Annotated in this window: 52 protein-coding genes (1 of these 52 cut by a window edge); 30 read left to right on the forward strand and 22 right to left on the reverse strand. The window is 74.2% G+C overall.

The window, feature by feature from the left end; translation table 11 throughout:
- Nucleotides 1-152: 152 nt before the first annotated feature.
- From ABD774_RS16665 to ABD774_RS16675, 3 genes are read right to left on the reverse strand one after another with little or no spacing between them, the layout of a single operon-like run.
- Nucleotides 153-1,415, reverse strand: coding sequence for a DUF4350 domain-containing protein (locus ABD774_RS16665; protein ID WP_345043587.1), 1,263 nt, complete (start codon nucleotides 1,413-1,415; stop codon nucleotides 153-155).
- Complete coding sequence (locus tag ABD774_RS16670) at nucleotides 1,412-2,086, reverse strand: DUF4129 domain-containing protein (protein WP_345043590.1); 675 nt, start codon at nucleotides 2,084-2,086, stop codon at nucleotides 1,412-1,414. The genes ABD774_RS16665 and ABD774_RS16670 overlap by 4 nt, the downstream gene beginning before the upstream one ends.
- A 1-nt stretch (nucleotide 2,087) precedes the next feature.
- A complete protein-coding gene (locus ABD774_RS16675; RefSeq protein ID WP_345043592.1) occupies nucleotides 2,088-3,434 on the reverse strand; it encodes a glycerophosphoryl diester phosphodiesterase membrane domain-containing protein in 1,347 nt (448 codons plus the stop codon).
- A 136-nt stretch (nucleotides 3,435-3,570) separates the two neighbouring features.
- Here ABD774_RS16675 and mtrA point away from each other — a divergent pair, with 136 nt between their 5' ends.
- The 11 genes from mtrA (at nucleotide 3,571) to ABD774_RS16730 (ending at nucleotide 17,414) form a co-directional block, all read left to right on the forward strand.
- Complete coding sequence (gene mtrA, locus ABD774_RS16680) at nucleotides 3,571-4,254, forward strand: MtrAB system response regulator MtrA (protein ID WP_345043595.1); 684 nt, start codon at nucleotides 3,571-3,573, stop codon at nucleotides 4,252-4,254.
- Complete coding sequence (gene mtrB, locus ABD774_RS16685) at nucleotides 4,251-6,008, forward strand: MtrAB system histidine kinase MtrB (protein WP_345043598.1); 1,758 nt, start codon at nucleotides 4,251-4,253, stop codon at nucleotides 6,006-6,008. The genes mtrA and mtrB overlap by 4 nt, the downstream gene beginning before the upstream one ends.
- A complete protein-coding gene (locus ABD774_RS16690) occupies nucleotides 6,005-7,705 on the forward strand; it encodes an LpqB family beta-propeller domain-containing protein (protein ID WP_345043601.1) in 1,701 nt (566 codons plus the stop codon). The genes mtrB and ABD774_RS16690 overlap by 4 nt, the downstream gene beginning before the upstream one ends.
- Nucleotides 7,706-7,822: 117 nt before the next feature.
- A complete protein-coding gene (locus ABD774_RS16695) occupies nucleotides 7,823-8,632 on the forward strand; it encodes a ComF family protein (protein WP_345043603.1) in 810 nt (269 codons plus the stop codon).
- 214 nt (nucleotides 8,633-8,846) lie between these two features.
- On the forward strand, nucleotides 8,847-9,527 hold the full coding sequence (gene hpf, locus ABD774_RS16700) for a ribosome hibernation-promoting factor, HPF/YfiA family (protein ID WP_345043606.1): 681 nt from the start codon (nucleotides 8,847-8,849) through the stop codon (nucleotides 9,525-9,527).
- Between the two features lie 95 nt (nucleotides 9,528-9,622).
- Nucleotides 9,623-10,453 (forward strand): DUF72 domain-containing protein, encoded by an 831-nt coding sequence (locus ABD774_RS16705; protein WP_345043608.1) that lies wholly within the window; start codon nucleotides 9,623-9,625, stop codon nucleotides 10,451-10,453.
- The gene (locus tag ABD774_RS16710) at nucleotides 10,453-11,079 is read left to right on the forward strand and encodes a UdgX family uracil-DNA binding protein (RefSeq protein ID WP_345043610.1); all 627 of its coding nucleotides are present in this window, start codon (nucleotides 10,453-10,455) and stop codon (nucleotides 11,077-11,079) included. Before ABD774_RS16705 ends, ABD774_RS16710 begins: the two co-directional genes overlap by 1 nt.
- A gap of 42 nt (nucleotides 11,080-11,121) precedes the next feature.
- Nucleotides 11,122-12,417, forward strand: a complete 1,296-nt coding sequence (locus tag ABD774_RS16715; RefSeq protein WP_345043614.1) for a winged helix-turn-helix domain-containing protein — start codon at nucleotides 11,122-11,124, stop codon at nucleotides 12,415-12,417.
- A gap of 142 nt (nucleotides 12,418-12,559) precedes the next feature.
- The gene (gene secA, locus ABD774_RS16720) at nucleotides 12,560-15,370 is read left to right on the forward strand and encodes a preprotein translocase subunit SecA (RefSeq protein WP_345043617.1); all 2,811 of its coding nucleotides are present in this window, start codon (nucleotides 12,560-12,562) and stop codon (nucleotides 15,368-15,370) included.
- 180 nt (nucleotides 15,371-15,550) lie between these two features.
- A complete protein-coding gene (locus ABD774_RS16725; RefSeq protein WP_345043620.1) occupies nucleotides 15,551-16,744 on the forward strand; it encodes an LLM class flavin-dependent oxidoreductase in 1,194 nt (397 codons plus the stop codon).
- A gap of 52 nt (nucleotides 16,745-16,796) precedes the next feature.
- The gene (locus ABD774_RS16730; RefSeq protein WP_345043624.1) at nucleotides 16,797-17,414 is read left to right on the forward strand and encodes an FMN reductase; all 618 of its coding nucleotides are present in this window, start codon (nucleotides 16,797-16,799) and stop codon (nucleotides 17,412-17,414) included.
- A 153-nt stretch (nucleotides 17,415-17,567) separates the two neighbouring features.
- Here ABD774_RS16730 and ABD774_RS16735 read toward each other — a convergent pair whose 3' ends face one another.
- Complete coding sequence (locus ABD774_RS16735) at nucleotides 17,568-18,101, reverse strand: Rv3235 family protein (RefSeq protein WP_345043628.1); 534 nt, start codon at nucleotides 18,099-18,101, stop codon at nucleotides 17,568-17,570.
- Nucleotides 18,098-19,240 (reverse strand): LysM peptidoglycan-binding domain-containing protein, encoded by a 1,143-nt coding sequence (locus ABD774_RS16740; protein WP_345043630.1) that lies wholly within the window; start codon nucleotides 19,238-19,240, stop codon nucleotides 18,098-18,100. The genes ABD774_RS16735 and ABD774_RS16740 overlap by 4 nt, the downstream gene beginning before the upstream one ends.
- Nucleotides 19,241-19,552: 312 nt before the next feature.
- Here ABD774_RS16740 and ABD774_RS16745 point away from each other — a divergent pair, with 312 nt between their 5' ends.
- Nucleotides 19,553-20,071 (forward strand): hypothetical protein, encoded by a 519-nt coding sequence (locus ABD774_RS16745; protein WP_345043633.1) that lies wholly within the window; start codon nucleotides 19,553-19,555, stop codon nucleotides 20,069-20,071.
- Between the two features lie 27 nt (nucleotides 20,072-20,098).
- On the opposite strand, the gene ABD774_RS16750 is transcribed toward ABD774_RS16745, so the two are convergent.
- Nucleotides 20,099-20,311 (reverse strand): helix-turn-helix domain-containing protein, encoded by a 213-nt coding sequence (locus ABD774_RS16750; RefSeq protein ID WP_345043635.1) that lies wholly within the window; start codon nucleotides 20,309-20,311, stop codon nucleotides 20,099-20,101.
- Nucleotides 20,312-20,411: 100 nt separating this feature from the next.
- Here ABD774_RS16750 and ABD774_RS16755 point away from each other — a divergent pair, with 100 nt between their 5' ends.
- Genes ABD774_RS16755 through ABD774_RS16765 form a run of 3 tightly spaced genes read left to right on the forward strand, consistent with a single transcriptional unit; the run spans nucleotide 20,412 to nucleotide 23,162 of the window.
- Complete coding sequence (locus ABD774_RS16755) at nucleotides 20,412-21,131, forward strand: hypothetical protein (protein WP_345043638.1); 720 nt, start codon at nucleotides 20,412-20,414, stop codon at nucleotides 21,129-21,131.
- Complete coding sequence (locus ABD774_RS16760) at nucleotides 21,128-22,663, forward strand: CpaE/TadZ family protein (protein WP_345043640.1); 1,536 nt, start codon at nucleotides 21,128-21,130, stop codon at nucleotides 22,661-22,663. Before ABD774_RS16755 ends, ABD774_RS16760 begins: the two co-directional genes overlap by 4 nt.
- 22 nt (nucleotides 22,664-22,685) lie before the next feature.
- Entirely contained in the window at nucleotides 22,686-23,162 is a 477-nt protein-coding gene (locus tag ABD774_RS16765; protein WP_345043643.1) for a DUF6912 family protein, read from the forward strand.
- Nucleotides 23,163-23,202: 40 nt separating this feature from the next.
- Here ABD774_RS16765 and ABD774_RS16770 read toward each other — a convergent pair whose 3' ends face one another.
- From ABD774_RS16770 to ABD774_RS16800, 7 genes are all read right to left on the reverse strand, one after another.
- Complete coding sequence (locus tag ABD774_RS16770; protein ID WP_345043646.1) at nucleotides 23,203-26,244, reverse strand: AAA family ATPase; 3,042 nt, start codon at nucleotides 26,242-26,244, stop codon at nucleotides 23,203-23,205.
- On the reverse strand, nucleotides 26,244-27,449 hold the full coding sequence (locus ABD774_RS16775) for an exonuclease SbcCD subunit D (RefSeq protein WP_345043648.1): 1,206 nt from the start codon (nucleotides 27,447-27,449) through the stop codon (nucleotides 26,244-26,246). Before ABD774_RS16775 ends, ABD774_RS16770 begins: the two co-directional genes overlap by 1 nt.
- 87 nt (nucleotides 27,450-27,536) lie before the next feature.
- Complete coding sequence (locus ABD774_RS16780) at nucleotides 27,537-28,106, reverse strand: DnaJ family domain-containing protein (RefSeq protein ID WP_345043652.1); 570 nt, start codon at nucleotides 28,104-28,106, stop codon at nucleotides 27,537-27,539.
- 27 nt (nucleotides 28,107-28,133) lie between these two features.
- A complete protein-coding gene (gene hisN / locus ABD774_RS16785; RefSeq protein ID WP_345043656.1) occupies nucleotides 28,134-28,940 on the reverse strand; it encodes a histidinol-phosphatase in 807 nt (268 codons plus the stop codon).
- A 64-nt stretch (nucleotides 28,941-29,004) separates the two neighbouring features.
- Complete coding sequence (gene rsgA, locus ABD774_RS16790) at nucleotides 29,005-30,033, reverse strand: ribosome small subunit-dependent GTPase A (protein ID WP_345043658.1); 1,029 nt, start codon at nucleotides 30,031-30,033, stop codon at nucleotides 29,005-29,007.
- Nucleotides 30,034-30,037: 4 nt separating this feature from the next.
- Nucleotides 30,038-31,387 (reverse strand): 3-phosphoshikimate 1-carboxyvinyltransferase, encoded by a 1,350-nt coding sequence (aroA, locus tag ABD774_RS16795; RefSeq protein WP_345043661.1) that lies wholly within the window; start codon nucleotides 31,385-31,387, stop codon nucleotides 30,038-30,040.
- 14 nt (nucleotides 31,388-31,401) lie between these two features.
- Nucleotides 31,402-31,899, reverse strand: a complete 498-nt coding sequence (locus tag ABD774_RS16800) for a DoxX family protein (RefSeq protein ID WP_345043664.1) — start codon at nucleotides 31,897-31,899, stop codon at nucleotides 31,402-31,404.
- Nucleotides 31,900-32,122: 223 nt separating this feature from the next.
- Here ABD774_RS16800 and ABD774_RS16805 point away from each other — a divergent pair, with 223 nt between their 5' ends.
- From ABD774_RS16805 to ABD774_RS16825, 6 genes are all read left to right on the forward strand, one after another.
- Complete coding sequence (locus ABD774_RS16805; RefSeq protein WP_486327332.1) at nucleotides 32,123-32,743, forward strand: sigma-70 family RNA polymerase sigma factor; 621 nt, start codon at nucleotides 32,123-32,125, stop codon at nucleotides 32,741-32,743.
- Nucleotides 32,740-33,066: a mycothiol system anti-sigma-R factor gene (gene rsrA / locus ABD774_RS16810; RefSeq protein ID WP_345043671.1), complete on the forward strand. Its 327-nt coding sequence runs from the start codon at nucleotides 32,740-32,742 to the stop codon at nucleotides 33,064-33,066. The genes ABD774_RS16805 and rsrA overlap by 4 nt, the downstream gene beginning before the upstream one ends.
- 129 nt (nucleotides 33,067-33,195) lie before the next feature.
- Complete coding sequence (locus tag ABD774_RS21710) at nucleotides 33,196-33,270, forward strand: 50S ribosomal protein bL37 (protein ID WP_156968370.1); 75 nt, start codon at nucleotides 33,196-33,198, stop codon at nucleotides 33,268-33,270.
- Nucleotides 33,271-33,393: 123 nt separating this feature from the next.
- The gene (locus ABD774_RS16815; protein WP_345043674.1) at nucleotides 33,394-34,383 is read left to right on the forward strand and encodes a zinc-binding dehydrogenase; all 990 of its coding nucleotides are present in this window, start codon (nucleotides 33,394-33,396) and stop codon (nucleotides 34,381-34,383) included.
- A gap of 10 nt (nucleotides 34,384-34,393) precedes the next feature.
- Entirely contained in the window at nucleotides 34,394-35,209 is an 816-nt protein-coding gene (locus ABD774_RS16820) for a DUF4097 family beta strand repeat-containing protein (protein WP_345043677.1), read from the forward strand.
- A complete protein-coding gene (locus ABD774_RS16825; protein WP_345043680.1) occupies nucleotides 35,206-35,826 on the forward strand; it encodes a hypothetical protein in 621 nt (206 codons plus the stop codon). The genes ABD774_RS16820 and ABD774_RS16825 overlap by 4 nt, the downstream gene beginning before the upstream one ends.
- 9 nt (nucleotides 35,827-35,835) lie before the next feature.
- On the opposite strand, the gene ABD774_RS16830 is transcribed toward ABD774_RS16825, so the two are convergent.
- The 5 genes from ABD774_RS16830 to ABD774_RS16850 are packed head-to-tail and all read right to left on the reverse strand — an operon-like array spanning nucleotide 35,836 to nucleotide 41,522.
- On the reverse strand, nucleotides 35,836-36,780 hold the full coding sequence (locus tag ABD774_RS16830) for an ATP-binding protein (RefSeq protein ID WP_345043683.1): 945 nt from the start codon (nucleotides 36,778-36,780) through the stop codon (nucleotides 35,836-35,838).
- Nucleotides 36,777-37,484, reverse strand: a complete 708-nt coding sequence (locus ABD774_RS16835; protein WP_345043686.1) for a TorD/DmsD family molecular chaperone — start codon at nucleotides 37,482-37,484, stop codon at nucleotides 36,777-36,779. Before ABD774_RS16835 ends, ABD774_RS16830 begins: the two co-directional genes overlap by 4 nt.
- A gap of 13 nt (nucleotides 37,485-37,497) precedes the next feature.
- Entirely contained in the window at nucleotides 37,498-38,430 is a 933-nt protein-coding gene (locus tag ABD774_RS16840) for a dimethyl sulfoxide reductase anchor subunit family protein (protein WP_345043689.1), read from the reverse strand.
- Between the two features lie 3 nt (nucleotides 38,431-38,433).
- Nucleotides 38,434-39,051, reverse strand: coding sequence for a DMSO/selenate family reductase complex B subunit (locus tag ABD774_RS16845; RefSeq protein WP_345043692.1), 618 nt, complete (start codon nucleotides 39,049-39,051; stop codon nucleotides 38,434-38,436).
- A gap of 14 nt (nucleotides 39,052-39,065) precedes the next feature.
- On the reverse strand, nucleotides 39,066-41,522 hold the full coding sequence (locus ABD774_RS16850) for a DMSO/selenate family reductase complex A subunit (protein ID WP_345043695.1): 2,457 nt from the start codon (nucleotides 41,520-41,522) through the stop codon (nucleotides 39,066-39,068).
- 239 nt (nucleotides 41,523-41,761) lie between these two features.
- Between ABD774_RS16850 and ABD774_RS16855 the strand changes: the two genes are divergently transcribed.
- Genes ABD774_RS16855 through ABD774_RS16865 form a run of 3 tightly spaced genes read left to right on the forward strand, consistent with a single transcriptional unit; the run spans nucleotide 41,762 to nucleotide 42,926 of the window.
- Nucleotides 41,762-42,082: a carboxymuconolactone decarboxylase family protein gene (locus tag ABD774_RS16855; protein ID WP_345043698.1), complete on the forward strand. Its 321-nt coding sequence runs from the start codon at nucleotides 41,762-41,764 to the stop codon at nucleotides 42,080-42,082.
- Nucleotides 42,079-42,483, forward strand: a complete 405-nt coding sequence (locus tag ABD774_RS16860; RefSeq protein WP_345043701.1) for a DUF6457 domain-containing protein — start codon at nucleotides 42,079-42,081, stop codon at nucleotides 42,481-42,483. The genes ABD774_RS16855 and ABD774_RS16860 overlap by 4 nt, the downstream gene beginning before the upstream one ends.
- Complete coding sequence (locus ABD774_RS16865; protein ID WP_345043704.1) at nucleotides 42,480-42,926, forward strand: molybdenum cofactor biosynthesis protein MoaE; 447 nt, start codon at nucleotides 42,480-42,482, stop codon at nucleotides 42,924-42,926. The genes ABD774_RS16860 and ABD774_RS16865 overlap by 4 nt, the downstream gene beginning before the upstream one ends.
- A 3-nt stretch (nucleotides 42,927-42,929) precedes the next feature.
- Here ABD774_RS16865 and ABD774_RS16870 read toward each other — a convergent pair whose 3' ends face one another.
- The 4 genes from ABD774_RS16870 to ABD774_RS16885 form a co-directional block, all read right to left on the reverse strand.
- Nucleotides 42,930-43,229 (reverse strand): MoaD/ThiS family protein, encoded by a 300-nt coding sequence (locus ABD774_RS16870; protein ID WP_345043707.1) that lies wholly within the window; start codon nucleotides 43,227-43,229, stop codon nucleotides 42,930-42,932.
- A 1-nt stretch (nucleotide 43,230) separates the two neighbouring features.
- The gene (gene moaA / locus ABD774_RS16875; protein ID WP_425554584.1) at nucleotides 43,231-44,328 is read right to left on the reverse strand and encodes a GTP 3',8-cyclase MoaA; all 1,098 of its coding nucleotides are present in this window, start codon (nucleotides 44,326-44,328) and stop codon (nucleotides 43,231-43,233) included.
- An 82-nt stretch (nucleotides 44,329-44,410) separates the two neighbouring features.
- Nucleotides 44,411-45,007, reverse strand: a complete 597-nt coding sequence (locus ABD774_RS16880; protein WP_345043711.1) for a GDSL-type esterase/lipase family protein — start codon at nucleotides 45,005-45,007, stop codon at nucleotides 44,411-44,413.
- 168 nt (nucleotides 45,008-45,175) lie between these two features.
- Nucleotides 45,176-48,952: a multifunctional oxoglutarate decarboxylase/oxoglutarate dehydrogenase thiamine pyrophosphate-binding subunit/dihydrolipoyllysine-residue succinyltransferase subunit gene (locus tag ABD774_RS16885; protein ID WP_425554585.1), complete on the reverse strand. Its 3,777-nt coding sequence runs from the start codon at nucleotides 48,950-48,952 to the stop codon at nucleotides 45,176-45,178.
- Nucleotides 48,953-49,427: 475 nt separating this feature from the next.
- Between ABD774_RS16885 and ABD774_RS16890 the strand changes: the two genes are divergently transcribed.
- From ABD774_RS16890 to ABD774_RS16915, 6 genes are all read left to right on the forward strand, one after another.
- Nucleotides 49,428-50,741 (forward strand): hemolysin family protein, encoded by a 1,314-nt coding sequence (locus tag ABD774_RS16890; protein ID WP_486327336.1) that lies wholly within the window; start codon nucleotides 49,428-49,430, stop codon nucleotides 50,739-50,741.
- Nucleotides 50,738-51,796 carry a hemolysin family protein gene (locus ABD774_RS16895; RefSeq protein ID WP_345043721.1) on the forward strand — a complete coding sequence of 353 codons (1,059 nt, stop codon included), beginning with the start codon at nucleotides 50,738-50,740 and terminating at the stop codon, nucleotides 51,794-51,796. Before ABD774_RS16890 ends, ABD774_RS16895 begins: the two co-directional genes overlap by 4 nt.
- A 244-nt stretch (nucleotides 51,797-52,040) precedes the next feature.
- Nucleotides 52,041-53,327, forward strand: coding sequence for a M23 family metallopeptidase (locus ABD774_RS16900; RefSeq protein ID WP_345043724.1), 1,287 nt, complete (start codon nucleotides 52,041-52,043; stop codon nucleotides 53,325-53,327).
- 219 nt (nucleotides 53,328-53,546) lie between these two features.
- Entirely contained in the window at nucleotides 53,547-54,314 is a 768-nt protein-coding gene (locus ABD774_RS16905) for an ABC transporter ATP-binding protein (RefSeq protein ID WP_345043728.1), read from the forward strand.
- Nucleotides 54,307-54,999, forward strand: coding sequence for an ABC transporter ATP-binding protein (locus tag ABD774_RS16910; protein ID WP_345043730.1), 693 nt, complete (start codon nucleotides 54,307-54,309; stop codon nucleotides 54,997-54,999). Before ABD774_RS16905 ends, ABD774_RS16910 begins: the two co-directional genes overlap by 8 nt.
- A gap of 123 nt (nucleotides 55,000-55,122) precedes the next feature.
- Nucleotides 55,123-55,804: the 5' portion of an ABC transporter substrate-binding protein gene (locus ABD774_RS16915; RefSeq protein ID WP_486327337.1), read on the forward strand. 536 nt of this gene lie beyond the right edge of the window; only the first 682 of its 1,218 coding nucleotides appear in the window; it begins with the start codon at nucleotides 55,123-55,125; its stop codon lies beyond the right edge, outside the window.

Genomic DNA, 55,804 nt, shown 5'->3' on the forward strand with positions numbered 1-55,804 from the left:
GTGCTCGCCGCCGTCGGGGGCGGCGTAGCCGTCCTGCGGGGCGCGGGCGTCCTGGGCGGCGCGGCCGTCCTGCGGCGCCGCCGCCGGCGGGCGCGGCGCGAACCGCTCCTGGTCCGGCGTGGCGGACGGCTGCTGGCCGTACGGGGGATGGGTCACGATCGGTGAACCTCGCTTTCCAGGGCGTCGAGCATGGTGGACAGGGCGAGCAGGGCGCCGTCGTCGGCGGGCGGCGGGCCGTGGAGCAGGTCGGAGACCTCCCGGGCCTCCCACCCGGTGGCCCGGGCGACCGCGTCGATCAGGGTGGCGGCGTCGGCGGAGCGGGGCACCCCGAGGGCGCGGGCCAGCCGGCTCGCCGCCCCCGCGCGCAGGGCGGCGGCGGCGTGGTCCTGGGCGCCGGAGCGCCGGTACAGCCGCCCGCGGCCGCGCGTGGTCTCCGCCGAACGCACCACGACGGGCATGATCTCGGTGACCACCCGGCCGAGCCCGCGCGCCTGCCCGACGGCCAGGACGACGGCGGCGGCCAGCAGCATCCACAGCGCCATCGTGGCGCCGGCGGGCAGGGCCGGGACCGTGTCCTCGACGCTGCCGGAGGTGTCGAGCAGGGACGGCACGTACCAGACGAGGTCCTCGTGGTGGCCGAGCATGCGCAGCACCAGGGCGGCGTTCCCGTCCTCGGCGAGGAGCCGGTTCGTCATGAGCTGCGGGTCGGCGAGGTAGCGCACCGTCCGCCCGCCGTCGGACCACACCGCGTAGGCCCCCGCGCCGTCCCCGTCCACCGGGAAGCAGACGGTGACGCCGGCCGCCCCCGCCTCGGCGGTGACGGAGCCGGAGGAGGAGGAGATGCGCGACGCCGCCCGCGCGTCCGGGTCGTCGCACCGCGCCAGGACCGGGTCCTGGGCACCGGCACCGCCGGGCACGAGCGGCACGCCGAGCCCCTCCAGGTCCGTGAACGGGCTGCCGGCGACCACCAGGTCCGCGCCGGTGTCCACGAGCTCGGAGCGCTGCTCGGGGGTGAGGAGCCGGACGTCGGTGACCAGCACGGTCGTCCCGGGGCGGGCGAGGCCGCCCACCTGCGCGAGGGTGGATGCCTCGTGCACCCGGACGCCCTGGCCCCGGAGGATTTCGGCAGCGGCGCGGGCGCCGCCGGGCTCGGGGTTGTCCGGCGCCAGCGGGCGTCCCGACGTGCGTCCGCCGAGGACGACGGCGAGCAGCGCGAGCCCGAGGAACACGACGCTGACGACCGCCGCGGCGCGGTGGCGCCGCCACCACGAGCGCCGTCGGGGCGTCTCGCCAGCGGGCGGCGTGGTGGCCGCCCCGCCGTCCGGGGACGACGGCGTCCCCTCCGCCGCCGGTGCGTCCGGACCGCCGGCGGGCACGGCGGGACCGGCGGCGCTGTGCGTGCCGGCGGCGCTCACGACAGCTCCGCCCAGCCGGCGCCGGCCGCCGCGGGTGTCCGCCCCGGCCGCGACCGGGCCACGCGGGCGGCGAGGTCGCGCAGCGCGGCGTCCTCGGCCTCGCCGGGCCGGACGTGCCCGTAGCGGACGTCGTCGAAGAGGCGACCCGCCCAGCGCAGCCCGTCAGCCTCGTCGGGCAGCGCGGCGGCCGCGAGCGTCGCGGCCTCGTGCGCGGTCAGGCCCGCGCGGTCCTCGAGGACCGCCCGCTCGTCCAGTCGCCGGACCAGGGCGCGGAAGCGCTCGAGCACCGCTGTCGCCCAGTCGCCGCGGCGGGCGGCTAGGTCCGCGGCGGCGGCGAGGTCGGCGCTCGTGCGCTCGTCCTCGAAGAGCTCGTGAGAGCCCTGCGGCTCGACGACGCGGCTGCGGCGCACCCGTCCGCCGAGAACCAGCGCAACGACGATGACGCCGACGAACGCGAGCACCACCAGCACGGGCACGACCGCGGGCGGCGTGACCACGCCGATGCGGCCGATGCCGTCGAAGAGGCTCAGCAGCCACTCGCCGAGCCGCTCGAGCAGCCCGGGCTGGTCGGAGTAGATCGGCTTGGCGAGCTCTTCCTCGGCCCACCGCTGCGCCTCCGCGGCGTCGGGGTCGACCGGCACGCCGAGGCGCACGGCCAGCGGGACCAGCACCTCAGCGGACCTCCGCCGCGCGGGCGAGCTCGACGTCGAGGCCCTCCTTGCGCATCCGCACGTCGATGTACACCAGGGCCAGGACGGCGGCGAGGAACGGCGTCGTCAGGGCGGAGAGCAGCACCTGCAGCACCGTCGAGACGACCAGGGTGACCACGAGGGCGGTCATCTCGTCGCCGATGAAGGCCATGCCCACGGTTACGGGGATCATCAGCGCGTAGGAGATGACGCTGATGATGATCAGGGCCAGCGCGAGCGAGCCGAAGATGCGCCAGAAGTGGCCGCGGGTCAGTGACCACGAGCGCCGCAGGGACTGGATCACGCCCGTGCGCTCGAGCATCAGGGCCGGCGCGGACAGCGTCAGGCGCACCGCGAAGAACGACATGCCGACCAGCGCGGCGACCACGAGCACGAAGATCACCAGGGCGACCAGGACGGGCGCGGACTCGCCGAACGCCGCGACGGCGCCGCTGCCCAGGAGCGCCGCGACGACGGCCAGCCCGACGACGACCACCACCCAGCCGACGCCGAGCAGCAGCGTGAGACCGACCAGGCGCCACACCTGCCCCTTCGCGTTCGCCCACACCTCCCCGGCGGTGGCCACCCGCCCGATGACCGACTGGCTGACCGAGATGATGAGGATCGCGGTGAGCACGATCGAGGCGATGTAGACCCCGGCCACCGTGGCGAGCCCGCCGAGCACGCTGCCGGCGCCGAAGGCGGCCAGGGACTCCGGCGACGCCGTCGGGTCGAGCAGCGGCAGCGCCCCGCCGACGAGGAGACCAAGGACGACGGCCTCGATGACGGCCGTGGCCCCCATGACCAGCAGCGACAGCCCGAACATCACCCTGGGGTTGGCCCGGATGGCGCGGAAGCCGCCGTCGAGGATCTCGCCGACGTTGAGCGGGCGCAGCGGGACGATGCCGGGCTGCGCGGCGCCGCCGAAGCCGCGCGGCACCTGCTGCGCGGCGGCGGAGCCGTACTGGCCGTACACCGGCGCCGACTGCGGGGGCACGACGCCCCACCCGCCCGGCTGCTGACCCCAGGGCTGCTGCTGGCCCCAGGCCTGCTGCTCGCCGTAGCCGGCGTACTGCCCGGCGACCGGCGCCGGCGTGGTGCCGTACCGGCCGTACTGCGCGGAGCCCTCGGCCGGCTGGGTGCCGTACTGGCCGTACTGGCCGTACTGCGGGGAGGCCTGGGGCTGCTGGGTGCCGTACTGGCCGTACTGGTCACCACCCGTGGCGGGGGCGGCGTACTGCTCACCGGCCCACGCGTCGTCGCGCGGTCCCGCTCCGGCAGCGGCGGCGGGCTCGTCCGGCCGCGGGCGCTGGCCCTCGTCGCTCGACATGGACTGCCTCTCTGCGGGACCCTCGCCCCACCCCCGGTGTTCCGACCAGGCACATCGTCCCACGACCGCGTGCTCGCGCGGCCAGGATGCGGCACGCCTGTGCAGCTCCAGGTCGCGGGGGTGGGAACATAGGTGCATGACTGCCCGACTCCTCGTGGTCGACGACGACACCGCCCTGGCCGAGATGATCGGCATCGTGCTCGAGGCCGAGGGCTTCGACACCGTCTTCTGCGCCGACGGCGCGCTGGCGCCGGAGATGTTCCGCGCCGAGCAGCCCGACCTCGTGCTTCTCGACCTCATGCTCCCCGGCCTGGACGGCATCCAGATCTGCCGGATGATCCGGTCCGAGTCCGACGTCCCCATCGTCATGCTGACGGCCAAGTCCGACACGATCGACGTCGTCGCCGGGCTCGAGGCCGGCGCCGACGACTACATCGCCAAGCCGTTCAAGCCCAAGGAGCTCGTCGCCCGCGTGCGCGCGCGCCTGCGCCGCCAGGAGGACACCGAGCCGGAGCGCCTGCGCATCGGCGACCTCGAGATCGACGTCGCCGGCCACGAGGTCTCCCGCGACGGCCAGGTCATCGCCCTGACCCCGCTGGAGTTCGACCTGATCGTCGCGCTCGCGCGCAAGCCCTGGCAGGTCTTCACCCGCGAGGTGCTGCTCGAGCAGGTGTGGGGCTACCGGCACGCCGCCGACACCCGGCTCGTCAACGTCCACGTCCAGCGCCTGCGGGCCAAGGTCGAGCGGGACCCCGAGCACCCCGAGGTCGTCGTGACCGTCCGTGGTGTGGGCTACCGGGCGGGGGCGCCCCAGGCGTGAGCGCCGACGTCGGAGGTCGGCCGCCGGCCGTCGGGGGACCGGGGGCCGGCTCCGTGCCGCACCCCGCCGGGCCGGCGACGACGTACCGGCCCCGGTCGCGCGTGCGGTTGCGGGTCCGTCTGCGCCGCAAGTTCCTCCAGCTGCTCCGCCGGTGGCGCTCGTCGCTGACGGTCCGCGTCGTGGCCAGCACCGTGGTCGGTGGGCTCGTCGCGCTCGCGGTCATCGGAGGCGTGCTCACCCTGCAGATCCGTGACGGTCTCTACGACGAGCGCGTCGGGCAGATGCTCGAGGACGCGGCGCTGCGCCACCAGGACGCCCAGGAGACGTTCGACTCCGCGACGGCGACCACCAGCCAGCAGGTGCAGTCGGTGGCGAACGGCTGGATCCGCAGCCTCGACACCGCCGGCTCCGGCGCGGTCGGCGCCCTGCTGATCCGGTCCCCGGGCGAGACCTCCGCCGTGACCATCGCCGATCTGGGCACGAACACCGGCATCGACCTGCGGGCGCTGGTCAGCCCCGAGATGCGGGCCGCGGTCGCCACCGACGGCGGCCAGCACTGGCAGCCGGTGCAGCTGCCCGGCCAGACCGGCGACGCCCCCGGCATCGTCGTCGGCTCCCCGGTCACCCTCCCCGCGGCCGGCGCGTACGAGATGTACCTCGTCTACACGCTGGGCCCCGAGGAGGAGACGATCTCCCTCGTGCTGCGGGTGCTGGCCGTCGGCGCCGTCGCCCTCGTGCTGCTCCTCGGCGCCATGACCTGGGTGATCACCAGGTGGGTGCTGCGGCCGGTCAAGCAGGCCGCGTTCACGGCCGAGAAGCTGGCCGACGGCATGCTCGACGAGCGCATGGACGTGCGCGGGCGCGACGAGCTGGCCCTGCTGGGCCAGTCCTTCAACGAGATGGCCTCCTCGCTGCAGCGCCAGATCGAGCGGATGGAGGAGCTCTCCCGGCTGCAGCAGCGCTTCGTCTCCGACGTCTCGCACGAGCTGCGCACGCCGCTGACCACGATCCGCATGGCGGGCGAGCTGATCCACGACGCCAAGGACTCCTTCGACCCCGCGGTCCGGCGCTCCGCCGAGCTGCTGCACGCCCAGCTCGACCGGTTCGAGTCCATGCTCGCCGACCTGCTGGAGATCTCCCGCTTCGACGCCGGTGCCGCCGTGCTCGACGTCGAGGAGCGGGACGTGCGCGACCTCGTGGCGCGCGTGGTCGAGATCAACGCCATCCTCGCCGACGCCAAGGGGTCCGAGGTGCGGGTGCACGCGCCCGACCGGCCGTGCACGGCCGACGTCGACCCGCGCCGGGTGGAGCGCGTGCTGCGCAACCTGCTCTCCAACGCGATCGAGCACGGCGAGGGCCGGCCCATCGACATCACCATCGGGATGAACGCCTCCACCGTCGCCGTGCGGGTGCTCGATCACGGCGTGGGCATGGACGAGGAGGCCGCCGCGCACGTGTTCGACAGGTTCTGGCGCGCCGACCCGGCACGCGCCCGCACCACAGGCGGGACCGGGCTCGGCCTCGCGATCTCCATGGAGGACGCCCGCCTGCACGGCGGCACCCTGCAGGCCTGGGGCCGCCCCGGCGTCGCCGCCGCGTTCCTCCTCACCCTGCCCCGGCGCGCCGGGGCGGTGGTGGGTCGTTCCCCCGTCCCGCTCTCCCCGGAGGTGGACACCTCGGCGCCGACGACGCACGAGCTCACCGGCTCCGGCGGCCCGGCCGCCCTGCCCAGGCTGACGGAGGACGCCCGATGAGCACCGCCGTCGCCCGCCTGCCGCGCGCCGTGCTCGCGCTGCTCGTCCTCGCCCTGGCTCTCGCCGGCTGCGCCGCCCTGCCCCGCTCCGGCCCGGTCACGGCCTCGGACCCCGACCTGCCGGCCCCCCAGGGCATCGGCTTCTTCGCGAGCGGTCCCCAGCCCGGGGCGTCCCCGGAGGAGATCGTCGACGGGTTCCTCACCGCCTCCTGGGCCGGGTACTCCGACGGCTTCGTCGTCGCCCGCGAGTTCCTCGCGGGCAGCGCGGTCACCACGTGGCAGCCGCTCGAGCAGGTCCGCATCTACTCCGACGCGCCGGCCCCGCAGTACAGCCGCGCCGGCGACGGCGGCGTGAGGCTCAGCGTCACGGCGGAGGCCTCCCTGGACTCCGCGGGCCGCTACAGCGAGGCCGCCCCCGGCACGACGATCCAGGCCGACTTCACCCTGGCGCGCGACGGCGACGGCGAGTGGCGCATCATCGAGCTCGACGACGGCGTGCTGCTCCCGGCGGCCAACTTCCAGTCCGTCTACAACCAGAGCTCGGTGTACTTCCTGACCCCCGACCTCAGCGCGCTCGTCCCCGAGGTGCGCTGGTTCCCGCAGGAGAACCTCGCGACGTCGCTCGTCCGGGCGCTGCTCGAGGGACCGTCGTCCTGGCTCGCCCCCGGCGTGCGCACGACGGTGCCCGTGGGCACGCGGATGACGGTGGAGTCGGTCCAGGTCGCCGAGGGCGTGGCGCGCGTGGACCTCTCGGCGGACCTCCTGGCCGCGAAGGCGGAGGAGCGGTCGCTCCTCTACGCCCAGATGGAGCGGACGCTCCAGCACGACCCCGACGTGCACGACGTCGAGATCACCGCGGCCGGCGCGCCGTTCGAGCTCGAGGAGCCGGTGCCCGACCTGCCGATCTACCCCTACGTGCCGAACCCCATGGCCGTGATCAGCGACGGCACGCTCGCCGACGTCGTCGGCGGAGAGGTCGTCCCCCGCCCGGGGAGCGAGCAGCTGGCGCAGCTCTCCCCGCACGACCCGGCGGTGGGCTACGAGTCGACCACCCCGACGACCGTGCTCCTCGACGGGCCCGACCGGCTGGTGTCCGCGCCCGCCGGCGACGCCCAGCCGTTCGTCCTGACCGAGGGCAGCGACCTCGTGGCGCCGTCCGTCGACCGGCACGGGTGGGCCTGGACCACCCCCGCGCGCGCGGACGGTCGCCTGCGGGCCGTGCGCCCGGACGGCGACACGATGGACGTCGACGCGCCGTGGCTCCAGAACGGCACCGTGCGGGCCCTGCGCATCTCGCGGGAGGCTGCGCGCGTGGTGGTGGTCTGGGAGGTGGCGGGCACCCCCGTGCTGGACGTCGCGGCCGTGGTCCGGGACGCGGACGGCACCCCGCGCGCGCTCGCCGAACCGGTGCGGTTCGGCGAGCGGCTCACCGACGCCGTGGACGTGGCCTGGATCGACGAGAGCACCGTCGCGGTGCTGGGCACCACCGAGGCCGAGCCGGTCCCCAGCGTGCACATGCTGCCGCTGGGCGGACCGGCCACGCGGCTGCCGGTGGTCGACGGGGCGGTCTCGCTCACCGCGGGCCGCGGCGACAGGTCCCTCGTGGTGGCGACGGAGGACGGCCGGCTGTACGAGCGCAACGGCGCCGGCTGGCGGGCGTGGCTCGGCTCGGTGTCGGACCCGGCGCTGCCCGGCTGACCGTCCGGCCGGCTGCCCACCCTGCGCGACTGCCCCTGGTCCACAGGCCGTGCCGCGCCTCCACAGCCCGGCCCGGGCGGCTGTGGGCGTCCGGGTGCCGTCCGGCAGCATGCCCGTGTGGACGTCCGTGCCGCGCTCGCCGAGGCCGCCGGCCTGGTGCTGCCCGTGGAGTGCGCCGGCTGCGGCCGCTGGGACGTGGTGCTGTGCGAGCGGTGCGGGGCGCTCCTGCGGTGCCCGCCCGCGCGCTGCGAGGAGGATGCCGCCCTGCTCGCCGGCGGCGGCACGCTGCCCGTGCTGCCCACCTGGTCGATCGGCGCCTACCGGGGCCCGCTGCGCGCGATCGTGCTGGGCTGGAAGAACCACCGCCGCCGGGACGTCGCGCCCGCCGTCCTGGCCGCGGCGCGGGCGGCGGCGCGCACCTGGTCGGGCGACCCGGACCTGCTCGACCTCCTCCGTCCCGGAGAGCTCGCGTCCGGCACGACGGCGGCGGGGACGGGCCCGGTCGAGGTCGTCGTCGTCCCGGCGCCCTCCGGGTGGCGCCGCAGGCTCGCCCGCCGGCTGGTCGTGGCCGACCTCGCCGACGCCGTCGCCCGCGGCCTTGCCGCCGGCTGGCGCGAGGGTGCGCCGCCGGACCTCCCGGTCGGCCGGGTCGTGGTCGCGGACCTGCTGCGCCGCCGCGGCGGGCGCGCCCACCAGGCCGGGATCGGCGCCCGCGGCCGCGTCGCGAACAGGGACGGGACCGTCGTCGCGCTGGCGCCGTTGCCGCCGCACGCCGTCGCCGTTCTCGTGGACGACGTCGTCACGACGGGCGCCACCCTGGCCGCCAGCGCGGCCGCCCTGCGGGCCGGCGGCACCGCCGTCGTCGGTGCGTTCGTGCTCGCGTCGACCCCCTCGCCCTCGCGCCACCGCAGGGTTCCGACGCTCTAGGACCTTGGACGTGTCGCTCCACGACGATTGCGACTAGCGTGAGGTCATGGAGGACACGTTCGGACCGCAGGACACGCGCGAAGCGGCGCGGACCCGGTCCGGCCCGGGGGAGGTGGTCGCTCATTCCTTCGCCCGCTGACGAGGCGCGGGCATTCACGAAGTCGACCGGGGGCGACTGTCGCTCCCGTGTTCCCCAGGACCTAGGGAGGCCACCATGGAATTCGTCGTCAAGGGCCGCAACACCGAGATCACCGACCGGTTCCGCAGCCACGTGGAGGAGAAGCTCACGAAGATCGAGCAGTTCGCCCCACGCGCGCAGCGGGTCGAGGTCGAGCTGACTCACGAGCGCAACCCGCGCCAGGCGGACCAGGCGGAGAAGATCGAGATCACCGTCCGTGACAAGGGACCGGTGATCCGCGCGGAAGCCAAGGCCTCGGACTTCTACGGTGCCCTGGACGTCGCGGCGGGCAAGCTGCTCGAGCGCCTGCGCCGCACGCGGGACCGCAGGAAGGACCACCACCGGTACGCCACGCCGGCACCCGTCGAGGCCCCCGTCCTGACGACGCGGGAGGCCGACGAGGACCAGCTGCCGGAGCGGCCCGTCCCGCCGACCGAGCCGGGGCAGAGCGTGGAGGCCCAGCTGGGTGACTCGCCGGTCGTCGTGCGCCAGAAGCTGCACGAGGCGCGGCCCATGACGGTGGACCAGGCGCTGTACGAGATGGAGCTCGTCGGCCACCCCTTCTTCCTCTTCATCGACGACGAGACCGGCCAGCCCTGCGTGGTCTACCACCGCCACGGCTGGACCTACGGGGTCATCCGCCTCGACACGGTCGTCGCCGGGACCGAGGCGACGAACCACGTGACCGAGCCGATCGGCGCGGGCGCGAACCGCTGAGCCGACCGGGGCCCACCGTCGCCGTGCGACGGTGGGCCCCGCCGTGTCTGCCGCCCGCCTCGCCGGGCGCGGGCACCGCTCCTAGACTCCGGCAGATGACGGTCCGTGTCGGCATCTCAGGGTGGCGGTACCGGCCGTGGCGCGGCACCTTCTACCCGAAGGGCCTGGTGCAGCGCCGAGAGCTCGAGTACGTCGCCGAGCGGCTGAGCACGGTGGAGATCAACGGGTCCTTCTACTCGCTGCAGCGGCCCGACAGCTTCCGCGCCTGGTACGACCAGACGCCGCCGGACTTCGTCTTCGCCGTCAAGGGCGGGCGCTTCATCACGCACATGAAGAAGCTCGCCGGCGTCGAGACCGCCCTGGCGAACTTCTTCGCCTCCGGGGTCCTCGCTCTGCGGGACAAGCTCGGCCCGGTGCTCTGGCAGCTGCCGCCCAACCTCGGCTTCGACGCCCGGCGGCTCGAGGACTTCCTCGGCAGGCTGCCGCGCAGCACCTCGGCCGCCGCCCGCCTCGCCGAGGGGCACGACGACCGGCTCAAGGCGCCCGCCTGGACCGACGCGGGCGAGGACCGGCCGCTGCGGCACGCGATGGAGGTCCGCCACGAGAGCTTCCGCGACCCCGCCTTCCTCGAGCTGCTGCGCGCGCACGGCGTCGCCGTCGTCGTGGCGGACACCGCGGGCCGGTGGCCGCTGATCGAGGAGACCACCGCGGACTTCGTGTACGTACGGCTGCACGGGGACGCCGAGCTGTACGTCAGCGGCTACGACGACGCCGCCCTCGACGCCTGGGCCGCGCGGGTGCGCCGCTGGCACGAGGCCGGGCAGGACGTGTACGTGTACTTCGACAACGACGTCAAGGTCCGGGCGCCCGTCGACGCCATCGCGCTCGCCGGACGGCTCGCGGACCTCGAGCGGACGGAGGTGTGATGGCCACCGGACCGGAGCGGCCGGGCGCGCAGCGGTGGGTGCCGCCCGCGGGCGACGTCGACGCGCTGCGCCGGGCAGCACCCGGCTGCCGCGGCTGCGAGCTGTGGGCCGGCGCCACCCAGGTGGTGTTCTCCGTCGGCTCCGAGCGCGCGCGGATCGCGCTCGTGGGGGAGCAGCCCGGGGACCGGGAGGACCGGACCGGGGAGCCGTTCGTCGGCCCGGCCGGCGACGTGCTCGCCGACGCGCTGACCGCCGCCGGGATCGAGCGCACCGCGGTCTACCTCACCAACGCGGTCAAGCACTTCCGGTTCACCGAGCGCGGCAAGCGGCGTATTCACAAGACCCCGGGCGTCGCCCACGTCGAGGCATGCCGCCCGTGGCTCGAGGCCGAGCTGGCGGCGGTGGGCCCGGCGGTGATCGTCTGCCTCGGCGCGACCGCAGCCCGGGCCGTGCTGGGGCGGGAGGTCCGGGTCGGGGAGGTGCGGGGGCAGGCGCTCGAGGGCGACGGCGGGGTCCGAGTGGTCGTCACGACCCACCCCTCCGCGGTGCTCCGCCTGCGCGGCAAGCCCGAGTGGGACGAGGCCTTCGACGCCCTGGTGGCGGACCTGCGGGCCGCGGCGGCGTAGGTCGGCCCGGCGGTGTGGGTGGGGCACGGCAGGATGGTGGCCGTGAGCCCAGCCGACGACGTCGCCGCCGCCCGGCCCTTCGCCACCCTGACCGCCGGCCAGGCCCGGCGCACGGCGGTGGCCGCCCAGGGGCTGGACCGGCCCAGGCCGGCTCCCGGCACGGCCACGATGGCCCACCTCCAGCGGGTCGTCGACCGCGTCGGCCTCCTCCAGATCGACTCCGTCAACGTCCTCGCCCGGGCCCACCTGCTGCCGGTGTTCTCCCGGCTGGGCCCCTACGACACCGCGCTGCTCGACCGTGCCAGCGGCCGGGCGCCGCGCCGGCTCGTGGAGTACTGGGCCCACGAGGCGTCCTACGTGCCGCCGCGCACCTACCAGCTGCTGCGCTGGCGGATGGAGCGCTACCGGGAGCGGGACCACTGGGGGCGCGAGCTCGCCCACCACCCCGGCCTGGTCGAGACGGTCCGCGGCCTCGTCGCCGACCACGGCCCGGTCACCGCGAGCGAGCTGCACGCGCTGCTCGGCCACGAGACCGGCCCGAAGAAGCACTGGGGCTGGAACTGGACCCCTGCGAAGCACGCGCTGGAGCACCTCTTCGAGGTGGGCGAGGTGGCGACGGCGCACCGCAACAGCCAGTTCGAGCGTGCCTACGACCTCACGGAGCGGGTGCTGCCGCCGGCGGTCCTCGCCGCACCCGTGCCCGCCGAGGCCGACGCCGTGCGCGAGCTCGTGCGCATCGCCGCGCGCGCCCACGGCGTCGGGTCGCTCCGGTGCCTCGCCGACTACTTCCGGCTGCGCACGGACGCCGCGGCCCGCGCCGTGGCCGAGCTGGTGGAGACCGGGGAGCTCCTCCCGGTCCGCGTGAGCGGCTGGAACCGCGCCGCCTATCTCCACGCCGGCGCGCGCGTCCCGCGCCGGACGACGGCGCGCGCCCTCCTGGCCCCGTTCGACCCGCTGGTCTTCGAGCGCCGGCGGCTCCTGGACCTGTGGGGCATGCACTACCGGATCGGGATCTACACCCCGCGCGCCCAGCGCACGCACGGCTACTACGTGCTGCCCTTCCTGCTCGGTGAGCACCTCGTCGCCCGCGTCGACCTCAAGGCGGAGCGCCGCGAGGGCGTGCTGCGCGTACGCGCCGCGCACGCCGAGGTGCCCGACGAGGTTCCGGGCCTGCCACGGACCGGGTCGGGCGCCTGGCCGGCGCGGGACGTCGTCGTCGGCGCGCTCGCGGCCGAGCTGGGCGAGACGGCGGCCTGGCTGGGACTGGGCGACGTCGTCGTCGACCCCGACGCCGGAGGGGACCTGGCGGGGGACCTGGCCCGGCGCGCGCCACGCTGACGGCCCGGCTCGGCGGGCGTTCCGGCAGCCGTGCGCGCACGCGGGGAACGCCTACGCCTACGATGGTCCCGGGTGCGCCCTGCCGTGGGTGGCCCCCGCCGTGGTGGACGCCGCGGCGGAGACGAACGATCAGGAGTGCTGCGTGCCTGCGATCCTCGACAAGATCCTCCGGATGGGCGAGGGACGCGTCCTCAAGAAGCTCTCCGCCATGGCGGCCCAGGTGGACGCCCTTGAGGACTCCTTCTCGTCCCTCTCCGACGCCGAGCTGCGCGAGGAGACCGACCGCTACAAGGCCCGTCTGGCGGACGGGGAGTCGCTCGACGACCTGCTCCCCGAGGCCTTCGCCACGGTGCGGGAGGCGTCCTCGCGGACCCTGGGCCAGCGCCACTACACCGTCCAGGTGATGGGCGGCGCGGCGCTGCACCTGGGCAACATCGCCGAGATGAAGACCGGTGAGGGCAAGACCCTCGTCGCGACCCTGCCCAGCTACCTCAACGCGCTGACGGGCAAGGGCGTGCACGTCGTCACGGTCAACGACTACCTGGCCGGCTACCAGGCCGAGCTGATGGGGCGCGTGTACCGCTTCCTCGGGATGACCACCGGGACCGTGCTCTCCGGGCAGACGCCCGACGAGCGCCGCGCGCAGTACGCCGCAGACATCACCTACGGCACCAACAACGAGTTCGGGTTCGACTACCTGCGCGACAACATGGCGTGGTCGGTCGAGGAGCTGGTCCAGCGCGGCCACCACTTCGCCATCGTCGACGAGGTCGACTCGATCCTCATCGACGAGGCCCGCACGCCGCTGATCATCTCCGGGCCCGCCTCCGGCGACGTCAACAAGTGGTACGCCGAGTTCGCCCGCCTGGTCACCCGCCTCCAGCGCGAGGAGGACTACGAGGTCGACGAGAAGAAGCGCACCATCGGCGTGCTCGAGCCCGGCATCGAGAAGGTCGAGGACTACCTCGGCATCGAGAACCTCTACGAGTCCCTCAACACCCCGCTCATCGGCTTCCTCAACAACGCCGTCAAGGCCAAGGAGCTGTTCAAGCGCGACAAGGACTACATCGTCAAGAACGGCGAGGTCCTGATCGTCGACGAGCACACCGGCCGCGTGCTGGCCGGGCGCCGCTACAACGAGGGCATGCACCAGGCGATCGAGGCGAAGGAGGGCGTGGCCATCAAGGCCGAGAACCAGACCCTCGCCACGATCACGCTGCAGAACTACTTCCGCCTCTACGACAAGCTCTCCGGCATGACCGGTACCGCCGAGACCGAGGCGGCCGAGTTCGCCAGCACCTACAAGATCGGCGTCGTCCCGATCCCGACGAACCGGCCGATGCAGCGCATCGACCAGTCGGACTACATCTACAAGGGCGTCAAGCAGAAGTACGCCGCCATCGTCGAGGACATCGCGGAGCGGCACGAGAAGGGCCAGCCGGTGCTGGTCGGGACCACGAGCGTCGAGAAGTCCGAGCTCCTCTCCTCGCTGCTGAAGAAGAAGGGCATCCCGCACCAGGTCCTCAACGCCAAGCAGCACGAGCGTGAGGCCGCCGTCGTGGCCATGGCCGGCCGCAAGGGCGCCGTCACGGTGGCCACCAACATGGCCGGCCGCGGTACCGACATCATGCTGGGCGGCAACGCCGAGTTCATCGCGATCGCCGCGCTCAAGGAGCGCGGTCTCGACCCGTCGGAGACCCCGGAGGAGTACGAGGCCGCGTGGCCCCAGGCGCTCGCGGCCGCCAAGGAGGCCGTGGCGGCGGAGCACAACGAGGTCGTCGAGCTGGGCGGCCTGTACGTGCTGGGCACGGAGCGGCACGAGTCCCGCCGGATCGACAACCAGCTGCGCGGCCGTTCCGGCCGTCAGGGTGACCCGGGGGAGTCGCGGTTCTACCTCTCCCTCGAGGACGACCTCATGCGCCTGTTCAACTCCGGCCTCGCGATGCGCGTGATGGACTCCGCCTCCTACCCGGACGACATGCCGCTCGAGCACAAGTTCGTCTCCAAGGGCATCCAGAGCGCCCAGGGGCAGATCGAGGCCCGCAACTTCGAGATCCGCAAGAACGTCCTGAAGTATGACGACGTGCTCTCGCGTCAGCGCACGGTCGTCTACGAGGAGCGCCGCCGCGTGCTCGAGGGCGAGGACCTCGAGGACCAGATCAAGGGCTTCATGGACGACGTCGTGACCGGGCTCGTGGGCGAGTACACCGCCGCGGGCACGCCCGAGAGCTGGGACCTCGACGGGCTGTGGAACGAGCTGCGCAACACCTACCCGGTCTCCATCACCCCGGAGGACGTCGTCGCCGAGGCCGGGAACGCCACCCGCGTCTCGGCGGAGATGCTCATCGAGGAGCTCCAGTCCGACATGCGCCTGTCCTACGAGGCCCGCGAGAGCGAGCTCGGCGAGGACGTCATGCGCCAGCTCGAGCGCCGTGTGGTGCTCTCGGTGCTGGACCGCAAGTGGCGCGAGCACCTGTACGAGATGGACTACCTCAAGGAGGGCATCGGCCTGCGCGCCATGGCTCAGCGCGACCCGCTCGTGGAGTACCAGCGCGAGGGCTACCAGCTGTTCCAGGCCATGAACGAGGCCATCAAGGAGGAGTCGGTCCGCTACCTGTTCAACCTCGAGGTCAAGCCGCCCGAGGAGCGGGAGGCCCCGGCCGGCCCCGTCGTCACGGCCTCCTCGGCGGCGACGACGGCGGCGGGTGCCCCGGTCGGTGCGACGGCTCGCAAGGCAGCTTCCGCGGCCGCCGCGCCCGCCGTCGAGCCGGACCTTCTCGGGCTCGAGGCGCCCGAGCGGCCCACCAGGCTCAGCTACTCCGCGTCGGCCCTGGACGGGAACCCGACCTCCGGCCCCGCCGCGGTCGCGGCCGAGCTGGACGGCGAGTCGCCGGCCGCGCAGAACCGCGAGGCCCGGCGCGCAGCCGCGAAGGCGGCCCGGAAGCAGAGCTGACGGCGACGACATGACGCACGGCGAAGGCCCGCTCCTGCTCGGCAGGGCGGGCCTTCGCCGTCGGTGCCGGGGTTGTGTCCGAGACCACGCTGCGGTGCCATGGAGGTGGAATAGAGACCTAGGTCCTGCTGTTGGGACCGATGTACATGCAAATGCATCAACCATCCGAGAGGTCGCACCATGCAGTTCGGAATCTTCACGGTCAGTGACGTCACGACTGACCCGACGACCGGGCGCACGCCCGACGACACCGAGCGGGTGCGTGCGATCCTGAAGATCGCGCAGCACGCGGACCAGGCTGGGCTGGACGTCTTCGCCACGGGCGAGCACCACAACCCACCGTTCGTGGCCTCCTCGCCGACGACGATGCTCGGTTACCTGGTGGGGACGACGCAGAACATCGTCCTGTCGACGGCGACGACGCTCATCACCACGAACGACCCGGTGAAGATCGCCGAGGACTACGCCATGCTCCAGGTGATCTCCGACGGGCGAATGGACCTGATGATGGGCCGCGGGAACACCGGCCCCGTCTACCCCTGGTTCGGCAAGGACATCCGCCAGGGCATCAACCTCGCGATCGAGAACTACGCGCTCCTGCGCCGGTTGTGGGAGGAGGAGGTGGTGAACTGGCAGGGCAAGTTCCGCACCCCGCTGCAGGGCTTCACCGCCACCCCGCGCCCGCTCGACGGCGTGCCCCCGTTCGTCTGGCACGGCTCGATCCGCTCGCCCGAGATCGCCGAGCAGGCCGCCTACTACGGCGACGGGTTCTTCCACAACAACATCTTCTGGCCGATGTCCCACACGAAGCGGATGGTGAACTACTACCGTCAGCGCTTCGAGCACTACGGGCACGGCGCGGCGGACCAGGCGATCGTCGGCCTGGGCGGGCAGTTCTTCGCCCGGAAGAACTCCCAGGACGCCAAGCGCGAGTTCCGCCCGTACTTCGACAACGCGCCGGTCTACGGCCACGGGCCCTCCATGGAGGACTTCACCGCGGAGACCCCGCTGACGGTCGGCTCCCCGCAGGAGATCATCGACCGCTACGCCAGGATGCGCGAGGAGGTCGGGGACTACCAGCGTCAGCTGTTCCTCATCGACCACGCCGGCCTGCCGCTGAAGACGGTGCTGGAGCAGATCGACATCCTGGCCGAGGAGATCGTCCCGGCGCTGCGCAAGGAGAACGACTCCAAGCGCCCGGCGCACGTGCCGTCCGACCCGCCCAGCCACGCCGACAGGGTGGCCAAGGCCCGCGCAGCGGGCACCTCGGCCGGTGGCCACGTCGCCGGCGAGGACAAGTGGACCGGCAAGACCGCCGAGGACGACGCCGCCGCCGCGGACGCCGTGACCAAGGGAGCTGCGTTCGGGCTCTGAGCCCGCACGCCAACCACATGCACGACATCGACCTGACGAACGAGGAGAACGTATGAGCGAGCGCACCATCGTGGCCGTCTCGGCGGGGCTGGGTCAGCCGTCGTCGACCCGGCTGCTGGCGGACCGGCTGTCCGAGGCCGCCGTCGCGGAGCTTCAGGCCCGTGGCGTCAGCGCCACCGTGGAGAACGTCGAGCTGCGCGACGTGGCCCACGAGATCGTCAACGCCATGCTCACCGGTTTCCCCACCGGCGCGCTGCGCGAGGTGCTGGAGAAGGTGACCGCGGCGGACGGCCTGGTGCTCGTCACCCCGCTGTTCACCACGACCTACTCGGGGCTGTTCAAGTCCTTCGTCGACATCCTCGACAAGGACTCCCTCACCGACATGCCGATCCTGCTCGGTGCCACCGGCGGCACCCCGCGCCACTCGCTGGCGCTGGAGTACTCCGTCCGGCCGTTGTTCACGTACCTGCGGGCCGACGTCGCGACCACCTCGGTCTTCGCGGCCACGGACGACTGGGCCGGCGAGGCGGACACCGTCAACCCGCTGCCCTCACGCATCCGCCGCGCCGGGCGCGAGCTGGCCGAGAAGGTCGCCGCCCGCCAGAACGGCGGACTCGCCGACCTGTACGACGACGTCCCCAGCTTCGACCAGATGTTCAAGGGGCTCTGACCGGCAGGTCCCGCGTCCCAGGTGCCGAAGGCCACGTCCCCCTCGAGGGCGTGGCCTTCGGCGTCCCCGCACGCCGGCCGTCACCTGTCCGGGGCGGGCCCGCGTCGCAGGGAGTCGGGTGCCGGGCCTCTTCGTGAGAAGTCCGCGCCCCGATCAGCCGATCTCCAGCGCGGTGGCCCGCCAGCGGCCGCGCCGCACCTCGAGCCGCACCGCCGCCGCGCGGAGGTGGTTGCCGTCGTGGACCACCACGGAGGCCTCGACGACGCCGGGGACGACGTGGCACACGTGCACGCGCCTGACCATCGCCCGGCGCGCCACGGCGGGGCGCCCGAGGATGCGGACCGCCAGCCCGGCGCGGCGTGCCAGGGACTCGTAGAGCTCGGCCGAGAGCCAGCGCGCGAGCTGGGCCGACGGGCGGATCCCGCAGAGGGCCTCGACCGCCGACCGGACCAGTGCTCCGGCCCACTGGGCAGGGTCGGGCAGGGCGTCGAGGTCGCCGGCAGCGTCCTCCTGCTCGTGGTCCGTCGCGCTCGGCGCCGTCGTCGGCCCGGCGAACCGCACGCGGTCCCACGGGTTCGCGACCGACGTCCGCGGTGCCGCGGCGATGCCCGGACCGTGCGTGGGGGTGCGGACGCCGGTCCGAGTCCTGCCCGGAACCGGTGGGCGGGTCAGGGTCGTCGTGCTCATGATGCCTCCTCGTCGGGGACGTGCAGCAGCTGGCCGGGGTGGATGAGGTGCGGGTTGGTGCCGAGCTCGGCGCGGTTGGCGCGGTACCACTCGGGCCAGGCCCGCGCCACCTCCTCCGTCGTGGCCGGCTCGCCCACGTGAGTGGCGGCGATGGACCACAGCGAGTCGCCTGGGCGCACCCGGTAGGTGCGGGCGTCGCCCGGCGGCGCGTGCTCGTCGAGGGACGCGGGCGTGCGCGCCGCCGTCGTGGCTGGTGGGGGAGACGTTTCGGGTGTCGACCGGTTGGGACCGGGACGAGGCGTCGAGTCGGCCGTGGGGTCTCCGTGCCCTGCGTGGGCCGGGCTGGTCCCCGGCCCTGCGGGGCCCGGGCTGGTCCCCGGCCCTGCGGGGCCCGGGCTGGTCCCCGGCCCTGCGAGGCCCGGGCCCGTGCCGGGCGCTCCCGCCGGCTGGCTCGTGCCGGGCGACCCCTGGCCGGCCCGGCCGCCATCGCGAGCCGCCCCCGCCGTCGGAGCGGGCACGGCCTCGATCGCGGGCGGCGCAGCGGCATCGACCTGGCCATCCGTGGCGAGTCCGCCAGCACCTGGAGTACCGGCCGCGTGCGGGAGGGGCGGCACGGTTACGGCGCCGTCGCCCGCGTCCGTGTCGGACTGAAGGCCCTGCCGGGCCGCCGCGCCGAGCCGCGTGCCGACCTCGGTCGGCTGCGCGGAGACCGTGTCGGCGCCCCAGCCGAGATCCTGCGGCACGGCCGGCTCGCCGCCCCGCGGCGCCGCTCCGGCCGCGCCGACCGCCAGGCTCAGCCCGGCGCCGGCGGCCACCGTGGTGAGCACCGCCCGGCGCAGGACCGGAAAGCCCCAGCGCCGTACGGCGTGCTCCAGACCTGAGGTCGTCGCGCCGGCCGCCCGGCCCAGACGGATCAGGAGTGCCAGGGTGCAGGTCAGCGCGTACCAGGCGGCCGCCGCGCAGCCCGTCCCCAGCAGCAGGACGGCGACGGCGTCGGGAAGGTCCGCCGCCCTCCCCGGGGACGCGGCGAGCGCCGCGCCCGTGGCAAGGGTGCGGGCAGCGAGCCAGAAGGCCAGCGCCGTGCTGGCCACCAATCCCGTCAGCGGGCCCAGGCCCACACCCGGCAACGTGTCTCGCATGACTGCCCCCGATGCTGCTGAACCGTGTCGTTTGATGTTGTTTGATATCTGAAGGCCCAGGTCTATCGCAGTCGGAATGAGTCTGTAAACCCCCGTCGGACGCGTCTGTGGACGGCAGCCTCGTCGCTGCGCTCGCCGCCCGCGGCCCGCCGCCACTCGCCGCCCTTCGCCCGCCGCCACTCGCCGCCCTTCGCCCGCCGCCGGAGCGCCTGACCTTCGAGGCCCGACATCCTCGAGGCCCGACATCCTCGAGGCCTCCTGGCCTCGGCGCTTCGGGGGATACCGGTGCGCGTCGTCCCGTACCGTGCGCTCATGCGGTGGGAAGCGCTGTTCGAGGATCTGCAGGGTCAGCTGGAGGCGGCGGAGCGCGCGGAGGACGAGGTGCTCGTCGCCGAGCTGGCCGAGGCTGAGATGGGCGGGACGGCGCTCGCGGACCGGCTCCGTGCCCGGCTCGGGCAGGACGTTCGGCTGCGCCTACGCTCGGGCGACGACCTGTCGGCGCGGATCCTGGACGCCGCGCCCCAGTGGCTGCTCCTGGGCGACGACCGTGAGCGTCGGCTCCTCGTCCCCGTCGAGGCGGTGCAGGCCGCATGGCCGCTGGGGCCGGTCGCGCCCGAGGCGGGAACGGTGGAGCGTCGCCTGCGCATCACGCACGTGCTGCGCGCCCTGGCGCGGGAGGGTGCCCCGGTGCGGGTCTCGTGCGACGCCGGGAGCTACACCGGCTGGCTCACCCGGGTGGGCTCAGACCACGTCGACCTGCGCCAGGAGGCGCCGGGACAGGGGACGATCACGGTGGCACTGGCCGCCGTGGTGCTCGTCAGCACCGTCTGAGCTCACCCTCCCCTGTGGGCTCGGCCCTCAGCTGTTCTGCTCGGCCTCGATGCGGGCGCGGGTGCGCGCGTACTGCTCCTGGATGTACTCCTCCAGCGCGGAGGCCTCGACCCGCCACTGGTTGCGTCCGCCGACCTGGATGGCACGAAGCTCTCCGGAGCGCACGAGGACCCGGACCTGGGCGACGGAGACCGCGAGCTCCTCGGCCACGTCCGCGAGGGTCAGGAATCGCTGCGCCATGGCCCCATCATCGCATCACCTGCTGCGGACCAGGTGGCACCGAGGGGTACCTGTGGACGGATCCGTCCGGCAATATGCTGCCGACGGCACGATGGGGGCCGTGAGCAAGCAGGGGGCGTGGATGAACACGGAAGAGCTGCCGCAGGCGCGTCGACTGCGCCGTCCGACCTGGCGGGACCCACGCCTCGGGATGGGCGTCCTGCTCGTCGCCGCGGCGGTCGCGCTGGGCACCTGGGCGGTCCGGGACGCGGCCGCCACGGTGCAGGTGTACGCGGCGGGCGAGGCGCTCACCCCGGGCGACCCGGTCGACCCGGACGTGCTCAGCGTCCGCGAGGTTCGCCTCGGCGAGGACGAAGGGCGGCTGTACCACCTGGTCGCGGACGGGATCCCGGACGGCGCCGTGGTCACCCGCACCGTCGGTGCCGGCGAGCTGGTGCCGCGCTCGGCCGTCGGCGACGCCGCCGCGGTGGACCTGCGGCCCGTCGTCGTCCCGCTCGGGCTCGCCGTCCCCACGGATCTGGCAGCCGGCGCCGTCGTGGACCTGTGGCTCGCCCCTCCAGCCCCGATCGGCGGTGGCGTGGGGCAGCCGGCCGCGGCAGCGCCCGAGCCGGCGCTGCTCGCGGCCGAGCTTGTCGTCGCCGAGGTGGTCGAGGACGACTCCATGCTCAGCGGCACCACGGGAACCTCGGTCGAGCTGCTGGTGCCGCGTCTCGACCTGCCCGACGTCCTGGCCGCCCTCTCCACCGACGGGCAGCTGGTCGCCGTACCGACCTTCGTCGGCGCGGGGGCGCCCGCGGCCGACACGGAGGACGCGGCGTGAGCGTCGGTGTCCTCCTCGCGCTCGACGGCCACGTGGAGAGCGAGGTGGTGCGGCTCCTGGACTCCCCGGGCTCGGGCGTGCGGGTCGTGCGCCGGTGCGCCGACGTCCCCGAGGTGCTCGCGGCGGCCGCGGCGGGGCTCGGCGCGCTGGCAGTGCTCGACGCGGAGATGCCGGGGGTGGACCGCTCGGTCGTGGCGCGGCTGCGGGACGCCGGCGTGCGCACGGTTCTCGTCGCCGCGGCGGACCAGGTGGAGCGCTGCACCGCGCTGGGCCCCGACGCCGTCGAGCCGGCGACGGCCGGTGCCGCGGCTCTGGCGGACGCGGTCACCGCGCTGGCACGTCGGACCCCCGCACCAGAGGAGGACGTCGTGCCCGTCGCCGGCGGGGCGGCCGACGGCGGTGCCGCAGCACGCGGGTCCAGCGCCCCCGCGGCAGGCGAACCCTCGGACTCCGGCGCGCATCGGGACGCGCCCGCCGCAGGGAGCCGACGGGCGGCGCGGCGCGCCGCGGTGGCCGGTCCAGCAGGTGGCGACGCGCCGGGCGGTGCTGCGGCTGCAGGATCGGCGGCGGCCGACGGCGCAGCGGAGGTGGACGGGCGAGCGGCGGCCGACGGCGGAGCCGCGGCGGGCGGGGAGGATGTGATCCGCGCGGGAGCGGTTGCCGGGGAGGGCACGCGTGCGGGTCCACCGGGCAGGCTCGTCGCGGTCTGGGGACCGCCGGGCGCGCCCGGTCGCACCACCCTGGCCGTGACGCTGGCCGCCGAGCTCGCCGCCCTCGCCGGCCCGGTGATCCTCGTCGACGCCGACACCGAGGCCCCGTCGGTGACCCAGGTCCTCGGCATCCTCGACGACTCCTCGGCCGTGGCCGCCGTGTCGCGTCAGGCGCTGAACGGCCGCCTCGACGCGTCCACGCTCACCCGGCTGTGCCCGGTCGTGGACGGCAACATCCACGTCATGACCGGGCTCACCCGCGCGGACCGGTGGCGCGAGCTGCCGCCGTCGGCGCTCGAGGTGGTCTGGGACGTCGCCCGTGCCGCCGCCCCGTGGACGGTGGTCGACACCGGCGCGACGCTGGACGAGGACCACGACGGCGCGTTCGGGCCTCGCCGGCACCAGGCGACCGCGTCGGCGCTCGCCGCCGCCGACGTCGTCGTGGTGGTCGGGGCGGGGGAGCCGGTGGGTATGCGCCGGCTCGTCATGGCGCTCGGCGAGCTCGCGGACGCCGACGTCATGGCCCCCGGTGCCCGGCGGATGGTCGTCGTGAACCGCGTGCGAGCCTCGGCGGCGGGGCCGTCGCCGGGGCAGTCGGTGCACGAGGCGCTCGCCCGCTTCGCGGGCGTGGCCGACGCGCTGGTCGTCCCCGACGACCGTCCCGCGCTCGACAGGGCGGTGCTGCAGGGGCGCACGCTCACCCAGGTTGCGCCGACCTCGCCGGCCCGGCGGGCGGTCGAGGAGCTCGCCCAGCGGCTCAGCGGCGAACGTCCGCGACGCGCCCGGCGGCGCGGCATCGCCCTGCCGGCCCGCGTCCGGTGAACCGCCTGACACACTGACTGCCATGCGCCTCTACCTGCCCGCGACCGCCACGGACCTGCGCGATCCCGCCGGCATCACGCCCCGCTGGGCTCACGCGGTGACCCCCGCGCTGCGCGCGGAGCTGCCGGACGAGGACGAGGAGGGCCTGGAGATGACCGCTACCCTCGCCGCCGCGGACGAGTCTGTGCGGCTGATCGCCGCGGACGGGTCCGTGCCGCGTCGCGTCGTGGTGGTCGCCGACGTCGCCGACGCCGCCGTCCAGGTTCCGGAGGTCCTGGGCGAGGAGCAGCTGCCCACCGCCGTGGAGCTCGTCACCACGGTGCCCTGGGGCGACGTCGTCACGCTGCACGTCGACGAGCCCGATGCGGCGGATGACGTCCGTGCCGCGGCGGCGGGCGACGACGATGCGCTCGAGCGGGCCGCCGAGCGTGACCTGCTCTGGTTCGACGTGGTCGAGCTCGACGACCTGCGCGCCGAGCTGGCGGCCGAGGCCCGGTAGCCGCGCCGAAGGCCGCGACTCAGCCGCCGAGGTCCCCGAGTCAGCAGCGCACCGTCAGGGTCGAGGCGCCCGAGGGCAGACGGCGGACCTCGATCCGCTCGGGGATGCGGTCCTTGAGGTCGGCGACGTGCGAGACGATGCCGACCGAACGCCCACCCTCGCGGAGCCGACCGAGCTCGGTCATCACGGCGTCGAGCGTGCCGGGGTCGAGCGACCCGAACCCCTCGTCGACGAAGAGCGTGCCGAGCTCGACCCCGCCCGCCTCGGACCGCACGACGTCGGCCAGGCCCAGCGCCAGGCAGAGCGAGACGTAGAAGGTCTCGCCGCCGGAGAGGGTGTGCGGGTCGCGGGGGACGTCGGTGACGTGGTCGCGCACCCGTAGCCCGAGCCCGGCCTTGCGGGAGCGCTGCCCGCCCTCCCGCTCGTCGATGCGCTCGAGGGTGTACCGCCCGTCCGACATCAGCGACAGGCGGTCGTTGGCGGCGGCCACGACGTCCTCGAACCGGCGCAGGAGGACGTAGGTGGCGAGGGTCGTGTCGATCGTGTTGCCCTCGCCGGCGGTGGCGAGCGCCGCGGCCCGGAGCACCGGCGCCGCGCGCCGCGTGCCCTCGGCGTGGGCGGCGAGCGCGGCGAGCAGGTCGTCCGCGGCCTCCCGGGCCTGACGGCACCGGAGCTCCGCCGCACTGGCGGCGCCCGCTGCGCGGGTCAGGGCGGCCATGGCCTCGGCATGGGTGGTCTGCGCCGCGGGGACGTCGGCGACCTCGGTGCCGGTCAGCCCGGCGATGCCGTCCTCGGCGAGCCCCGCGGTCACGCGGGCCACGTCGCTGCGGTGCCGCTGGATCCGCTGGTCCAGCTCTCGCTGCTCGGCCGCGGGCAGCACCGCGGCGCGCGCCGCCTCGGCATCCGCGAACCCGGCGGCCGTGAGCGCGGCGGCCAGCCTCTCCTCGGCCTCCCGGACGGCCTCGCGCGCGGTGAGGAGCTCGGTGGTCGCGTCGAGCAGCGCGCGGGCGGTACGGGCCCGGCCACGCAGCTCCTCCGCGTACTCCGCCACCGACGAGGTGGTGCCGCGGCCCTGCGCGCAGCGCGCCTCGTCCGCCGTCAGCTGGCGCGCCAGGTGCTCGCACCGCTCGCGCAGCGATGCTGCCGTCGACCGGTGCTCAGCCAGGCGTTCCTGCAGTGACGCGGTCTCGCGCTCGTGGTCGGAGAGCTCCTGCTCGAGCTCCGCGTTGCGGGTGATCGCGGCCTCGGCGGCGGCGAGCTCCGCCTCGGCGGTCGCGAGGCGGGCCCGCGCCTCGGTGGTGTCCAGCCCGTCCGCGGCCTCGTGCAGCGCCGCGGCCTTCTCGCCGAGGGCGGCGAGGCGCGCACGGGCCCGGGTGAGCTCCGCGTCCGCGTCCTCGCGTGCCGCGGTGGCCGCCGCGACCTCGTCGTCGGTGGCGTGCTCCGGCGTGGGGCGGGCCGGGTGCGGGTGCTCGGTGGCGCCGCAGACGGCGCACGGCTCGCCGGCCACGAGGCGGCCGGCGAGCGCGCCCGCCATCCCCGCGACCCAGCGGAGCCGGACGGCGTGCTCCGCGTCGAGTGCGGCGGCGGCCCGGGCGGCCACCGCGGTGAGGGCCTCCTCGGCCGCGGCGACCTGGCTCGCGGTCGCCTCGGCGCCGGTGGCCGCCGTCAGGCACTCGCGGGCGCGGCGGCTCCGGCCGAGCGCCCGCTCCCGGCGCGCGCCGGCGTCGCGGTACTGGTCCAGCGCGTCCTCAAGGGCCTGGCGGGCGGCAGGACGGGCCGCGACGGCAGCCTCGAGCTCACCGACCCGGTTTCCCGCCAGGTCCGCCGCACGGCGCGCGGCCTCGACCTCGGACCGGCGTCGCGGGAGGTCGGCCTCGAGCTCGACCAGCTCGGCGAGAGCGCCGAGCGCGCCGGTGGCGGCGTCGTGCCCCTCCCGCAGGGCGTCGGGCCCGTCGAGGTCCGCGAGGTCCGGGTGCAGGCCCGTGCGGGCCTGGTCGAGGAGGCGGCTGTGGAGGCCGGTGGCGCGAGAGACGCGTGCCACCGCCCGTTCGTGCGCCTCCAGGACCGGCACGACGGCGGCCGCGGTCCGGGCCAGCTGCAGCCGCTCGGTCCCGGCCCGGACCGCCGGCTCGGCGGCCTCGTGGGTGCGCTGCTCGGCGAGCAGCGCACCGCGCCGCCGCAGACGTTCGGCCAGGTTTCGCTGGGCGTCGAGCTGGTCCCGTGCCGTCGCCTCGGCCGCTGCTGCGGCGTCGCGAGCGTCCGCCGCCTCCGCCGCCCGGGCGTCGGCCTGCGCGCAGACCTCTCCGGCCGCGTCGGTCAGCGCCGCCGCGTCCAGCTCGGCGGCCCGCTCGAGCAGCGCCTCGCGGGTGACGGACGGCGAGGAGGTGTGCTCGCCGCCGTCCGCCACCGGCTCCAGGCAGGCCGCGAAGGCTGAGGCGGCCGCCGTGACCTCCGTCGTGGCGCGGTCGAGCTCGGTGCGGGCGGCGCGGGCCATCTCGGCCAGCCGCTTCTGGAGCCGGTCGTAGATCTCGGTGCCGAACACGTCCTGCAGCACCGTGCGGCGGTCCTCCGGCTTCGCCCGGAGGAAGGAGGCGAACTGCCCCTGGGGCAGGACGACCGTCTGCGTGAACTGGGCGCGATCGAGCACCACGATGCGCCCGAGCTCGGTGCCGACCTCCTGGACCTGGGCCGAGACGGGTTCCCCTGCGTCCTCGACGTGGCTGAGGCGCCAGAGCTTGGCCCGGGCGTTCTGGGTCGTGGTGCCGCCCCCGCGCTTCTTGAGCCGCTGGTACTTGGGGGAGCGCCACACGCGGTAGATGCCGGCCCCGGTGGAGAAGGTGAGCTCGACGAAGGGCTCGGCGTCCGGCGCGGCGTGGTCGGAGTGCAGGCGGTCGTCCGAGGACTCCCCGCCGGCGACGCCTCCGTAGAGCGCGAAGACCACCGCGTCGATGATCGTCGACTTGCCCGCGCCCGTGGGGCCCTCGAGGAGGAACAGCCCGTTGGCGGAGAGCGAGTCGACGTCGATGGTGTGCTTTCCCGGGAACGGCCCGACGGCCTGCAGGGTGAGCCGGTGGATGCGCATCAGGCGCTCCTCTCCGCGGCAAGGACGGACTCGTAGGCCTCGCGGACCACCGCGAGCTCGTCGGGACGGGCGGGCCGGCCGCCGGCGGCCTCGAGGAACTGGGCGGCGACCTCCAGCGGGTCCTGCTGCGGCCCGACGGCGGACGCGGCGGGCCGCTCGCGGGCGTGCGCGGGGGAGTGCTGGACGACGAGGGCGTGGGGGAAGCGGCGGGCGACCTGTGCCCACATCTGCTCGGGTCGCACGTCGTCGGTCACCGTGACACGCAGCCAGTGGTCGACCAGATGGTCGAACGCCCGACCGGTCAGCTCCTCCAGCGTGCCAGTCGCGTCGGCGAGCCGGCGCGCCACCGGGGCCTCGACCAGCTCGACCCCGCGCACACCCTCCGGTGCGAGCTCGACCAGGGCGGTGGATTTGCGGTGGCTCGCCTCGGAGAAGGAGAAGGCGATCGGCGAGCCGGCGTAGCGCATCACCGGGTCGAGGCCCTCGCGGCCCACCCGTTGTGCTCCGTGCAGGTGCCCCAGCGCCACGTAGTCCAGGGCGCCGGGCGCCCCGAAGACGCCCGAGGGGACCTGGTCCACGCCGCCGACGCGGATGTCGCGCTCCGACTCGCTCGGGGCCCCGCCGGTGACGAAGGCGTGGGCGAGCAGGACGGCCGGGACCCGGTGGCCGACGCCGGCGCGGCGCCGGCCGAGGTCGCCGGCGACCCGGCGCAGCGCCGCCGCGGTCACCGCCTCGTGCGAGCGGGCAGGTCGCACGGGGGCGCCGTCGTCGTCGGGCTCGGCCAGCGCGTCACGGGTGAGGTCGGGGTCGAGGTACGGCAGGGCGTAGACGAGTGCGCCGGTGCCGCCGTCGCGGTCGGGCAGCTCGACCGGCTCGGCGATCCCCGCGACCCGCGAGCGGACGGCGAGGCGGTCCCGGAAGAGGCCGGCGCCGAAGCCGAGGCGCGTCGCGGAGTCGTGGTTGCCGGGCGTGAGAACGACCCGGGTGTGCTCGGTCAGCCGGGCCAGCGTCTGCGAGAGCAGCTCGACCGACTCGACCGGGGGGATCGCGCGGTCGTAGACGTCCCCGGCGACCAGCACGGCGTCCACCCGCTCGGCGCGCACGAGCTCGACCAGGTGGTCGAGGAACGCGGCGTGGTGCTCCGTGAGGTCGACCCCGTGGAGGGTGCGCCCCAGGTGCCAGTCCGAGGTGTGGAGGATCCGCATGCCGCCGAACGTATCCCCGGCCACCGACATCGCCGTGGACCCGGGCCAGGCGTGCCCCTCACACCTCGGCCCGGGAGGTCCCCCGGGTCAGCGCCCGCGCAGGAGGCGTCGCCACCAGGGCCCTCGCGGGCCCGGCGCCCCGTCGGGGTGAGGCGCCACGACCGGGCGTCCGCCGTCGCCGGCTGCATCGCCGGGGCGCGCGCCGTCTGGACGTGCGCGGTGGGGCGCCGCGTCGTCGGTGGTGGGCGACGGCGGAGCCTCTCGCGCGGCGCGCCAGCCCGCGACCACGGCGTCGGGGTCGGCCGGCGCGACCGGCACGACGGGGCCGGTGGGCGTACGGATCCACGCCGCGACGCGCAGGTTGACCTCGCGCACCGCCTCGCGCACGGCCGCCTCGGTGGGCAGGTCACGGACGGCCCGAGGCAGCCCGGCCACCTCCTTGCGCAGCAGCAGGGCGGGCGGCAGGAGGACGTCGGGCGGCAGGTCCTCGTCGCGGATCTTCTGCCTGATCCACCAGTCCTCGTCGAGCGGCCCGGTGTCCCGCAGCGGCTTGCCGGCGCCCGGCAGGTCGTCGAACTCGCCCCGCTCCTGGGCGGCGCGGATGAGCTGGTCGACCCAGTTGCCGACCGGCACGTCGTCAGGCCTGCGCTCGGTCACCCGTGCATTGTCCCGCCCGGGGCGCGCTCAGTCCTCCTGCGAGGACAGCTGCGCGAGGACGGCGTCGTGCAGCAGCGCGTTGGTCACCACCGCGTTGCCGCCCCAGGGACCGTCCTCACCGTCGAGGCTGGTGAACCGTCCGCCCGCCTCGGTGACGATGGGGACGAGGGCCGCCATGTCGTACAGCTCGAGGTCGGGCTCGCACGCGATGTCCACCGCTCCCTCGGCCACGAGCATGTACGACCAGAAGTCCCCGTAGGCGCGGGTGCGCCAGACCTGCTGCGCCAGCCCGAGGAACGAGCGGAGCGAGCCGCGCTCGGCCCAGCCGTCGAGGCTGGAGTAGCTCAGGGACGCGTCGGCCAGGTCGCCGACGGCGGAGACGCGGATCTGGCGCGCCGCGGAGAGCGAGCGGCCGGTCCAGGCGCCCGAGCCCTTGGCGGCCCACCAGCGACGGTTCAGCGCCGGCGCCGAGACCACGCCGAGGACGACCTCGCCGTCCTCCACGAGCCCGATGAGCGTGGCCCACACCGGCACGCCGCGCACGAAGTTCTTCGTCCCGTCGATGGGGTCGATCACCCACTGCCGCTGGGAGTGGCCGGTCGTGCCGTACTCCTCGCCGAGCACGGAGTCCCGCGGCCGCGTCCGTGCGAGCTGGGCGCGGACGATCTCCTCGGCGGTGCGGTCCGCGTCGGAGACCGGCGTGAGGTCGGGCTTGGACTCCACGTGCAGGTCCTGGGCTCCGAAGCGGGCCATCGTCTGCCCGTCGACCTGGTCGGCGACCACGTGCGCGAGGCGCAGGTCGTCGGTGTAGCGGCTCGCGCCTTGCACAGTCATGCCCGGAACCTATCGCGGTCCGGGTGGCGCGCCGGTGACCGGCTCAGCGGCGGGCAGGGGTGGGTCAGTCGGCGGCCTCGGTCTTCGCGGCGAGCAGTCGCCGGAAGGACGCGAGCCGTGCCTCCCCGGCCGCGCCGGCCCGGCCGTCGGCCACCCACTCGTCGAGGGCGCAGTCGGGCGCGTCGGCGGCATGGGTGCAGCCGCGCGGGCAGTCCTGCGCGATGGCGTGCAGGTCGTCGAACGCGGCCAGCAGGCCGTCGGGGCTGACGTGGCTGAGGCCGAAGGACCGCACCCCGGGGGTGTCGATGGCCCAGCCGCCGCCGGGCAGGGGCAGGGCGACGGCGGAGGAGGAGGTGTGCCGCCCGCGCCCGGTCACGACGTTGACGATCCCCGTCGCCCGCCCCGCACCGGGCACGAGCGCGTTGACGAGGGTCGACTTCCCGACGCCGGAGTGGCCGATGAGCACCGAGGTGCGCCCGGCCAGGCGCTCCCGCACCGCGTCGAGGCCGCGGATCTCGTCGTCGACGAACGACGTCACGAGGGCCGGCACCTCCAGCGCCTCGTAGAGGGAGAGGAACGGCGCCGGGTCCGCCAGGTCCGCCTTGGTCAGGCACAGCACCGGTTCCATGCCCGCGTCGTACGCGGCCACCAGGCACCGGTCCACCATGCGCGGGCGTGGCTCGGGGTCGGCCAGCGCGGTGACGATGACGAGCTGGTCCGCGTTGGCGACGATGACGCGCTCGACCCCGGCCGTCTCGCCGTCCTCCGCGGAACGGCGCAGCGCGGACGTGCGCTCCTCGACCCGGACGATGCGGGCGAGGGTGTCCTTGGCGCCGGAGACGTCCCCGACCACGCCGACCCGGTCCCCGACGACGACGGCGGAGCGGGACCCGCGACCGAGCTCGCGCGCCTTCATCCCGATCACCGGGACGCCCTCGTCGGTGAGCAGGTGGTACCGCCCGCGGTCCACCCCGAGGACCAGGGCCCCCACCGCGTCGTCGAACGCGGGCCGCTTCTTCGTGCGCGGCCGGTTCCCCTTCGGGTTCGGGCGGATGCGGACCCGTGAGTCGTCCGTGCCGGTGTCGCGAGCCATCGTCTCAGCGGCTCCCGGCGAGCATCGCCTGCCACATCCCGGTGAAGTCGGGCAGGGTCTTGGCGGTGGTGCCGACGTCGACGATCTCGACGCCGGGCACCCGCAGCCCGATGATCGCGGCGAAGGTCGCCATCCGGTGGTCGGCGTAGGTCTCCACCCGCGCGCCGTGCAGCGTCGCGGGCTCGATCTCCACGCCGTCCTCGGTCTCGCGGGCGCGGCCCCCGAGCCGGCCGATCTCGGTGACGATGGCGGCGAGCCGGTCCGTCTCGTGCCCGCGCAGGTGGGCGATGCCGCGCAGGCGCGACGGCGTGGCGGCCAGCGCGCACAGGGCGGCGATCGTGGGGGCGAGCTCGCCGACGTCGTGCAGATCGGCGTCCAGCCCACGGATGACGCCGTCGGCCGGCCCGCTCACCGCGAGGACGCCGTCGGTCAGGTCGACCGTGGCGCCCATGCGGGCGAGCAGGTCACGCAGGCCGTCGCCGGCCTGGGTGGTGGCGGAGGGCCAGCGCGGCACCCGGACCGTGCCGCCGGCGGCGAGGGCCGCGGCGAGGAAGGGGCCGGCGTTGGAGAGGTCCGGCTCGACGACGATGCGCCCGCCGGCGACCGGGCCCGGGTGGACCCGCCAACGGGTGGGGGCGACGCCGGTGCGTCCGCCCGCCGGTCCGCCGTCGGCCGTGAGCTCGTCGACGGCGACGCCGCGCCCGCGCAGGAGGGCGACGGTCATGTCGATGTGGGGAAGGGAGGGAAGGGTGGCGCCGGTGTGCCGCAGGTCGATGCCACCCTCGTACGCCGGGGCGGCCAGGAGGAGCGCGGAGACGAACTGGCTCGAGCCGGAGGCGTCGACGTCCACGGCGCCGCCCGCGAGCCGCCCGTTCCCGTGGACGGTGAGGGGCAGCACCGCCGCGCCGCCGAGCCCGGCGGCGGCGTCGATCCGGGCGCCGAGGTCGCGCAGCGCGCCGACGACCGGCGCCATGGGGCGCTCGCGGGCGCGCTCGTCGCCGTCGAGGCGGACCTCGCCGTCGGCCAGGACGGCGAGCGCGGGCACGAACCGCATGACGGTGCCGGCGAGACCGCAGTCCACCTGGGCGGGCCCTCGCAGCGGGCGCGGGGTGATGACCAGGTCGGGGCCGCCGTCGTCGGCCGGCCGGACCTCGGTGCCGAGGGCGCGCAGGGCCGCGACCATGAGCTCGGAGTCGCGCGAGTGCAGCGGGCGGACCAGCTCGGTGGGGCTCGAGGCCAGCGCGGCCAGCACGAGGTAGCGGTTCGTCAGCGACTTCGATCCGGGGATGTCGACGACGGCGTCCAGAGGCTGGGTGGCGGTCGGGGCGGGCCAGGCGGCGGTGGACACGGGCATACCGCGGACTCTAGTCAGTCGGCGTACCGGGCCTTCACACGGGCCGTGACGGGGCGGGCGGCGGCGCGCTCCTTGCGCGCGTTGGCCAGGCGCCAGCCCCAGGAGGGCTTGCCGGCGAGGTCGGCGGCCGCGACCAGCAGGCCGCCGCCGAGGCTCGCGCCGCGGACGAGTCCGCTGAGGTAGCGCTTGCGCTCCTCGCCGCCGCGCGCCGCCCAGACGGGGTTGTTGAGGAGCGTGAGCGGGACGTTGACCAGCGCCAGCGTCAGGGCAGCGCTGCGCGGGCGGCGGCCGGTGGCGAGCATGAGCCCGGAGACGGCGGTGACGGCGCCGCTGACGCGGGCCAGCATCTTCGGGTCGGCGTAGAGCGCGGCCGGCACCCCGGCCTGCTCCAGCGCCGGAACCACCTTCCTGAACTTCTCGGCGTGCCCCTCGGGGCGGATCACGGAGTCCACCCCGTCCATGACGAACGTGGCGGCGAGCATCGGGCGCGCGATCAGGCGTAGGAGGTTCATGTCACATGACTACCGCACAACCGCGGCGAGGGCGACCGTTGCGAGGTAGCCACTTCGGCGGATCTCGAATAGGCGGGTGCACGCCCGGAATGGACCGGGCGGGCGCACGGTTGTACCGGGCATGACCAGCCCGACCCTCGTCAGCCACGCGACCGCGCCTCCCTCCCCGGGAGCCCTGGGCACCGCGGGACCGGAGGGCTCGCCGGGGTTAGGCTCGTGGGTGATGAGCGAGACCCACGAGGGCGACCTCGACCGCACCCCCGACGGCGAGACGGGCGCCGAGCGGGCAGAACGTTTCGAGCGCGACGCGCTCCCGTACCTGGACCAGCTCTACGGCGCCGCGATGCGCATGACGCGCAACCCCGCGGACGCCGAGGACCTCGTCCAGGAGACGTTCGCCAAGGCGTTCGCGTCCTTCCACCAGTACCGGCCCGGCACGAACCTCAAGGCGTGGCTGTACCGGATCCTGACGAACACGTTCATCAACTCGTACCGCAAGAAGCAGCGTGAGCCGCTGCAGTCGGACGCCGAGCAGGTCGAGGACTGGCAGATCCACCGGGCCGCCTCCCACACCTCCACCGGGCTGCGCTCGGCCGAGGCGGAGGCCATGGACCTCCTGCCCGACTCGGAGATCAAGCGCGCGATGAACGAGCTGCCCGAGGACTTCCGCATCGCGGTGTACCTCGCGGACGTCGAGGGCTTCGCGTACAAGGAGATCGCGGACATCATGGGCACGCCGATCGGGACGGTGATGTCGCGGCTGCACCGCGGTCGGCGGCAGCTGCGCGAGCTCCTGGTCGACCACGCACGCGATATGGGGATCCGGACGGAGGCCAAGGCATGAGCGAGGACGCTGCGAACCTCACCGAACGGGCCGAGAGGGCGCTGCGGGCGCGCGCCGAGGGGCGCACCACCCCGTGCAGCTGCGACGAGCTTCTCGAGCACCTCTTCGAGTTCCTCGACGCCGAGCTCGACGAGGACCAGGAGGAGCGGTTCCGGCGGCACGCCGCCGAGTGCCCGACCTGCACCGAGGCCACCGACGCCGAGCAGCACATCCGCGCCCTCGTGCGGCGGTCCTGCGCGGAGGTCGCCCCCAGCTCCCTGCGCCTGCGCGTGCAGTCCCAGCTGACGGTGCTGCGCGTGAACGGCATCCGCGCGGTCGACTGACGCGGGCCGGCAACGCCCGTCCCATCGTCGGCGTGCGCCCGCGCCTGCCACGCGCGGGGACGCGGCGATGTGTGGGAGGATGATCGGCGTAAATCCGCCCGTCCGGGCGAGCACAGATCGGGAGACAACATGAGCAAGCGCGGTCGCAAGCGCCGGTCCCGCAAGGGCAGTGCCGCCAACCACGGCAAGCGCCCCAACGCCTGAGTCCGGCGGGCTCAGCGCCCTGAAGGCTCCACGGGCCGGTCACCCTCGGGTGACCGGCCCGTCGTCGTCCCGGGTCCGTGGTCGTCCCCGGCGGCCGGCGACGGCGCCGCTAGGGTGTGCGCCATGCGCTGCGCCCTCGTCCGGAGCCAGGACCCCGACGACCCGCTCGCGGGCCTCGAGATCGGTGAGCTGAACCCCCAGCCACCCGCCGGCTGGGTGCCGGTGACGGTGCGCGCGGCGTCCCTCAACCACCACGACCTGTGGTCGCTGCGCGGGATCGGCCTGCCCGCGGACCGGCTGCCGATGATCCTGGGCACGGACGCCGCCGGCGTCCTCGACGACGGCAGCGAGGTGGTCGTGCACTCGGTGATCCCGAGCCCCACCTGGCACGGCGAGGAGACGCTCGACCCGCGCCGCACCCTGCTCTCCGAGAAGCACCCCGGCACGCTCGCCGAGCGCGTGTGGGTGCCCGCGCGCAACCTCGTCCCCAAGGACCCCGCGCTGAGCTGGGCCGAGGCGTCGTGCCTGCCCACCGCCTACCTCACCGCCTACCGGATGCTCTTCGACGCCGCGGGCCTGCGCCCCGGCCAGACCGTGCTCGTGCAGGGGGCCGGGGGAGGGGTCGCCACCGCGGCGATCCTTCTCGCCCGGGCCGCCGGCCTGCGTGTGTGGTGCACCTCCCGCACGGAGGCCAAGCGCTCCCGCGCGGTCGAGCTCGGCGCCCACCAGGCCTTCGAGACCGGCGCCCGGCTGCCCGAGCAGGTCGACGCGGTGCTGGAGACCGTCGGGGAGGCCACCTGGTCCCACTCGCTCAAGGCGCTGCGGCCCGGCGGCACCGTCGCGGTGGCCGGGGCGACGTCGGGTGCCATGCCGCCCGCCGACCTGGGCCGGGTCTTCTTCCGCTCGCTGCGCATCGCGGGCACGACCATGGGCACCCGTGAGCAGCTCGTCGCCGTGCAGCAGATGCTCGTCGCCACCGGCGTGCGCCCCCTCGTCGACTCGGTCGTGCCCCTCGACGGCGTCCGGGACGCCCTCGCCCGGATGGCGGGCGGCGACGTCGTCGGCAAGATCGTCGTCGAACCGGGGGAGGCCGGCGCGGGACGTGCCGCGTAGGGTCGGGGGCATGGCTACCCGGTCCTGGATCGTCCCCGGCCCCTCCCAGCACGACGTCGAGGGTGTCGCCCGCCTGCGGGTCCAGCTGGTGGCAGGTTCCGTCACCGTCCTCGGGCACGACGCCCCGCACGTGCGGGTGGACGTCGCCGAGGTCGCCGGGAACCCGCTCGAGCTGACCGTCGAGGGGGACCGGCTCACGGTCGGCTACCCGTTCCTCGGGTGGGACGGCTGGGTCAAGCGCCTGCGCTCCTACCGCTCCACGGACACCGCCCGCCTGACGGTCCACGTCCCCCGGGCGACTGCTGTCACCGTGGCCACGGCGCTCGCCGAGGCCACCGTGAGCGACGTCGCCGAGGACGTCGTGCTGAACACGGCCGGCGGGCGGCTGCGCGTCACCGGCTGCCGCGGTGCCGCGTCGCTGAAGTCGGCGTCCGGGACGGTGGACGTCCTCGGGCACGACGGCCCCGTGCGCGTGAGCACGGCGGCCGGGCGCACCACCCTGACGGGCGACCTGCCGCGGGTGGAGGTGAGCACCGTCGCAGCCGCCGTCGCCGTGGCCACCTCGGCGCGTACCTCCATGGTCGACCTCTCCACGGTCTCGGGGGCGCTGACCGTGTCCCTGCCCGCCGGCACCGGGGTGTCGATGACGGCCCGGACCGTCGCGGGCCCGGTGCGCCTCGACGGCACCGACCACCGGTCCCCGGGCCTCGGAGCCACCACGGTGGAGGACCGCACCGACGGCGGGATCTGCTTCCTCACCACCCGGTCGGTCTCCGGCAGCGTCGACGTCACCCGCGCGGCCGTGCTGCCGGAGGGGCTGCGGTGAGCGAGGACGGACGGCTCGCCCCGGTCGAGGGCATCGCGGAGGACACCGCCGCCGGGTTCCGCGCCCAGGTCGCGCAGGCCGCCCGGGACCGGGCGGGAAGCTGGGACGCCGTCGCCGACGTGCTCGCCGCCCCCGGCACCGAACTCGTCGAGCGCCTGCGCGCCGGCGAGCTGGCCACGGCCTGGCGGCTCGGGGCCCGCTGGCTGGGGGCCGACGCAGAGCTGTTCACCCGGGACCTCATGAGCCTGGACGTCTACGCGCGCGGCTCGCGGCGCCGGAGCGCCGAGCAGGACCTCGCAGTGCTCCGGGCCGACCACGACCGCCTCGTCGCGCCGGAGGGCGACCTCGTCACCCCGGTGCGCCGTGTCGCGGAGGTGTGCCGTGAGGAGTCCGACGCCTGGGCCACCGGGGACATGGCGGCCGGGCGCGCCGTCCGGGCCCGCGAGCGCACCCTCATCGAGGAGACCCTCGTGCCGGGGCTCGCGAACGTGGGCGGGCGCCTCGCGCAGGAGGCGGAGGCCCGGGTGTGCCGCACGCTCGGCCGGCTCGTCCTCGCGGTGCTCTCCGTCGAGAGCGGCCGGGACTACCTGCGCGCCGTGCTGGGCGACGAGGACTGAGCCGGGACGTCAGCCCGCCGCGCGCTGCGCCGTCGGCGGGACGAACGAGCCGAACGGGTTCGCGCGCCGGTAGGCGCAGACCGGGCACAGCCGCTCTCCCGACGGCGTGGGGAAGCGCGTGCCGCACCGCTCGCAGGGCGCCGTCGCCATGGACTGGACCGGCACGGGCCCGCCATCCAGCACCTCCTGCCAGGACCGGTTGCCGACCGGTGCGAGCGCGTCCTGCGGGCACAGGTCGACGCAGCCCAGGCAGCCGTCGCAGGCCGCCGGGTCCTGCAGCAACATCGTGATCGCGGGCCCGGACGGGGCGCTGTGCCGCAGGGCGAGGGCGTCCGTGGGGCACGCCCGCACGCAGACCCCGCACGCGGTGCAGCCCCGCGCGGACAGCGCCGCCGCGGGTCCCGCCAGCGCGGCGAGAGCCGGGGCGTCGGGGGTGTCGCGGTCGACGAGCTCCCGGACGGCTGCGACGAGCCGCAGCTGCGGGTGGAGGTCCTCGTCGGGGAGGGGACGGGGAACCGGGTCGGCCAGCCCCATGACCTGGCGCCGGCTCAGCGGCATGTGCCCGGCGTCCAGCACGGCGCGGCGGCGGCGCAGCCCGCGGGGGCGCCGGTCAGCGGCTCCCGGCGCACCGGCGTCCGGCCCGCCGTCGACGTGCAGCCGGTCCGCGCCGGACGCCTGGAGCAGCGCGACGAGCGGGCGCAGCCGGGCCGACGCGGTGCCGGCGTCGTCGCAGCCGTCGAGCCGGACCAGGACGTCCGTGGCGCCGAGTGTGAGCAGCTCCACCAGCTCGTGCCCGGCGAGGTCGGCCGCGCACGCGCCCAGCCGCACGACCACCCGCCGGCGGTCGCCGAGGGAGGCGCCCGGGTGCTCGGCGCACACGAGCTCCAGGGCCCGCTGGTCCGGCTGCCGCACCAGCCAGGCCTGCACCCCCCGCAGCCCGACGGCGCCGCTCATGGCAGGAACGTCGTCCGCGCCAGGTCCAGGGTGCCGAGCCCGAGCGCGGCGACGCCCTGGTAGAAGAACGTGGTCGAGGCGTTCGCCGCCTGCGTGAGGCAGCGCGGCGCCCACGCCAGCAGGTGCTCGTCGAGGAACGCCACCAGGGCGCGCAGGATCTGGGCGAGCGCGAGGTCGTCGCCGGACTCCAGCGCGTCCAGCCCCCGCACCGCCAGGGTCGCGACGAAGCTCAGCTCCAGCCCGACGTGGTCGTCCGGCTCGCTGTTGAGCCGTGGCGCCACCAGCCCGAACTCGGCGTACGCCGCGCGGACCTGCATGGTCTCCGCCTCGAAGAGCAGGCGGTCCTCGGACCGGTGCACGGACTCGTACGGAGGTGCCTTCATCGGCCCGGGGCCACGGAAGAGCCGGGTGTAGTCCCGGCGGACACGCACCTCGTCCTCGTACGCGGCAGCCGACTCGGCGAGCAGCGCCGCCCCCCGCCGGCAGTCGCTGTGGCCGGGCAGCGGCCACTCCCGCAGCAGGTCCGCGTCGCGGACGCGGGCGAGGACGTCCGCGGAGGGCGCCGCGACCAGCAGCGAGGAGAGCGTGGTGAACGCGGCGGCGAACCGGTCGAGCGTGTCCGCCAGGGCCACGCGGTCCGCCAGCAGGGTGGCGACCGGAGTGGGGTCGGCGCTCGCCCCGGGGCGGACGGGGGTGGTGGTCATGTCCTTGCCTTCCTCACATGCCGATCCGGGTCATGGAGTCGTAGAACAGGGAACGGCCGATCAGCTCGCCCCCGAGGACCAGCACCAGGGCGGTGACGGCCAGCACGGCCAGCGGCACGGCGCGGGCGGTCGGCGACGCGCGCCGGACGAGGAAGACGGACAGCAGCCCCGCGCCGACGAAGACCAGCACGAGCCGCGCGACGAACCAGCCACCGGAGAAGACGGCGGCGGACTCGGCGGCGGCCCCGCCCGCCGTCGTAAGACCGGTGAGGTGGAGCGGGATGATGAGGAACTCCACGCCCAGGAGGGCGACCGCCGCCACCCCGACGCCCTTGAGGCAGGAGGAGAGCAGCTCCCGGGTGGGGGCGTCCACCTCGTCCGTGCGCCCGGCGCGGGCGGCCGCGCGCCGCCGCCACAGGACGGTCGCCATGAACGCGGCCCCGACGGCGAGCGAGCCGAGGAGGAACGTGGTGGTGAAGAACTGCGCCGGGGTGGCCCAGGTGTGCCAGGCCGGGACGGTGACGAGCGAGTAGTAGATCATGCTCATCGACAGGACGAGCAGCAGCCCGACCACCGCGGTGAGCGCGGCGAGGGCCTGGCGCAGCCTGGTCGAGCCCCACCGGAACCACTGGGCCAGGGCGAAGAGGAAGCCCAGGCCGGCGAACGTGGTGCCGGCGATGATCTCGCGGGAGAGCCAGGACGTCTCCACGTGGCGGATGACGTTGAGCGTGTTCATCACGTCGTTCATGTGGAACATCGACGCGATCAGGCCCAGCACCAGCGTCGGGCCGATGGCGTAGAGCGCCGGGTCGGTGACCCGGTCCACGGCCTCACGGCCGTACCGGCGCGAGGCGAAGACCTGCACCACGCCGAGGACGACGAACGCGCCGACGCTCATCTGCGCGAGCACGGTGAAGATGATCATGGGCAGCTCGTGCGTGTTCACGGCTCACAGCTCCTCGGGGTTGGCCACGGCGCCGGTCCCGGCGCCGGTGGGCTGCGCGTCGCGGTGGGGCGTGATGACCAGGCGCGGGCGGGTGATGGAGGGGTCGGGCAGCGGCTCGACGGCGGCGAGATCGCCGTGCCGGGCGCGCAGCTCGTCGATCGGGCCCCAGTCGAGGGCGCGGGACGGGCAGGCCGCCACGCACGCGGGGTCCTCGCCCTCGGCCCGGTAGTCCGCGCACATGTCGCACTTGGACATGTGGCCGGTCTGCGGGTTGAACTGCGGGGCCGAGTAGGGGCAGGCCCACTCGCAGTAGCGGCAGCCCACGCACTTGTCCTCGTCGACGCTGACGATCCCGTCCTCGCCGACGTGCATCGCGGTGGTCGGGCAGACCTCCACGCAGATCGGGTTCTCGCAGTGGTTGCACGCCATCGACGTGTAGTACGAGAAGACGTTCGGGACGAAGGTGTCGCCGTCCCGCTGCCAGGTCCCGCCGGTGTACTCCGCGACGCGCCGCCAGGTCACCCCCGTGGGCAGGTCGTGCTTGTCCTTGCAGGCCACCGAGCAGGCCTTGCAGCCGTTGCACAGGGTCTGGTCGAAGTGGAATCCGAGTTGCTGAGCCATGTTCCTCTCCTGCCTCAGACCTTCTGGACCTGAGCGAGCGTGGTGTGCTGGGCGTTGCCCTTGGCGATGGGGGACGGGTGCCACGAGGTCAGCGAGTTGACCGAGCCTCCGACGTCGACCCCGCGCCTGTCGGGGGAGTACCAGGCACCCTGCGGGACGGACATCACCCCGGGGGCGATCCGGGCGGTGACCCGGGCGGGCAGCTGGATGCGGCCGCGGTCGTTGAACACCTGCACGAGGTCACCGTTGGCGATGCCGCGCTCGGCGGCGTCCCCGGGGTTGATCCACACCACCTGCGGGTGCGCCTCCTTCATCCAGTCGACGTTCCCGTAGGAGGAGTGCGTGCGCTGCTTGTAGTGGTGGCCGATGACCTGCAGCGGGTACGTGGCGTTCGCCCGGGCCTCGGCGGCCCCCTCCCAGGTGTCGAGGTGCTCGGGCAGCGCCGTGATCCGGTCGCCCTCGGGCAGCTCCCACGTCCTGGCCAGCTCCCAGAGCTGCTGGGAGAAGATCTCGATCTTCCCCGACGGCGTGGCGAGCGGGTTGGCCTCCGGGTCGGCACGGAAGTCGGCGAGGGCGACGTTGCCGCTGTCGGTCGGCGCCTTGACCTTCCACACGCCCATCTCCCGGAGCTCCTCGAAGCTCGGCAGGTCGGGGATGTTCTCCCGGGAGGCGTCGACGACGGCGGCCACCCACTCCTCCTGGGTGCGGCCCTCCGTGAACTGCTGCTCCACCCCGAGCCGGCGCGCGATCTCCGTCATCATCTCGTAGACGGTCTTGCAGTCGTAGAGCGGCTCGATGACCTTGTCGGCCACGATCGTGTACCCGAGGTTGCCGGCGCTGCCCTGCTGGATGATGTCGAGCTGCTCGGCGTTGGAGACGTCGGGCAGCACGATGTCGGCGTAGCGGGCCGAGACCGTCATCTGGTTGTCGATGACGACGATGAGCTCGCACCTGGTGTCGTCCTCGAGCAGCTTGACGGTGCGGTTGATGTCGCCGTGCTGGTTCGTCAGGGCGTTGCCCGCGTACTGCCAGACCATCTTGATCGGGACGTCGAGCTTGTCCTTGCCGCGCACGCCGTCACGCAGGGCGGTCATCTCCGGGCCGTGGTCGATGGCGTCGGTCCACCCGAACACCGAGATCGCGGTCTGGACGGGGTTCTCGGTGGCGAACGGGTTCGCCATCGGCAGGGAGTAGGCCCCCTCACGCTCACCGGTGCCGCCGCCGGGCACGCCCACGGAGCCGGTCAGCGCCGCGAGGGTGAAGATCGCGCGGGCCTGGTTCTCGCCGTTGGCGTGGCGCTGCGGGCCCCAGCCCTGGGTGATGTGGACGGGGCGGGCCCGGCCGATCTCCCGGCCGAGCCGGACGATGGACGACGCCGGCACCCCGGTGACGGACGCGGCCCAGTCGGGCGTCTTCTCGGTGCCGTCGGGACCCTCGCCCATGATGTAGGAGCGGTAGGAGCTCCCGGCGGGCACGCCGTCGGGCATGTGGTCCTCGTCGAAGCCGACGCAGTACCTGTCGAGGAACTTCTGGTCGTGGAGGTTCTCGGAGATCATCACGTGCGCGATGCCGGCCACGAGGGCCGCGTCGGTGCCGGGGCGCAGGGCGACCCACTCGTCCGCGAGGCCGAGCGCGGTGTCGGAGTAGCGCGGGTCGACGACGATCGTGCGGACGTTGTGCAGCTTCTTCGTCTGCTGGCTGACGAAGGTCTCGCCGCCGCCGGACATGCGCGTCTCGAGCGTGTTGTTGCCGAAGAGGATCTGCAGCTGGGCGTTCTTGGCGTCGTCGAGGCTGTTCGACCCGATCCAGCCGCCGTAGTGGTACCCGACGGCGCCGGCGATCTGCGCGGAGGAGTAGTCGCCGTAGTGGTTGAGGTAGCCGCCGACACAGTTCATCAGCCGCGCGACCGGGGTCTCGATCGGGGGCCAGCTGCGGGTGATCGTCCCGCCGAGGGTGCCGGTGCCGTAGTTGAGGTAGATGGACTCGTTGCCGTAGTCCTTGATGAGCCGCTGGATCGTCGAGGCGATCTCGTCGAACGCCTCCTCCCAGCTGATCTCCTCCCACTCGCCGGCACCGCGGCGGGTGCCGGCCACCCGGCGCAGCGGGGTCTTGAGCCGGTCGGGGTTGTAGATGCGGTGCCGGATGGAACGGCCGCGCACGCAGGCGCGGATCTGCTGGGTGCCGAGCTCGTCGTCGCCGGTGTTGTCCGGCAGCACCCGGACGATCCGGCCGTCCTTGACCTGCATCCGCAGCGGGCACCGCGAGCCGCAGTTGACGTTGCAGGAGGACCAGACGGTGCGGTCGGCGTCGAGCGAGGAGACGGTGGCGGCGTTGGCCGGGCCCACCCCGGGGAGCACGCCGAAGTGGGAGGCCGCCCCCGCGAGGGCGACGGTGCCGCCGGCCGCCGCGGACCACTTGAGGAACGACCGGCGCTCCAGACCTGCCGGTCGTGCGGTGGTGTGCGTGGTCATGGGTCCTCCCGGTGGCTGCGCTCGGATACCTGTTCATTAAGGCGCACCGCCGGGTTGCGAACGTGGGGCGATGGTCCCGCGCCGCCCGGGGGCACGGGGCGTCGACGGTGTGACGCACGTCCCCTCCGGGACTTTCGGACCCGGTCCGCGCGGTTCGCCCGGCGGGCCCAGGGACACCGGCACCCGGTGTGCCACGATGGGCGAGACACCGAGAGGCCGCCCCGCGGAAGGAGCACCCCATGCCCGACCACCTGCCCGAGGTCTACACCGACTTCCGGAAGCGCTTCAGCGAGGTCGCGCGCAGCCAGGACGCCCTCGCCGCGGCCGTCGACGCGGCCGGCCCGCTCGACGAGCGAACCACGCGCCTGGTCAAGCTCGGCATCGCCGTCGGCGCCCAGGCCGAGGGGGCGGTCCGCTCGAACGTGCGCAAGGCGCTCGCGGCCGGTGCGACCGTCGAGGAGGTCGAGCAGGTGGTGCTGCTCGGGATGACCACCCGCGGCTTCCCCGCCACCGTGGCGGCGTGGCAGTGGCTGAACGAGGTCGTGGGGGAGCGGGAGTGAGCGACCGGCGAACCGGGCCGGCCGAGACCGGCCCGGGTGCGGGACGCGGCGACGAGACCCGCAAGATGACCGTGATGAACGCCTGGCTCGACGAGGTCTGCGCGGAGCTCGGCGTCGACCGTGACGTGCTGAGCGCGGCCACCCCACCGATGCTGCGCCTCATCAGCGAGGTCGCGCACGGCCCCAGCCGTCCCGGCGCACCCCTGACGGCCTTCGTCGTCGGTCTCGCGGCGGCCCGGGCCGCCGGCGGGACGGACGAGCAGGCGGGCGCCGTCGTCGAGCGGGTCGACGCCGTCAGCGCCCTGGTGGCGCGGTGGAACGAGCGTCACGACGGCGCCACGCCGGGCGCACCGGCCGCGCCGGGCCGGGCTGGGGCGAACGAGACGGAGGGCACGCGATGACCTCGCGGGTCACCCCGCCCGGTCACCGCGTGGTGCTCGCGGACGTGCGCGACACCGCGATCGAGGTGGGGGAGTGCGCGGCCGCGGTGGACGATCCGGCGGCGGGCGCCGTCGTCACGTTCGGCGGCGTGGTGCGCAACCACGACGGCGGGCGCAGCGTGCGCGAGATCGAGTACGTCGGCCACCCGACGGCCGGGCAGGTCGTCGCGGAGGTGGCCGCCGACGTCGCCGCACGGTTCCCGGTCGACGCGGTCGCCGTCGTGCACCGGGTCGGCACGCTGCGGGTGGGCGACGTGGCCCTGGCGGCCGCTGTCTCCGCCGCGCACCGCGCCGAGGCGTTCGAGGCGACGGCGGAGCTGGTCGAGGAGATCAAGCGCCGCCTGCCGGTGTGGAAGCGTCAGGTCTTCCCCGACGGCACGCACGAGTGGACCGGGAGCGCTTGAGGCTCAGCCCCCGGCGAAGGGCGGGAGGACGTCGACGCGCACCGCCGCCGCGCCCGGCGCGCCGAGCGGCGTCGAGCGGTCCTCGCGGACGACGTCGTCGACCAGCAGGCTGGAGATCGCCAGCACCCGTCCCAGCGCCGGGCCGCGGGCGGTGGCGAGGGCGGCCACGAGGTCGCTCGCGGTGGCCCCGTCCGCCAGCGGGACGTCCTCGGCCGTGACGCCCGCCGCCTCGGCCGCCGCGGCGAAGTAGCGGACGCGGGCGGTGAGGGTGCCCACCGCGGGGGAGTCGAGGCGGGTGGTCATGTCATCCTCCGATGGCGCTCATGGGACGCTGCGGCTGCAGGAAGCCGGGGTCGTCGATGCCGTGGCCGGCCTTCTTGCCCCACATGGCGACCCGCCACGTCTCCGCGATCTCGGCGTCGGAGGCGCCCGAGCGCACGAGGCCCCGCAGGTCGGTCTCCGTCCGGGAGAACAGGCAGGTGCGCACCTGGCCGTCGGCCGTGAGGCGGGTGCGGTCGCAGGCGCCGCAGAACGGCTGCGTCACCGAGGCGATGACGCCGACGGTGCCGCCGGGGGTGTCCTCGGTGGGCTCCACCGTCCAGCGCTCGGCTGGGGCGGCGCCGCGCTCGCCGGGATCGTGGGGGGTGAGGGTGAACCGCCGGCGCAGCGTCGCCAGGATCTCCCCGGCGGTGACCATCTCGCCACGCTTCCACATCTCGGGCGGGCCGAGCGGCATCTGCTCGATGAACCGTAGCTCGAACCCCCGGCGCAGCGCGAAGGCGAGCAGGTCGGGTGCCTCGGCGTCGTTGAGACCGCGCATGAGGACGGAGTTGATCTTCACCGGCGTCAGCCCGGCCGCCTCGGAGGCGTCGATCCCGGCCAGGACGTCGGGCAGCCGGTCGCGGCGGACCAGCGTCGCGTACGTCTCCCGGTCCAGGGAGTCCAGGGAGATGTTCACGCGGTGCAGGCCCGCGGCGGCCAGCCCGGCCGCCCGCCGCTCGAGACCCAGCCCGTTGGTGGTCAGCGAGGTCTCCGGCACCTCGCCGGTGTCGGTGCGCAGCGCGGTGGTGGCGGCGACGATGTCCTCGAGGCCCTTGCGCAGCAGCGGCTCGCCGCCGGTGAAGCGGACCTCCCGGATGCCCAGGTGCTCGACCGCGACGGTGACGAGGCGCACCACCTCGGCGTCGGAGAGCACCTCGGCGGTGGGGAGCCAGTCGAACCCCTCCGGCGGCATGCAGTACTCGCACCGCAGGTTGCACCTGTCCGTGAGCGAGACGCGAAGGTCGCGGGCGACGCGCCCGAAGGTGTCCACGAGCCCGGCGGTCGCGGGCCGGGGGCTCGCCGGCGCACCCGCGACCGCCGTCCGGGGCGGGCCGGGCAGACCGAGATCGACTGGAGCCACCTCACCACTGTAGCCATGACACCCCAGGACGTTCGCCCCGACCGGCGGCACCGTGGCCGTGCAGCGGGAAACGTGCCGTGGGTCAGGCGCCGTCGGACGGGACGCCGAGCCAGGCGTGCCAGCCGTTGTGCAGCACCAGCCAGGCGAGCAGGCCGTACCCGGCCTGACCGGGGTGCGCGCCGTCACCGGCGGCGACGTCCGCGTGCCACTGCTCGTGGGTGCGCAGCGGGTCGTGCGTCTCCACGTAGGGGATGTGCCGGCGCTGGCACACGTCCGCGAACGCGGCCGAGAGCTGGGCCAGTGCGACGTCGTCGACGTCCGGCCTCGGCGGGGGGCCGACGACGAAGCAGCTCACGCGGGCGGCGGCGGCGCCGTCGAGGATGTTGGCGAGGTTGAGTCGCGAGCGGGCGAGCGAGAGGCCCTCGTCCAGGTCGGCCGAGCCGAGCCCGACGACGAGCCGGTTGTCGCTGCGGGCGCCGAAGCGGCGGTTCGCCTCGGTCTCCCACCGGGCGGCGAGGCTGGTGGTCGACTCGCGGGGCACGGCCAGCTGGGCGACGAAGACGGGATCCTCGGTGCGGGTCCGGGCCATCACCCGGCCCACCCAGCCGAGCCCGCGGGCGTCTCCCAGCCCGGCGACGAGCTCGTCGCCGATCACGCACACGCGCAGTCCCTCGTCCACACCGTTCCCTTCCGTCGCCGTCCTGACCCATCCTGCCTCGTCCGGTCGCCGGACCCGTGGACCCGCGCCGGGGCCGGCCGTCCCGGAGAGACGAAGGAGGGGCCGGCCCCGGACCCGGAGGTCCTGGGCCGGCCCCTCCCGGGTCCGTCACACGGTGCGCGGCACCGCTCAGCGGGCGAAGGCGCGGGCCATCAGGTCCGCGTTCTCCTCCTTGTGGCGCTTCCCCGAGCCGGTGGACGGCGAGGCCGCCGCCGGACGGGAGACGACGCGCAGGTCGCGGCCGCCCAGGGCGTCACCCAGGTGGTCGGAGACGAACGTCCACGGCCCCTGGTTCTGCGGCTCGTCCTGGACCCACACGACCTCGGCGCCCGGGAAGACGTCGAGCTCGGCCTTGATCTGCTCCAGCTCGAGCGGGTAGAGCTGCTCGAGGCGAAGGATCGCCGTGCGCGAGTCGTCGTTCTTGATCCGCTGGGCCGCCAGGTCGTAGTACACCCGGCCGGAGCACAGCAGGACGCGGTCGACCTGGTCCGCGGCCTCCCGGACGCGGGACTCCACCTCGCCGATGATCGGGCGGAACGTGCCCGACGTGAACTCCTCCACCGGGGAGGCGGCCGCCTTGAGGCGCAGCAGCTGCTTGGGGGAGAAGACGATCAGCGGCTTGCGCGGCCGGGCGTAGGCCTGGCGGCGCAGCATGTGGAAGTGGTTCGCCGGCGTGGAGGGCTGGGCCACCACCATGTTGTCCTCGGCGCACATCTGCAGGTAGCGCTCGATGCGGGCGGAGGAGTGGTCCGGCCCCTGGCCCTCGTAGCCGTGCGGCAGCAGCAGCACGAGCGAGGACGACTGCGCCCACTTCTGCTCCGAGGAGGAGATGAACTCGTCGATGACCGTCTGGGCGCCGTTGGCGAAGTCGCCGAACTGCGCCTCCCACAGCACCAGGGCGTCCGGGCGCTCGACCGAGTAGCCGTACTCGAACGCCATGGCGGCGTACTCGCTCAGCGAGGAGTCGTACACCCAGAACTTCGCCTGGTCCGGTGTGAGGTACATCAGCGGCGTCCACTCGGCACCGGTGCGGTGGTCGTGGAGGACCGCGTGACGCTGCACGAAGGTGCCGCGGCGCGAGTCCTGACCCGCCAGGCGCACCGGCGTGCCCTCCATGAGGAGGGAGCCGAAGGCGAGGATCTCGCCGAAGCCCCAGTCGATGCCGCCCTCGGAGGCCATCTTCTCGCGGCGCTCGAGCAGCTGCATGAGCTTGGGGTGGACGTCGAAGCCCTCCGGCGGGCGCACGTGAGCCTGGCCGACCCGCTCGAGCACCTCGGGGCTGACCGCCGTCTGCCAGCCGACCATCGTGCCGGCGTCCTCGAGCTGGGACTCGGGCAGCTCCAGCCCGGCGACCTGCTCGCCCTTCTGCGGCGGCGTCCAGCCACCCTCGCGGGTCTCGGTGAAGGCCCGCTCGAGCTCGCTCTGGTACTCCTTCAGCGCCGCCTCGGCCTGCTCCTCGGTGAGGTCGCCACGGCCGATGAGGGACTCGGTGTAGAGCTTCCGCACCGAGCGCTTGTTCTCGATCAGGGAGTACATCACCGGCTGGGTCATCGAGGGGTCGTCACCCTCGTTGTGGCCGCGCTTGCGGTAGCAGACCATGTCGACGATGACGTCCTTGTGGAACCGCTGGCGGTACTCGAACGCCAGCTCCGCCACGCGGGCCACGGCCTCGGGGTCGTCCCCGTTGACATGGAAGACGGGGATCTGCAGGCCCTTGGCGATGTCGGTCGCGTAGTACGACGAGCGCGAGCTCGACGGGCCCGTGGTGAAGCCGATCTGGTTGTTGACGACGACGTGCACCGTGCCGCCGGTGCGGTAGCCGCGCAGCTGGGAGAGGTTGAGCGTCTCCGTGACCACGCCCTGGCCGGCGAAGGCCGCGTCGCCGTGGATGAGCACCGGCAGGACCGAGAAGCCCTGCTCGCCCAGGTCGATGCGGTCCTGCTTGGCGCGGACCACGCCCTCGAGCACGCCGTCGGCGGCCTCGAGGTGGGAGGGGTTCGCCGCCAGGTAGACCTTGGTGGTCGAGCCGTCCGGGGCGGTGAACTCGCCCACGGTCCCCAGGTGGTACTTGACGTCGCCGGAGCCCTGGACCGTGCGCGGGTCCTGGTTGCCCTCGAACTCGGAGAAGATCTGCCCGTAGGACTTCCCGGCGATGTTGGCCAGGACGTTGAGGCGGCCGCGGTGGGCCATGGCGATGCCCACCTCGTCCAGGCCGTCCTCGGCGGCCCCGGTCAGCAGGGTGTCCAGGAGCGGGATGAGGGACTCCCCGCCCTCGAGGGAGAAGCGCTTCTGCCCGACGTACTTCGTCTGCAGGAACGTCTCGAACGCCTCGGCCTCGTTGAGCTTGCGCAGGATGCGCAGCTGCTGCTCGTTCGTCGGCTTCGAGTACGGCGTCTCGAGCCGCTCCTGGAACCAGGTGCGCTGCGTGCGGTCGGCGATGTGCATGTACTCGACGCCGATGGTGCGGCAGTACGAGTCACGCAGCTGGCCGAGGATGTCGCGCAGCGTCATCTTCGCCGACCCGCCGAACCCACCCGTGGGGAAGGTGCGCTCGAGGTCCCACAGGGTCAGCCCGTAGTTGGTGATGTCCAGGTCGGGGTGCCGGCGCTGCCGGTAGGCGAGCGGGTCGGTGTCCGCCATGAGGTGGCCGCGTGAGCGGTACGCGTGGATCAGCTCGGCGATGCGGGCCGACTTGCCCATCTCGTTCTCGGGGTCGTACTCGACGTCCTTCATCCACCGCACGGGCTCGTACGGCACGCGCAGGGCGGAGAAAACCCGGTCGTAGAAGCCGTCCGTGCCCAGGAGCTTGGTGTGGATGATCTTGAGGAACTCGCCCGAGGCGGCGCCCTGGATGATCCGGTGGTCGTAGGTCGAGGTCAGCGTCAGCACCTTGGAGACGCCCACGCGTGCCAGCGTCTGGGTGGAGGAGCCGGCGAACTCCGCCGGGTAGTCCATCGCGCCGACGCCGATGATCGTGCCCTGGCCCTTCATGAGCCGGGGGATCGAGTGGACCGTGCCGATGCCGCCAGGGTTGGTCAGCGTGATGGTGGTGCCGGCGTAGTCCTCGAGCGTCAGCTTGTTGTTGCGGGCCTTGCGCACGAGGTCCTCGTAGGCCGCCCAGAACTGGGCGAAGTCCATCTCGTCCGCATTCTTCACCGACGGCACCACGAGGGAGCGGGTGCCGTCCGGCCGCGGCAGGTCGATGGCCAGGCCGAAGTTCACGTGGGCGGGCTGGAAGACGGCCGGCTTGCCGTCCTCCGTCTCCGTGTACGAGTAGTTCATGTCCGGCATCTCGGACAGCGCCTCGACCATCGCGAAACCGATGAGGTGCGTGAAGGAGATCTTCCCGCCGCGGCCCCGCGAGAGGTGGCTGTTGATGACGATGCGGTTGTCGACCATCACCTTGGCGGGGACGGCGCGCACCGAGGTGGCGACCGGCAGCTGCAGGCTGGTCTCCATGTTCGACACGGTGCGGGCCGCGACGCCGCGGAGCTTGACCGTCTCGTCCTCGGCCGCGCGCGAGGTCTCCCCGCCGCGCGCGGCCGCGCGCGCGGCGTAGGGCGACGACGGCGGCTGCGCCGCGACCGGCGGCGCCGGCGGCAGGTCGCCGCGCAGCTCGTCGGTGGCGGGCTGCTCGCTGCGCGGGTCGACGCGGGTCACGGCGGTGGGCCGCGTCCCGGTGGAGGGAGCGTCGGCCCGGCTCGCGGCCGGCGTCGCCTCCTGCTCGGTGGTGGCCGGGCGCTCGGCGGCGGTGCCGGAGGTCGGGGCGCGGCCGGAGCCGTTGGCCCCGCCGCCCTCGTAGCCCTCGAAGAAGTCCCACCAGGCCGGATCGACCGACTGCTTGTCCTGGCGGTACTTCTCGTACAGCTCCTCGATGAGCCACTCGTTGGCGCCGAAGGCAGCCATGGGGTCGTTGTGTTCCTGCGTGGACACTCGGAAATCGCCCTCTTCCAGGGGGTGTGACGAAGATCCCTTCAACCCTATGCGGTGGCGGTCCGCAGGCGCGCATCACCCGGGGCGGGAGGGCTGAAAATCACATCCCGAGGCGCCGCGCGGGGCCGGCCCGACCAAGGACGGGTCAAGCGTCCGTCACCGGCCGTCTAGGACCAAGGGCCCGACGGCGGCACCCTTCCGGCCGGGGACCGGCCGGCCAGCGGCCGGCGCGACGGCACCGTGGCGGGCCTCGCGGTGCGGCCCGGTGGGCACCCGCGGCGACCTGTGCCGGTGACCGCCACCGGGAACTGCCCGTGCGCGGTGGACGACGGGGGGCCCGCTCGTACAATCGAGCCACCATGCGACGATCCCGCCGCGGTCGACATCCCGCCGACCCTCCTGAACCCAGCCCGGACAGGTCCGCGCCCCGGACGCGGAGGAGCGCGTGCTGAGCGACTGGCTGCTCGTCCTCCTCGGCGTGGTCCTCACCGCCGGCACCTTCGTGTTCGTGGCGGCGGAGTTCTCGCTCGTCGCCCTCGACCCCGGCACCGTCGACCGCCGGGTCGCGGCCGGCGACAAACGCGCCGCCGGTGTGAGCCGGGCGCTGAAGCACCTGTCGCTGGAGCTCTCCAGCGCCCAGGTCGGCATCACCGCGACGACGATCCTGCTGGGGTACACCACGCAGTCCGCCGTGGCGAACCTGCTCACCGGGCCGCTCGGGTCGGCCGGGCTCGCCGAGGCGGCGGCGACGGCGACCGCCGTCGTCCTCTCCCTCGTCCTCGTCAACACCTTCTCGATGGTCTTCGGCGAGCTCGTCCCGAAGAACCTCGCCCTGGCCGACCCGCTGGCGACGGCCGGGTACGTCGCCCCCGTCCAGCGCGTCTTCACGCGGGCGCTGCGGCCGGTGATCACCGGCCTGAACGAGTCGGCCAACTGGATCCTGCGCCGGTTCGGCGTCGAGCCCGCCGAGGAGCTCTCGGGCGGCCGGTCCGCCTCCGAGCTGGCCGCGCTCGTGCGCCGCTCCGCCGAGCACGGCACCCTCGACGTCTCGACGGCGACCCTGCTGACCCGGTCCATCGGGCTCGGCGCGCTCACCGCCGTCGACGTCATGACCGACCGTGGCCGCATCCACGCCCTCACGCGGGAGCAGACCGCGGCGGACGTCGTCGAGCTCGCGCGCACCACCGGCCACTCCCGCTTCCCGGTGATCGGGGACGACAACGACGACATCGTGGGGCTCGTCCACCTGCGCCGTGCCATCGCGGTGCCCTACGAGCGCCGCGCCGAGGTGCCCGTCGCCTCCTCCTCGCTCATGGTCGACGCGCCGCGCGTGCCCGAGACCGTCGCGCTCGCGCCGCTGCTCGTCCAGCTGCGCGACGAGGGCCTTCAGATGGCCGTCGTCGTCGACGAGTACGGCGGCACCTCCGGAGTGGTCACGCTGGAGGACGTCGTCGAGGAAGTTGTCGGCGACGTCGCCGACGAGCACGACCGCCGCCGTTCCGGCGCGCACGCGGGCCCGGGCGGGACGTGGGTGGTGCCGGGTGTCCTGCGGCCGGACGAGCTGGCGCACAAGGCCGACCTCGTCGTGCCCGACGACGGACCGTACGAGACGCTCGGAGGCCTGGTGATGGAGCGTCTGGGCCGCATCCCGCGGGTCGGTGACGAGGTGCGGGTCAACGACGTCGTGCTGCACGTGGAACAGATGGACGGCCGGCGGGTTGACCGTCTGCGGGTCTGGCGAGCGGCGGAGGAGGACGCATGAGCACCGGCACCGCGCTGCTCGTCGGCGTCGTGCTGCTCGCGCTGAACGCATTCTTCGTCGGCGCCGAGTTCGCGGTCATGTCCGCGCGACGCTCGCGCATCGAGCCGCTGGCCGAGCAGGGCTCGCGCCCGGCGAAGATCGTCCTGTACGCGATGGAGCACGTCACCCTCATGCTCGCCTGCGCGCAGCTGGGCGTGACCGTGTGCTCGACGAGCCTCGGCGTGGTGGCGGAGCCCGCGATCGCCGGCCTCGTGGAGGGGCCGATGGTGGCGGCGGGGCTCCCGGCCGAGGCGAGCCACGTCGTCGGCTTCACCGTCGCGGTGGCCCTCGTCGTGTACCTGCACGTGGTGGTGGGCGAGATGGTGCCGAAGAACCTCGCCGTGACCTCGCCCGAGCGGGCGGCGATGATCTTCGCGCCCCCGCTGGTGCTGATCTCCAAGGTGCTCCACCCGGTGGTCGCCGGGCTGAACTGGATCGCGAACTCGGCGCTGAGAATTGTCGGGATCGAGCCGAAGGACGAGGTGACCTCCGCCTTCACCGCTCAGGAGGTGGCCTCGATCGTGGAGCGCTCGCAGGCGGAGGGCGTCCTCAACGACGACCTCGGCCTGCTCGCCGGCGCCATCGAGTTCTCGGAGGAGACGGCCGAGCAGGTGATGGTGCCGCTCGCCAAGCTCGTCACCCTGCCGGTCGGGTGCACGCCGGAGGACGTCGAGCGTGAGGTTGCCCGCACCGGCTTCTCCCGGTTCCCCGTGGTCGGCGCCGACGGCTCGCTGGCCGGCTACCTGCACGTCAAGGACGTCCTCTACGCCGACGGCGAGGCGCGCGGGACCCCCGTCCCGCCGTGGCGGATGCGCGCGCTCGCCGAGGTCGTCCCCGCCGACGAGGTGGAGGACGTCCTGGCCGTCATGCAGCGGACCGGCGCCCACCTGGCCCTCGTCACCCGCGAGCGGGCGCCGGGGGAGCGGGTGGAGATCGGCGTAGTGTTCCTGGAGGACATCCTCGAGGAGCTCGTCGGCGAGGTGCGTGACTCCATGCAGCGCGCCGAACGCCGGTGAGGGCCCCCGCAGAGGCCTCGTGAACGGTTCGTGAACCGCTTGCTGACGCGATTTTCCCCGCGTCCGGCGGTGCCCGTGCCGGGTGATCCACACCTCACCGGAGAGGTATTGGACGGGCAGGTACACCTTCGTTATTGTTCCGTGACACACCGTTAACCGGGGTCGCCCGGAAGGCGGTCCTCGACGGCCTCCCGCAGGTCGAGCCACTCCACCCTCCGGAGGTTGTTTCATGTCGGAAAGTGCTGTGCCCGCATCCCAGGCACCGCTGACCCGACGACAGATCCGTGAGGCGGAGCGCGCGCGAGAGGCGGCCGCGGCCGCGGAGCGGGAGGCGGCGCTGGCCGCTGAGCGCCAGGCTGCGCTGGCCGCTGAGCGCCAGGCTGCGCTGGCCGCGGAGAGTGAGCGGCTGGCTGCTGAGGGACGTGAGCGTGAGGCTGCGCTGGCCGCGGAACGTGAGCGTGCGGCCGAGGAGCGCGAGCGGGAGCTTGCGGCAGAGCGTGAACGAGAGGCTGCGGCGGAACGTCAGCGTGAGGCGGCGGCCGCGGAGCGGACGCGGCAGACAGTGGCCGCGGCGGACGTGACGCTCGCGCCGGCCGCGCGCGACGCGGTGCGGCAGAACGCCGCCGAACAGGCAGTCGCGGCCGACGCCCGCGCGAGGGACACGGCCGACACCGAGGTGCTGCCGGTCCCGCCGCCGCCCTCCCGCCGGGCCCTCCGCCCCGCTCCCCGTACCTCCGCCGCCGCGAGCCGCGCGCACCGGTCGTGGGCCCCGCGCGCGGCCGTGCTCGGCGCGATGGGCGCTCTGACCATCGTCGCCCCGCTCACCGGTTTCGCCGCGCCCGAGGCGGAACCTGCCGCCGCCGCCGCGGTGGCCCCTCAGCCCAGCGTCCTGGATGTGCTCGACGAGCAGGCCGCGAACGTGGCGCTCGCGGCCGTGCCTGCCAGCCTCCTCAAGGACCCCGCCGCCTCGAGCCGGGCCACGGTCCTGCAGACCTCGCGCGCCGCGGACCGCGACGCACTCACGTGCGCCCCGCTCGACGGGGCGAGCGGTGCCCGCGCCGCCGTGACCGAGCGCGCCGAGCAGTACGTCCGCCCGCTCGCCGACGGCACCTACCGCAACTCCTCGCACTACGGGAACCGCTCGCACCCGCTCTCCGGGGCGTACAGCTTCCACACCGGGACCGACTACGCGGCCCCGCTGGGCACACCCATCTACGCGATCGCCGACGGCACCGTGGAGTACGTCGGCGCCGGCAAGGACGGGCGGTCGAGCATGCTCGTGATCCTCCGCCACGAGGTCGACGGGCAGACGGTCTACAGCTGGTACGTGCACATGTACCGCGACGGCATCCACGTCACCGAGGGCCAGCAGGTCTCTGCCGGCCAGGTCATCGCCGAGGTCGGCAACAACGGCAACTCCACCGGCCCGCACCTGCACCTCGAGATCCACCTCGACGACCAGGGCACGACGGTGGACCCGCTGCCCTGGCTGGAGAAGCTCGGGGCGGTCGAGGTCGCCGCCCTCTGCTGAGGCGCGGAAACCCCACCCCCACGACGCCGCCCTCCGGCGGGGCGTGCTGTCGTCGACGTCGTGCACCATCGGCGCGTCCTGCGGCGGAGCCCTCTGTGTGAGCACGGCCACAGCACGCATGTGGTTTATGGCCGACAGCCACATGGTTGCGGCCGACGAGCCTTCCTAACGTTCACTGCACCGCACTCGTAGCGGCAAAGGAGCCAGGGAAGGAGCGGCGTGACGTCGACGACACAGGGGATCGCCCTGCGGGCCACCGGCCTGACGAAGGACTTCCGCGGCTTCCGCGCCGTCAACGACGTCGACCTCACGGTGGCGGAGGGCGGCGTCCACGCCCTGGTGGGGCCGAACGGCGCCGGCAAGACGACGTTGTTCAACCTCCTCAGCGGCTTCCTCAAGCCCACCTCCGGCACGATCACCGTGCGGGGGGAGGACGTCACCGGGCTGCAGCCCGAGCAGATCGCGCACAAGGGCGTCGCCCGGTCGTTCCAGATCACGAGCCTCTTCGAGAACCTCGACCCGCGCGAGCACGTCGAGCTGGCGCTCCAGAGCCGCACCACGATGGGCCGGACGTTCTGGCGCTCCGACCGCCTCATGCGCCAGTTCCGCCCGCGGGCCGACGAGCTGCTCGAGGAGGTGGGCCTGAGCCACCTGGCGACGAAGCCGGCGGGCGAGCTCGCCTACGGCCAGAAGCGCGCGCTCGAGATGGCTCTGGTCCTCGCCCTCGACCCGGCGATCATGCTGCTCGACGAGCCGACCGCCGGCATGGGCATCGAGGACGTCACGCGCACCATCGAGCTCGTCAAGCGGATCGCGGCCGGCCGCACCGTCGTGTTCGTGGACCACAACATGCACGTCGTCGGCAGCCTGGCCGACAAGGTGACGGTGCTCCAGCAGGGGCGCGTCCTCGCCGAGGGCACGTACGAGGAGGTCCGCAAGGACCCCCGCGTGATCACCGCCTACCTCGGGGAGGCCAGCAATGCTTGAGATCAGGAACCTCAGCGCCTGGTACGGCGAGGCCCGCGCGCTGCACGACGTCGACGTCGACGTCGCGGCCGGGGAGGTCGTGACCCTCGTCGGGCGCAACGGCGCCGGGAAGACCACGCTCCTGCGCTCCGTGATGGGGCTGCACCGCCAGGTGAGCGGCGCGGTGATGCTCGACGGCACCGACGTCAGCGGCGTGCCGGTCCACCGCCGGGCGCGCCTGGGGATGGGCTGGGTCCAGGACGACCGTGGCATCTACGCCTCGCTCTCCGTGGAGGAGAACCTGCTGCTCCCGCCCGTGGTCTCGTCCCGCGCGTGGCCCCTGGCCCGCGTCTACGAGACGTTCCCGGTGCTGGCCGACCGGCGCAAGGCCGCCGGCACCACGCTCTCGGGGGGCGAGCAGCAGATGCTGGCCATCGCGCGCGTGCTCCGGACCGGCGCGAAGCTCCTGCTGCTCGACGAGCCCACCGAGGGCCTCGCCCCGGTCATCGTCGCCGCCATCGGTGACATCGTCCGCGAGGTCAAGGCGGCCGGGGTGACCGTGCTGCTGATCGAGCAGAACGTCAAGTTCGCCGCCACCGTGGCCGACCGCCACTACCTGCTGTCCCAGGGGCGCATCGTCGAGCACCTCGACAACGCGGAGTTCGTCGCTCGCGAGCACGAGCTCCTCGAGCACCTCGGGGTCTGAGCGAGGTCACCAGCCGGCCACCGGCACCACACCCACGAACCGACCATCCACCAACCGACACCACCACCCACGAACGAAGGAGTTCGGATGACCAAGAAGCTTGCGGGCAGCGCGGCCGCCCTGATGTCCGGGACGCTCCTGCTGGGCGCGTGCGCCGGCGGTGGCCCCTCGAGCGCCGAGGGGTCGTTCACGGACGACAAGATCGTCATCGGCGTCCTCAACGACCAGTCCGGCGTCTACAAGGACCTGTCCGGGCCGAACAGCGTGATCGCCGTCGAGATGGCGGTGCAGGACTACCTCGAGAAGTACGGCGACGACGCGGTCGTCACCGAGGAGCAGATCGAGGTCATCACCGCCGACCACCAGAACGAGCCGGACGTCGCCAACACCAAGGCGCAGGAGATGTACGACCGGCAGGGTGCCGACATCATCCTCGACGTCCCCGCCTCCTCGGCGGCGCTCGCGGTGGCCAGCCAGGCCGACCAGAAGAAGAAGCTGCACTTCAACATCGGTGCCGCCACCACGGAGCTGACCGGCGCGCAGTGCAGCCCGTACGTCTTCCACTGGGCCTACGACACCTACATGCTGGCGAACGGCACCGGCAAGACCGTGACCGAGAACGGAGGCAAGGACTGGCAGATCATCTACCCGGACTACGCCTTCGGCCAGGACATGGAGAAGTCCTTCACCGAGGCCGTCACGGAGGCCGGCGGGACCGTCAGCGGATCGATCGCCACGCCGTTCCCCAACGACAACTTCTCGACCTTCCTGACCAAGGCGGCCTCCGGCCAGCCGGACGTCATCG

This window comes from Georgenia daeguensis (assembly GCF_039537705.1).
GTDB classification, from domain to species: domain Bacteria; phylum Actinomycetota; class Actinomycetes; order Actinomycetales; family Actinomycetaceae; genus Georgenia; species Georgenia daeguensis.

Excerpts from the sequence above, each read along its gene's own strand:
- aroA (WP_345043661.1), bottom strand. The coding sequence starts at position 31,387 with ATGCCCGTGTCCACCGCCGCCTGGCCCGCCCCGACCGCCACCCAGCCT.
- ABD774_RS16895 (WP_345043721.1), top strand. The coding sequence starts at position 50,738 with ATGAGCACCGGCACCGCGCTGCTCGTCGGCGTCGTGCTGCTCGCGCTG.
- ABD774_RS16820 (WP_345043677.1), top strand. The coding sequence starts at position 34,394 with ATGGCTACCCGGTCCTGGATCGTCCCCGGCCCCTCCCAGCACGACGTC.
- rsgA (WP_345043658.1), bottom strand. The coding sequence starts at position 30,033 with ATGGCTCGCGACACCGGCACGGACGACTCACGGGTCCGCATCCGCCCG.
- ABD774_RS16850 (WP_345043695.1), bottom strand. The coding sequence starts at position 41,522 with ATGACCACGCACACCACCGCACGACCGGCAGGTCTGGAGCGCCGGTCG.
- ABD774_RS16910 (WP_345043730.1), top strand. The coding sequence starts at position 54,307 with ATGCTTGAGATCAGGAACCTCAGCGCCTGGTACGGCGAGGCCCGCGCG.
- ABD774_RS16710 (WP_345043610.1), top strand. The coding sequence starts at position 10,453 with ATGGCCACCGGACCGGAGCGGCCGGGCGCGCAGCGGTGGGTGCCGCCC.
- ABD774_RS16730 (WP_345043624.1), top strand. The coding sequence starts at position 16,797 with ATGAGCGAGCGCACCATCGTGGCCGTCTCGGCGGGGCTGGGTCAGCCG.
- ABD774_RS16735 (WP_345043628.1), bottom strand. The coding sequence starts at position 18,101 with ATGAGCACGACGACCCTGACCCGCCCACCGGTTCCGGGCAGGACTCGG.
- ABD774_RS16885 (WP_425554585.1), bottom strand. The coding sequence starts at position 48,952 with ATGGCTGCCTTCGGCGCCAACGAGTGGCTCATCGAGGAGCTGTACGAG.
- rsrA (WP_345043671.1), top strand. The coding sequence starts at position 32,740 with ATGAGCGAGGACGCTGCGAACCTCACCGAACGGGCCGAGAGGGCGCTG.
- ABD774_RS16775 (WP_345043648.1), bottom strand. The coding sequence starts at position 27,449 with ATGCGGATCCTCCACACCTCGGACTGGCACCTGGGGCGCACCCTCCAC.
- ABD774_RS16745 (WP_345043633.1), top strand. The coding sequence starts at position 19,553 with ATGCGGTGGGAAGCGCTGTTCGAGGATCTGCAGGGTCAGCTGGAGGCG.
- ABD774_RS16725 (WP_345043620.1), top strand. The coding sequence starts at position 15,551 with ATGCAGTTCGGAATCTTCACGGTCAGTGACGTCACGACTGACCCGACG.
- ABD774_RS16830 (WP_345043683.1), bottom strand. The coding sequence starts at position 36,780 with ATGAGCGGCGCCGTCGGGCTGCGGGGGGTGCAGGCCTGGCTGGTGCGG.
- ABD774_RS16865 (WP_345043704.1), top strand. The coding sequence starts at position 42,480 with ATGACCTCGCGGGTCACCCCGCCCGGTCACCGCGTGGTGCTCGCGGAC.
- ABD774_RS16845 (WP_345043692.1), bottom strand. The coding sequence starts at position 39,051 with ATGGCTCAGCAACTCGGATTCCACTTCGACCAGACCCTGTGCAACGGC.
- ABD774_RS16705 (WP_345043608.1), top strand. The coding sequence starts at position 9,623 with ATGACGGTCCGTGTCGGCATCTCAGGGTGGCGGTACCGGCCGTGGCGC.
- mtrA (WP_345043595.1), top strand. The coding sequence starts at position 3,571 with ATGACTGCCCGACTCCTCGTGGTCGACGACGACACCGCCCTGGCCGAG.
- hisN (WP_345043656.1), bottom strand. The coding sequence starts at position 28,940 with ATGACTGTGCAAGGCGCGAGCCGCTACACCGACGACCTGCGCCTCGCG.
- ABD774_RS16870 (WP_345043707.1), bottom strand. The coding sequence starts at position 43,229 with ATGACCACCCGCCTCGACTCCCCCGCGGTGGGCACCCTCACCGCCCGC.
- ABD774_RS16675 (WP_345043592.1), bottom strand. The coding sequence starts at position 3,434 with ATGTCGAGCGACGAGGGCCAGCGCCCGCGGCCGGACGAGCCCGCCGCC.
- hpf (WP_345043606.1), top strand. The coding sequence starts at position 8,847 with ATGGAATTCGTCGTCAAGGGCCGCAACACCGAGATCACCGACCGGTTC.
- ABD774_RS16815 (WP_345043674.1), top strand. The coding sequence starts at position 33,394 with ATGCGCTGCGCCCTCGTCCGGAGCCAGGACCCCGACGACCCGCTCGCG.
- ABD774_RS16690 (WP_345043601.1), top strand. The coding sequence starts at position 6,005 with ATGAGCACCGCCGTCGCCCGCCTGCCGCGCGCCGTGCTCGCGCTGCTC.
- ABD774_RS16740 (WP_345043630.1), bottom strand. The coding sequence starts at position 19,240 with ATGCGAGACACGTTGCCGGGTGTGGGCCTGGGCCCGCTGACGGGATTG.
- ABD774_RS16835 (WP_345043686.1), bottom strand. The coding sequence starts at position 37,484 with ATGACCACCACCCCCGTCCGCCCCGGGGCGAGCGCCGACCCCACTCCG.
- ABD774_RS16800 (WP_345043664.1), bottom strand. The coding sequence starts at position 31,899 with ATGAACCTCCTACGCCTGATCGCGCGCCCGATGCTCGCCGCCACGTTC.
- ABD774_RS16765 (WP_345043643.1), top strand. The coding sequence starts at position 22,686 with ATGCGCCTCTACCTGCCCGCGACCGCCACGGACCTGCGCGATCCCGCC.
- ABD774_RS16855 (WP_345043698.1), top strand. The coding sequence starts at position 41,762 with ATGCCCGACCACCTGCCCGAGGTCTACACCGACTTCCGGAAGCGCTTC.
- ABD774_RS16770 (WP_345043646.1), bottom strand. The coding sequence starts at position 26,244 with ATGCGCATCCACCGGCTCACCCTGCAGGCCGTCGGGCCGTTCCCGGGA.
- ABD774_RS16750 (WP_345043635.1), bottom strand. The coding sequence starts at position 20,311 with ATGGCGCAGCGATTCCTGACCCTCGCGGACGTGGCCGAGGAGCTCGCG.
- ABD774_RS16805 (WP_486327332.1), top strand. The coding sequence starts at position 32,123 with ATGAGCGAGACCCACGAGGGCGACCTCGACCGCACCCCCGACGGCGAG.